At 52.2% G+C, this 57,518-nt stretch carries 51 protein-coding genes and 5 tRNA genes (2 of these 56 only partly in view); 26 read left to right on the top strand and 30 right to left on the bottom strand.

Features of this window, described 5'->3' with window-relative positions:
- Together J4377_RS05555 and J4377_RS05560 are read right to left on the bottom strand one after the other, a co-directional pair.
- Nucleotides 1-399 carry the 5' end (the start) of a Y-family DNA polymerase gene (locus J4377_RS05555; RefSeq protein ID WP_253487332.1) on the bottom strand. It extends 948 nt beyond the left edge of the window, so 399 of the gene's 1,347 nt are visible here — the first part of the coding sequence; the start codon lies at nt 397-399; its stop codon lies off the left edge, out of view.
- Nucleotides 396-821, bottom strand: a complete 426-nt coding sequence (locus tag J4377_RS05560; RefSeq protein ID WP_038482639.1) for a LexA family transcriptional regulator — start codon at nt 819-821, stop codon at nt 396-398. Before J4377_RS05560 ends, J4377_RS05555 begins: the two co-directional genes overlap by 4 nt.
- Nucleotides 822-1,285: 464 nt before the next feature.
- Between J4377_RS05560 and J4377_RS05565 the strand changes: the two genes are divergently transcribed.
- Nucleotides 1,286-2,164: an alpha/beta fold hydrolase gene (locus J4377_RS05565; RefSeq protein WP_253487342.1), complete on the top strand. Its 879-nt coding sequence runs from the start codon at nt 1,286-1,288 to the stop codon at nt 2,162-2,164.
- 34 nt (nt 2,165-2,198) lie between these two features.
- Complete coding sequence (locus J4377_RS05570) at nt 2,199-3,239, top strand: patatin-like phospholipase family protein (RefSeq protein WP_038482645.1); 1,041 nt, start codon at nt 2,199-2,201, stop codon at nt 3,237-3,239.
- 9 nt (nt 3,240-3,248) lie between these two features.
- Here the strand turns inward: J4377_RS05570 and J4377_RS05575 are convergent, their stop codons facing one another.
- A complete protein-coding gene (locus J4377_RS05575) occupies nt 3,249-3,815 on the bottom strand; it encodes a Smr/MutS family protein (protein ID WP_038482648.1) in 567 nt (188 codons plus the stop codon).
- Between the two features lie 170 nt (nt 3,816-3,985).
- Between J4377_RS05575 and prmB the strand changes: the two genes are divergently transcribed.
- From prmB to J4377_RS05605, 6 genes are all read left to right on the top strand, one after another.
- A complete protein-coding gene (gene prmB / locus J4377_RS05580; protein ID WP_038482651.1) occupies nt 3,986-4,945 on the top strand; it encodes a 50S ribosomal protein L3 N(5)-glutamine methyltransferase in 960 nt (319 codons plus the stop codon).
- A gap of 13 nt (nt 4,946-4,958) precedes the next feature.
- Nucleotides 4,959-6,050 (top strand): chorismate synthase, encoded by a 1,092-nt coding sequence (gene aroC, locus J4377_RS05585; protein WP_120385475.1) that lies wholly within the window; start codon nt 4,959-4,961, stop codon nt 6,048-6,050.
- Nucleotides 6,051-6,110: 60 nt separating this feature from the next.
- Nucleotides 6,111-6,521: a hypothetical protein gene (locus tag J4377_RS05590; RefSeq protein ID WP_038482657.1), complete on the top strand. Its 411-nt coding sequence runs from the start codon at nt 6,111-6,113 to the stop codon at nt 6,519-6,521.
- 155 nt (nt 6,522-6,676) lie between these two features.
- Nucleotides 6,677-7,087, top strand: coding sequence for a phasin family protein (locus J4377_RS05595; protein WP_038482660.1), 411 nt, complete (start codon nt 6,677-6,679; stop codon nt 7,085-7,087).
- Nucleotides 7,088-7,180: 93 nt separating this feature from the next.
- On the top strand, nt 7,181-9,031 hold the full coding sequence (gene phaC, locus J4377_RS05600; RefSeq protein WP_120385474.1) for a class I poly(R)-hydroxyalkanoic acid synthase: 1,851 nt from the start codon (nt 7,181-7,183) through the stop codon (nt 9,029-9,031).
- 255 nt (nt 9,032-9,286) lie between these two features.
- Nucleotides 9,287-10,651 (top strand): amidohydrolase family protein, encoded by a 1,365-nt coding sequence (locus J4377_RS05605; protein WP_038482674.1) that lies wholly within the window; start codon nt 9,287-9,289, stop codon nt 10,649-10,651.
- Between the two features lie 278 nt (nt 10,652-10,929).
- Here the strand turns inward: J4377_RS05605 and lnt are convergent, their stop codons facing one another.
- The 5 genes from lnt to miaB all read right to left on the bottom strand — a co-directional run bounded on the left by lnt (nt 10,930) and on the right by miaB (nt 16,639).
- Nucleotides 10,930-12,387, bottom strand: a complete 1,458-nt coding sequence (gene lnt / locus J4377_RS05610) for an apolipoprotein N-acyltransferase (RefSeq protein ID WP_253487344.1) — start codon at nt 12,385-12,387, stop codon at nt 10,930-10,932.
- A 37-nt stretch (nt 12,388-12,424) separates the two neighbouring features.
- Nucleotides 12,425-13,318, bottom strand: a complete 894-nt coding sequence (locus tag J4377_RS05615) for an HlyC/CorC family transporter (RefSeq protein ID WP_038482680.1) — start codon at nt 13,316-13,318, stop codon at nt 12,425-12,427.
- A gap of 353 nt (nt 13,319-13,671) precedes the next feature.
- A complete protein-coding gene (ybeY, locus tag J4377_RS05620) occupies nt 13,672-14,133 on the bottom strand; it encodes an rRNA maturation RNase YbeY (protein ID WP_038482683.1) in 462 nt (153 codons plus the stop codon).
- Complete coding sequence (locus J4377_RS05625) at nt 14,130-15,209, bottom strand: PhoH family protein (RefSeq protein ID WP_095602826.1); 1,080 nt, start codon at nt 15,207-15,209, stop codon at nt 14,130-14,132. The genes ybeY and J4377_RS05625 overlap by 4 nt, the downstream gene beginning before the upstream one ends.
- An 86-nt stretch (nt 15,210-15,295) precedes the next feature.
- On the bottom strand, nt 15,296-16,639 hold the full coding sequence (miaB, locus tag J4377_RS05630) for a tRNA (N6-isopentenyl adenosine(37)-C2)-methylthiotransferase MiaB (RefSeq protein WP_038482686.1): 1,344 nt from the start codon (nt 16,637-16,639) through the stop codon (nt 15,296-15,298).
- A gap of 198 nt (nt 16,640-16,837) precedes the next feature.
- Between miaB and J4377_RS05635 the strand changes: the two genes are divergently transcribed.
- The 4 genes from J4377_RS05635 to J4377_RS05650 all read left to right on the top strand — a co-directional run bounded on the left by J4377_RS05635 (nt 16,838) and on the right by J4377_RS05650 (nt 17,733).
- Nucleotides 16,838-16,913: transfer RNA gene (locus J4377_RS05635), tRNA-Asn, on the top strand.
- 69 nt (nt 16,914-16,982) lie between these two features.
- A tRNA-Asn gene (locus J4377_RS05640) sits at nt 16,983-17,058 on the top strand.
- A gap of 39 nt (nt 17,059-17,097) precedes the next feature.
- A tRNA-Asn gene (locus J4377_RS05645) sits at nt 17,098-17,173 on the top strand.
- A gap of 197 nt (nt 17,174-17,370) precedes the next feature.
- On the top strand, nt 17,371-17,733 hold the full coding sequence (locus tag J4377_RS05650; protein ID WP_038482690.1) for a metalloregulator ArsR/SmtB family transcription factor: 363 nt from the start codon (nt 17,371-17,373) through the stop codon (nt 17,731-17,733).
- Nucleotides 17,734-17,804: 71 nt separating this feature from the next.
- Here J4377_RS05650 and J4377_RS05655 read toward each other — a convergent pair whose 3' ends face one another.
- Nucleotides 17,805-19,904 (bottom strand): carboxy terminal-processing peptidase, encoded by a 2,100-nt coding sequence (locus J4377_RS05655; RefSeq protein WP_253487346.1) that lies wholly within the window; start codon nt 19,902-19,904, stop codon nt 17,805-17,807.
- Between the two features lie 138 nt (nt 19,905-20,042).
- Between J4377_RS05655 and J4377_RS05660 the strand changes: the two genes are divergently transcribed.
- Nucleotides 20,043-21,347 (top strand): M18 family aminopeptidase, encoded by a 1,305-nt coding sequence (locus tag J4377_RS05660; protein WP_038482696.1) that lies wholly within the window; start codon nt 20,043-20,045, stop codon nt 21,345-21,347.
- 64 nt (nt 21,348-21,411) lie between these two features.
- Here J4377_RS05660 and J4377_RS05665 read toward each other — a convergent pair.
- From J4377_RS05665 to J4377_RS05705, 9 genes are all read right to left on the bottom strand, one after another.
- A tRNA-Met gene (locus J4377_RS05665) sits at nt 21,412-21,488 on the bottom strand.
- Nucleotides 21,489-21,566: 78 nt separating this feature from the next.
- A complete protein-coding gene (gene ychF / locus J4377_RS05670) occupies nt 21,567-22,658 on the bottom strand; it encodes a redox-regulated ATPase YchF (RefSeq protein WP_038482699.1) in 1,092 nt (363 codons plus the stop codon).
- Nucleotides 22,659-22,766: 108 nt separating this feature from the next.
- Nucleotides 22,767-23,348 (bottom strand): aminoacyl-tRNA hydrolase, encoded by a 582-nt coding sequence (gene pth / locus J4377_RS05675; protein ID WP_038482702.1) that lies wholly within the window; start codon nt 23,346-23,348, stop codon nt 22,767-22,769.
- A 162-nt stretch (nt 23,349-23,510) separates the two neighbouring features.
- Nucleotides 23,511-24,152, bottom strand: coding sequence for a 50S ribosomal protein L25/general stress protein Ctc (locus J4377_RS05680; protein WP_095602305.1), 642 nt, complete (start codon nt 24,150-24,152; stop codon nt 23,511-23,513).
- A 96-nt stretch (nt 24,153-24,248) separates the two neighbouring features.
- Nucleotides 24,249-25,190 (bottom strand): ribose-phosphate pyrophosphokinase, encoded by a 942-nt coding sequence (locus tag J4377_RS05685; protein ID WP_009722639.1) that lies wholly within the window; start codon nt 25,188-25,190, stop codon nt 24,249-24,251.
- Between the two features lie 58 nt (nt 25,191-25,248).
- A tRNA-Gln gene (locus tag J4377_RS05690) sits at nt 25,249-25,323 on the bottom strand.
- 31 nt (nt 25,324-25,354) lie between these two features.
- On the bottom strand, nt 25,355-26,215 hold the full coding sequence (gene ispE / locus J4377_RS05695) for a 4-(cytidine 5'-diphospho)-2-C-methyl-D-erythritol kinase (protein ID WP_120385457.1): 861 nt from the start codon (nt 26,213-26,215) through the stop codon (nt 25,355-25,357).
- Between the two features lie 17 nt (nt 26,216-26,232).
- Nucleotides 26,233-26,886: a lipoprotein insertase outer membrane protein LolB gene (gene lolB, locus J4377_RS05700; RefSeq protein ID WP_253487348.1), complete on the bottom strand. Its 654-nt coding sequence runs from the start codon at nt 26,884-26,886 to the stop codon at nt 26,233-26,235.
- 150 nt (nt 26,887-27,036) lie between these two features.
- Nucleotides 27,037-28,830: a tetratricopeptide repeat protein gene (locus J4377_RS05705; RefSeq protein ID WP_253487350.1), complete on the bottom strand. Its 1,794-nt coding sequence runs from the start codon at nt 28,828-28,830 to the stop codon at nt 27,037-27,039.
- 283 nt (nt 28,831-29,113) lie between these two features.
- Between J4377_RS05705 and hemA the strand changes: the two genes are divergently transcribed.
- From hemA to J4377_RS05730, 5 genes are read left to right on the top strand one after another with little or no spacing between them, the layout of a single operon-like run.
- The gene (hemA, locus tag J4377_RS05710; protein WP_038482719.1) at nt 29,114-30,424 is read left to right on the top strand and encodes a glutamyl-tRNA reductase; all 1,311 of its coding nucleotides are present in this window, start codon (nt 29,114-29,116) and stop codon (nt 30,422-30,424) included.
- A complete protein-coding gene (prfA, locus tag J4377_RS05715; RefSeq protein ID WP_095602303.1) occupies nt 30,421-31,509 on the top strand; it encodes a peptide chain release factor 1 in 1,089 nt (362 codons plus the stop codon). Before hemA ends, prfA begins: the two co-directional genes overlap by 4 nt.
- A 14-nt stretch (nt 31,510-31,523) precedes the next feature.
- On the top strand, nt 31,524-32,369 hold the full coding sequence (gene prmC, locus J4377_RS05720; RefSeq protein ID WP_038486590.1) for a peptide chain release factor N(5)-glutamine methyltransferase: 846 nt from the start codon (nt 31,524-31,526) through the stop codon (nt 32,367-32,369).
- 33 nt (nt 32,370-32,402) lie between these two features.
- On the top strand, nt 32,403-32,903 hold the full coding sequence (locus J4377_RS05725) for an Lrp/AsnC ligand binding domain-containing protein (RefSeq protein ID WP_038482725.1): 501 nt from the start codon (nt 32,403-32,405) through the stop codon (nt 32,901-32,903).
- A 4-nt stretch (nt 32,904-32,907) separates the two neighbouring features.
- Nucleotides 32,908-33,663, top strand: coding sequence for a molybdopterin-synthase adenylyltransferase MoeB (locus J4377_RS05730; protein WP_038482728.1), 756 nt, complete (start codon nt 32,908-32,910; stop codon nt 33,661-33,663).
- Between the two features lie 120 nt (nt 33,664-33,783).
- Here J4377_RS05730 and ahpF read toward each other — a convergent pair whose 3' ends face one another.
- Nucleotides 33,784-35,340: an alkyl hydroperoxide reductase subunit F gene (gene ahpF / locus J4377_RS05735; protein ID WP_120385456.1), complete on the bottom strand. Its 1,557-nt coding sequence runs from the start codon at nt 35,338-35,340 to the stop codon at nt 33,784-33,786.
- Nucleotides 35,341-35,553: 213 nt separating this feature from the next.
- Nucleotides 35,554-36,117: an alkyl hydroperoxide reductase subunit C gene (gene ahpC, locus J4377_RS05740; protein WP_038482734.1), complete on the bottom strand. Its 564-nt coding sequence runs from the start codon at nt 36,115-36,117 to the stop codon at nt 35,554-35,556.
- A 342-nt stretch (nt 36,118-36,459) separates the two neighbouring features.
- Between ahpC and J4377_RS05745 the strand changes: the two genes are divergently transcribed.
- The 4 genes from J4377_RS05745 to J4377_RS05760 all read left to right on the top strand — a co-directional run bounded on the left by J4377_RS05745 (nt 36,460) and on the right by J4377_RS05760 (nt 40,623).
- Nucleotides 36,460-37,563 (top strand): polyamine ABC transporter substrate-binding protein, encoded by a 1,104-nt coding sequence (locus tag J4377_RS05745; protein ID WP_253487352.1) that lies wholly within the window; start codon nt 36,460-36,462, stop codon nt 37,561-37,563.
- Nucleotides 37,564-37,656: 93 nt separating this feature from the next.
- Entirely contained in the window at nt 37,657-38,841 is a 1,185-nt protein-coding gene (locus J4377_RS05750) for an ABC transporter ATP-binding protein (protein ID WP_038482739.1), read from the top strand.
- A gap of 34 nt (nt 38,842-38,875) precedes the next feature.
- The gene (locus J4377_RS05755; RefSeq protein WP_232482968.1) at nt 38,876-39,784 is read left to right on the top strand and encodes an ABC transporter permease subunit; all 909 of its coding nucleotides are present in this window, start codon (nt 38,876-38,878) and stop codon (nt 39,782-39,784) included.
- Complete coding sequence (locus J4377_RS05760) at nt 39,781-40,623, top strand: ABC transporter permease subunit (protein WP_095602300.1); 843 nt, start codon at nt 39,781-39,783, stop codon at nt 40,621-40,623. Before J4377_RS05755 ends, J4377_RS05760 begins: the two co-directional genes overlap by 4 nt.
- An 11-nt stretch (nt 40,624-40,634) precedes the next feature.
- On the opposite strand, the gene J4377_RS05765 is transcribed toward J4377_RS05760, so the two are convergent.
- Entirely contained in the window at nt 40,635-40,844 is a 210-nt protein-coding gene (locus J4377_RS05765; RefSeq protein ID WP_089038639.1) for a CPXCG motif-containing cysteine-rich protein, read from the bottom strand.
- Nucleotides 40,845-41,011: 167 nt separating this feature from the next.
- Here J4377_RS05765 and J4377_RS05770 point away from each other — a divergent pair, with 167 nt between their 5' ends.
- Entirely contained in the window at nt 41,012-41,440 is a 429-nt protein-coding gene (locus J4377_RS05770; protein ID WP_038486596.1) for a DUF3617 family protein, read from the top strand.
- 100 nt (nt 41,441-41,540) lie between these two features.
- Here J4377_RS05770 and J4377_RS05775 read toward each other — a convergent pair whose 3' ends face one another.
- A complete protein-coding gene (locus J4377_RS05775) occupies nt 41,541-44,681 on the bottom strand; it encodes an efflux RND transporter permease subunit (protein ID WP_253487354.1) in 3,141 nt (1,046 codons plus the stop codon).
- Nucleotides 44,681-45,748, bottom strand: a complete 1,068-nt coding sequence (locus J4377_RS05780; protein WP_038482751.1) for an efflux RND transporter periplasmic adaptor subunit — start codon at nt 45,746-45,748, stop codon at nt 44,681-44,683. Before J4377_RS05780 ends, J4377_RS05775 begins: the two co-directional genes overlap by 1 nt.
- 193 nt (nt 45,749-45,941) lie before the next feature.
- Here J4377_RS05780 and J4377_RS05785 point away from each other — a divergent pair, with 193 nt between their 5' ends.
- On the top strand, nt 45,942-47,126 hold the full coding sequence (locus tag J4377_RS05785; RefSeq protein WP_038482754.1) for an NAD(P)/FAD-dependent oxidoreductase: 1,185 nt from the start codon (nt 45,942-45,944) through the stop codon (nt 47,124-47,126).
- A 100-nt stretch (nt 47,127-47,226) separates the two neighbouring features.
- Here J4377_RS05785 and J4377_RS05790 read toward each other — a convergent pair whose 3' ends face one another.
- From J4377_RS05790 to J4377_RS05805, 4 genes are all read right to left on the bottom strand, one after another.
- Nucleotides 47,227-47,526 (bottom strand): YqjK family protein, encoded by a 300-nt coding sequence (locus J4377_RS05790; RefSeq protein WP_038482757.1) that lies wholly within the window; start codon nt 47,524-47,526, stop codon nt 47,227-47,229.
- Nucleotides 47,501-47,905 carry a phage holin family protein gene (locus tag J4377_RS05795; RefSeq protein WP_095602296.1) on the bottom strand — a complete coding sequence of 135 codons (405 nt, stop codon included), beginning with the start codon at nt 47,903-47,905 and terminating at the stop codon, nt 47,501-47,503. Before J4377_RS05795 ends, J4377_RS05790 begins: the two co-directional genes overlap by 26 nt.
- Entirely contained in the window at nt 47,905-48,237 is a 333-nt protein-coding gene (locus J4377_RS05800) for a YqjD family protein (protein ID WP_030070257.1), read from the bottom strand. Before J4377_RS05800 ends, J4377_RS05795 begins: the two co-directional genes overlap by 1 nt.
- Before the next feature lie 80 nt (nt 48,238-48,317).
- Nucleotides 48,318-49,337 (bottom strand): phospholipase A, encoded by a 1,020-nt coding sequence (locus tag J4377_RS05805; protein WP_038482765.1) that lies wholly within the window; start codon nt 49,335-49,337, stop codon nt 48,318-48,320.
- 177 nt (nt 49,338-49,514) lie between these two features.
- Here J4377_RS05805 and mscK point away from each other — a divergent pair, with 177 nt between their 5' ends.
- Nucleotides 49,515-52,856 carry a mechanosensitive channel MscK gene (gene mscK / locus J4377_RS05810; protein WP_253487361.1) on the top strand — a complete coding sequence of 1,114 codons (3,342 nt, stop codon included), beginning with the start codon at nt 49,515-49,517 and terminating at the stop codon, nt 52,854-52,856.
- A gap of 45 nt (nt 52,857-52,901) precedes the next feature.
- Here mscK and J4377_RS05815 read toward each other — a convergent pair whose 3' ends face one another.
- The 3 genes from J4377_RS05815 to J4377_RS05825 are packed head-to-tail and all read right to left on the bottom strand — an operon-like array spanning nt 52,902 to nt 57,006.
- The gene (locus tag J4377_RS05815; RefSeq protein ID WP_253487363.1) at nt 52,902-53,678 is read right to left on the bottom strand and encodes a TlyA family RNA methyltransferase; all 777 of its coding nucleotides are present in this window, start codon (nt 53,676-53,678) and stop codon (nt 52,902-52,904) included.
- Nucleotides 53,679-53,721: 43 nt separating this feature from the next.
- Complete coding sequence (locus J4377_RS05820) at nt 53,722-55,752, bottom strand: hypothetical protein (RefSeq protein WP_231658583.1); 2,031 nt, start codon at nt 55,750-55,752, stop codon at nt 53,722-53,724.
- A gap of 30 nt (nt 55,753-55,782) precedes the next feature.
- Nucleotides 55,783-57,006 carry an acetyl-CoA carboxylase biotin carboxylase subunit family protein gene (locus tag J4377_RS05825; protein WP_038482777.1) on the bottom strand — a complete coding sequence of 408 codons (1,224 nt, stop codon included), beginning with the start codon at nt 57,004-57,006 and terminating at the stop codon, nt 55,783-55,785.
- Between the two features lie 213 nt (nt 57,007-57,219).
- Between J4377_RS05825 and J4377_RS05830 the strand changes: the two genes are divergently transcribed.
- Nucleotides 57,220-57,518, top strand: partial view of a DUF1820 family protein gene (locus tag J4377_RS05830; RefSeq protein WP_009100748.1) — the 5' portion only. It continues 31 nt past the right edge of the window; 299 of the gene's 330 nt are visible here — the first part of the coding sequence; its start codon is at nt 57,220-57,222; its stop codon lies beyond the right edge, outside the window.

Raw genomic sequence — 57,518 nt, forward strand, 5'->3', positions numbered from 1 at the left:
AGGTAGCCCTAAATAGCGGCGAACACGGCGGCGCACAACTTCCCCGAGTGTTTGGCATTGAGTGTCGCTGAAGCCATCCAGGTAGATAAACATTTCATCAATAGAGTAAGGCGCGACGTCTGGACAGGCATCCCGCAGTAGCTGGGCGAGTCGTGCGGACATGTCACCATACAGCTCGTAGTTAGATGACAATAAGTGAATCTCTCCCCGTCGGCGCAAACCTTCCAGTTGGAAAGCGGGAGTGCCCATGGGGATTTCCAATGCTTTCATTTCGGCCGAACGGGCGATCACACAGCCATCGTTATTCGACATCACGCCCACGGGTTTGCCTTCAAGCGCAGGATTAAACACCCGCTCGCATGACACGTAGAAGTTGTTGGCATCAACAAGGCCAATCATGGCAAATACTCATGCACCACGGCGCGTACCACACCCCATAGCTGGCAGTTTGTCTCTTCTAACGGTAGCGGTGGATAGTGAGGATGAGCCGAGCAGAGGTGTGGCGTGCCTTGATAGAGTGCATAACGCTTTATCAGTACTTCCTCTTCAAACATGGCGACCAGGATATGCCCTAAACGGGGCGGTATGCTGCGATCTACCACCAGCAAATCACCTTCGAATATCCCCCAGCCTTCCATGCTGTCGCCTGCGGCGGTGAGGTAAAACGTGTGGTTGGGGTGTTTAATCAGTCGCTCATTGAGATCTAGCGTACGTGGTTCGTAATCTTGAGCAGGTGAAGGGAAGCCGCTAAACCCAGCGCGGCCGTATAACGTTGGAAATGGCAACGGCTGAGAGGTTAACGGCAGGGCTGTCGCAACCATCGTTGTCGGAAATGTACTCGTTGTAAACGTACTTGTTGCAAACGTGGCTGTTTTTAAAGCGGCGGGGTGGGACGGCATCGTCGGCATCCTCATGAATAAATAGTGTGTTTATATACAGTATTTGTAAGCAGTATTTATTCATGGGGAGAAAATTGCAAGCGACGCTCAACGCTGGGGGCCTGGGGGCTATTGGCTCAGCGAGCAAGCCACAGGCCAACCACCAACGCACTTATCACGGTAATCAAGAACACAAGGTTGCGAGCACGGGTGTCACGACGTGGTTTCATGGTCATTTTCCTGTTGGTCATCATCGTTAAGAGCATTTCGCAGTAGTCGCAGCACGCAAGCGTTATCCGCATAAAGCGGCAGATGCGCTGCGCTTAGCATGGTAACGTTTACGCCCTAGAGCGTCATCTGACGTATATGACATTGCTTGGTTATCCGGCTTTTAAGAGATCCTGCTTATGAATGAATCGACCCACGTCGGTACCGCTGCGCAGCCGCTTTCCCTGGCGAATGGTCGGCTGGCGGCGCTTAGCTGGGGGCGTAGCACTGCGCCTACTTGGGTGGCGCTGCATGGTTGGCTAGACAACGCGGCGAGCTTCAGTCGGCTGGCGCCGCTATTGGTGAAAGCACTGGATATTCGCATTGTGGCGATTGACTTCCGTGGTCACGGCCACTCAGCTCATGCGCCTGCAGGAAACGACTATGCACTATGGGACTATACCCACGACGTGCTGGATACCATGGAATCATTAAAGATCGAAAAGGCGACGCTACTTGCTCACTCGATGGGGGCAGCCGTAGCTTGTTTAGTATCGGCAGCGCTGCCTGAGCGGGTAGATAAGCTAATTCTGTTAGATGGCTTAGGAGCGCTAAACACACCTGCCGAAGAGACTGCCAGCCAACTACGCAAAGGGCTAGTGGCCTATAGGCGGCCGCTTTCCCGTCCTCCTCGTTATCCCGATGTTGAGAGTGCAGTTGCCGCGCGGGTAGCCGGAGGTGTCACGCCGCTGGACAGCATCACCGCCACGCCACTTGTCGAGCGCAACACCCAGGCCACTGCCGATGGGCATGTGCAAATGCGTACCGATAGCCGTTTGTTAAAGCCTTCTTTGGTGCGCTTTACGCCCCAGCAAGTGTTGTCACTACTGGCGGAGATTCAAGCCCCAGTGCTATTGATAGAAGGGGAGCGGGGTATTTTAGGCGAGCGGGACTGGGCAGAAAAAGCGCGCCAAGCAGTACCACAGTTAAAGCGCCATGTACTAGCGGGTGGCCATCATCTGCACCTTGAACCCCAGGCGGTTCATCACGTGGCCAGCACAATCAGTCAGCAAGCGTAGCGGGTACCTGATTGCTCACGTTAGGAAGATGACGATGAAAAAAGTAGCGCATGTTGTTAAAACACCTGTGGCAAGCAGCTGCTTGAATGGCGGTAATAAGGTTGCACTGGTATTGGGGAGTGGGGGAGCTAGGGGGTATGCCCATATCGGTGTTATTGAAGCATTGGAAGCACGCGGCTTCGAGATAATTTCGATTGCGGGTTGCTCTATGGGCGCGCTAATTGCTGGTATTTATGCCGCTGGAAAGCTGCCTGAATACCGGGAGTGGGTGTGTAACCTGGATTATTTAGACGTGCTCAAGCTGGTCGATGTGACCTGGAGTCCGATGGGCGCCATGCGAGCGAATAAAGTCATGAGCAAACTTGAAGAGCTGGTCGGCGATATGCTGATCGAAGACCTGCCTATTCCGGTGACGACCGTCGCGACGGATCTGATTCGCCAGCGTGAGGTATGGTTTCAAAATGGCCCTTTACTCCAGGCAATCCGTGCCTCTATTGCCGTGCCGGGTGTCATTACCCCAGTACATGTGGGTGGCCAGGTACTCGTTGATGGCGGCTTGCTGAATCCACTGCCGATGATGCCGATATTAGCCGCCCACGAAGCGGATTTTGTCGTGGCGGTTAACGTGACGGCGCACAGCCCACAACCGGTCACCTTAGAGGAGCTGTTACCCAGCGAAGATACAAGCGACAGCCGCACCGCGTTAGAGCGCGACCGCGATGCCAATATTGGCGGTTGGATGGATGATGTGCGTGCTACCACGCGCCGCTTGTGGGATGGGCTGGGGGGCAGCAATGGTGAAGAGAGCGATGTTGATGAAACCGTTGACCTGCGTGGTCGGCGTGAGTGGGGTAAGCTCGATATGATTCTAGAGTCGTTTGATATCACCCAGGCGGCGCTCGCGAAGTATAAAATCGCAGGCTATCCGCCGGATGTATTGATCGAAATTCCCAAAACTGTTTGCAGCACTTACGAGTTTCACCGGGCCAACGAATTAATTCGGCTGGGGCGGCATCTTGCTGATGAAGCGTTAGAGCGCCGCATGCCTAGCATTGCTTCGGATGCGACCGAGTGACATAGCCATCTACTGCCCGCGCTTGCGCAGCAGAATATACACCGCGCCTGTACCGCCATCGATATCGGTGGCGGAACAGAACGCCAAGACGCCGGGCCACTCTCTTAACCACGCATTGGTATGGCTTTTAAGCACCGGAAAGTCTGAGGTAGTGCCCCAGGCCTTACCATGCACGACTAGAACACAGCGCATGCCTTGTGCAGCGGCGTCGCGCAAAAAACTTTCAAGCTCAATCCTCGCTTCTTCTAGGGTATAGCCGTGTAAATCCAGCCCCGCTTGCCAAGCGGTTTGGCCACGTTTTAACTGACTTAAGGTGCGCCAGGGCAGGTCGGGCACGCTGAATTCCAGATACTCTGAGGGGCGTACCGCCTCTACTCGACCGTCGGACGTGCGACCGCTAGTTTGCAGCGTGTTGCTCTCTACCGCCGCTTGTCGACGTGCTTGCTGGGCAGCTTCGTCGTTGCGCTTAGGCTTGCCGGGATCAGCTTGATTACTGGCAATACGGCGCACGCCTGCTGCCTGCAGCGCTTGGCGAAAGGCACTGATATCGTCATCGTTGGGCAGGTGTCGCGTCATGGTCGGCTCAAATAGAGAAATGAAGTGTTAACAAATAAGCATAATTGAGAAGAGCACAGTATAGCGAGCTTGTCGTTGCTGTGAACCGTTCACTGTGAACCACGCGCTGTGAACCAGACGGCGTCAAAGGTACAATCCTTCCATGAACTTTTTACACGCCAGGAGTCGCTGTGACCACGCATCTCAATGATGAGACCTCCCACTCAATGCTTTCGTTGCCGGAATCGGCATTGGTGAGCGAGCTTTTTACACTGCGCGATTACTTACGCTGGGTGTCCAGCGAGTTTTATCTGGCGGGGCTGCACTATGGGCATGGCACGGAATCGCCCTGGGACGAAGCCGTTGCGCTTTGCTTAGGCGCACTGCACCTACCGTGGAATGTCGACCCAGCTGTGCTGGATGCCCGCTTGCTGCCAATAGAGCGCGAACGCATCATTCGCTTGGCGCGAGAGCGGGTGACAACTCGCCGCCCGCTGCCTTACTTACTGGGCGAAGCTTTTTTTGCAGGATTCCCGTTCAGCGTTGACGAACGCGTGTTAATTCCGCGCTCGCCCATTGCCGAGCTGATTGAAGACGGCTTTGCTGCATGGTTCCCGGAAGAGCCGCCTGCCCGAGTATTAGACTTATGTACCGGTTCTGGTTGCATCGGCATTGCCACTGCATTGGTGTTGCCTACCTGCGAGGTGGCGTTGGCGGATATTAGCCAGGATGCCTTGGCGGTTGCTCGTCAAAACATTACGCGTCACGACGTTGGTGATCGCGTGCGGGCTGTCGAATCCGATGTGTTTGATGGCCTGGAAGGGCAGCGTTTTGACCTGATCGTATCTAACCCACCTTATGTTGATGCGCGTGATCTGGCCACCATGCCTGCCGAGTTCCGCCATGAACCTGCCCTGGCGTTAGGCGCTGGTAACGACGGGTTGGATATCGTGCGACGCATTCTGCGAGAGGCACGCCAGCACTTAACCGACGGAGGCTGGCTGATTGTTGAAGTTGGTAATTCCGACCGCCATGTGGAGGCTGCTTTCCCTGAAGTACCCTTTATTTGGCTTGAATTCGAGCGTGGCGGCCAGGGTGTGTTTGCCTTGAGCGCCGCTGAACTCGACGCCCATGCGGCGTCTTTTGCGTGAGGAACTAACGCCCATGTCTGGCAATACCTTTGGCAAGCTATTTACCGTTACCACGTTTGGTGAGAGCCACGGCCCTGCTTTAGGCGCTATTGTTGACGGCTGTCCGCCGGGCATACCGATCAGTGAAGCAGACTTGCAGCTTGATCTAGATCGCCGCCGTCCAGGTAGCTCTCGACACACCACACAGCGCAAAGAGCCGGATCAGGTGCGGATTCTTTCAGGCGTGTTTGAAGGCAAAACCACGGGGACGTCGATTGGTTTATTGATCGAAAACACCGACCAGCGCTCCAAAGACTACTCTAAAATCAAAGATCAATTCCGTCCTGCCCACGCTGACTACACTTACCACCATAAGTATGGCCATCGCGATTACCGGGGCGGCGGTCGTTCTAGCGCGCGAGAAACAGCCATGCGTGTTGCTGCTGGCGCTATTGCCAAGCAGGTGCTGGCCGCGCAAGGAATTCAGATTCGCGGTTATATGAGCCAGTTGGGGCCCATTAAAATCGAATTCAAAACCTGGGACGCGGTAGGCGAAAATGCCTTTTTCTGCCCTGACTCGGACAAAGTGGCCGAACTTGAAGATTACATGGATCAGCTGCGTCGGGATCAGGATTCCGTAGGCGCTGAAATTACCGTGATTGCCGACGGTGTGCCGGTCGGGTTAGGCGAGCCAGTCTTCGACCGTTTAGATGCTGATCTGGCGCATGGTTTGATGAGCATCAATGCGGTAAAAGGGATAGAAATCGGCGCTGGATTTGGTTGCATTGCTCAGCGTGGTAGCGAGCACCGTGACGAGATGACGCCCGAAGGGTTTCTTTCTAATCACGCGGGTGGGGTGTTAGGCGGAATCTCCAGTGGCCAACCGATCGTCGCTCGATTAGCGTTGAAGCCAACGTCAAGTATTACCACGCCTGGGCGATCAATTGATATACATGGTCAGCCAGTTGAGGTAATAACGAAAGGCCGCCATGACCCTTGTGTCGGTATTCGCGCGACGCCTATCGCCGAGGCGATGATGGCAATAACGCTGCTAGACCATTGGCTACGTCATCGTGGACAAAATGGAGATGTTAGCGTTGACACGCCACGTTTAGAACAACAATAACAGCACGGTGCGCTTGGCGTAACGCTGCTACACTCTAGGAAGATGGTTAAGGAGTCGCCTATGAAGATCAACGTTGAATTTGACCTGACACCGGATGAGTTTCGCCAATCACTAGGGCTGCCGGATGTTGAGGCGTTTCAGCAAAGCCTGCTGGAAAATATTCAGCGGCAAATGGAGTCAGGGGTGGATGGCTATGACCCTATGAGTCTAATGCGTCCTTTCCTGCAGCAGCCGATGATGCAACAAGGTCTCTCCCAAGGGTTAGCTAACTTTGGCACATATCAACAGATGATGTTGGACATGTTGCGTAAAGCGGGCTCCTCCGGCAGCGGTGCCGAACAGGATGACGGCACAGATCAAGGCGAGTCTCAAGAGGCTGCTAAGTCAGCAGCGTCAGGTAAAAGCGCATCAAGTGCGAGAAGCTCTAAAGCGAAAGCGACGGCTTCTTCGCGTTCTCGCGCTAAAGGGTAGAACTGTCATGTGAAATGTGTAGCGTTGTTGAGCGTGCTGCTAGGAATGTTGCAAAGCAGCATTGCAGCGTTTACTCTTTTTGCAGTGCAGCAATTTTGCCATGTGATGAGCCACTCCAGGCTCATGCCAAGGAACGAGAGACAGGAGCAGACACTATGCAAGATAAAATGATGGACGCCTTTAGTACCCAAACCCGCCAAATGTTTGAGCCAATGCGTAAGATGAACTCGCTGATGCTCAACAACATGGAAAAAATGACCCAGTATCAGCTGGAAGCAATGAAACGCTACAGCCAAATGGGTACCGAGCGCATTCGTAGCGCGACGGAAATTGATGATGCAGAAAGCCTGCGTGATTTTGGCACCAAACAAGCCGAAATGATGAACGAGCTTTCTCAGCAAATGCAGGAAGATGCCCGTGTCATGGGTGAGATGAGCTTGCAGTTCAAATCCGAAATGGAAAAGCTGTTCAGTGAAGCTGGGCAGAAAATGAGCGAGCAAGCCACCTCTGCCACGAAAAGTGAACAGCCTGCGAAAGCGACTAGCCAGTCTTCACGTAAAAGCTAAACGCAACTATGTTCGCGGCGCCTTGAAGGCGCCGCGTTCTTTTGGATGATGTGCCTGGGCAGAGAGTGCCAAGCAGGTGAGGGGAGAGTGAGTATGCTGTCAGGGTGGAAAATGCCGTCTCAAGGTGTTTCTCAAGAAGAGCTTGAAGCATGGAAAGTGCAGCTAAGCGATGTTGGTGAACAGTACAAAGGACTGCTTGAGGATTTACTGTCACGGATAGCACCCAGCGAAGCTGCTGACTCCGTCTACAGTGATATGCGCGAAAGCTTTGAAGCCGCCGCGCAATCGCTCATGAGTAACCCTAACCTGTTATGGCAAACCCAATCGCGCCTTATGCAAGATCAGTGGCTGCTTTGGCAACAGGGTGTGCGCACTATGTCTGGTGAGCAGGTGACGCCATTGATAACGCCTGCTAAAGGCGATCGCCGCTTTAAAGACGAAGCCTGGACGCAAGAGCCTTACTACTTGGCGATTATGCAGCAGTATCTGCTGTTTTCGCAGATGGTAGAAGAACTCATAGAAGACCTGGATGGCCTAGACCCGACGCAAAAGCGCAATCTGGCGTTTTATGCTCGGCAGTTGGTAAACGCCATGTCGCCGACTAACTTCGTAGCGACTAACCCGGAAGTGATGCGCTGTACGTTGGAAACTCGCGGGCAGAACTTGGTGGATGGTTTGACGCGTCTGCGGGAAGACTTGGCGAACTCTGCCGAAGGTATCAATGTACGCATGACTGATCGAAGTGCCTTTGGTGTTGGCGATAACATTGCGGTTACCCCGGGTGCTGTGGTGTATGAAAATGAGCTAATTCAGCTGATCCAATACACCCCTACCACTGAAAAAACCTTTAAAACGCCACTGTTGATCGTGCCCCCATGGATCAATAAGTACTACATTCTCGACCTTCGGGAAGACAATTCGCTAGTCAAGTGGATGGTGGATCAAGGACATACCGTATTCTTAATCTCCTGGCGTAACCCTGGACCAGAGCAGCGTGACATCACGTGGGCTGATTACATGCAAATGGGCCCCATTAGTGCGATGGAGGCTATTGAGCAGGCGTGTGGCGAGAAGTCAGTCAACCTGTTGAGTTACTGTGTGGGTGGCACACTAACCGCCTCTACAGTCGCTTATCTAACAAGCACGCGGCGTGGTCGAAAAGTGAAGTCTGTTACCTATATGGCGACGCTGCAAGATTTCCGCGATCCTGGTGATATTGGCGTATTCCTTAACGAACGGGTGGTTGAGGGAATTGAAAACACGCTAGAAATGAAAGGCTATTTAGATGGCCGCTCAATGGCCTACACCTTTAATTTATTGCGTGAGAATGATCTCTTCTGGTCGTTCTACATCAATAATTACCTGAAGGGCGAAGTTCCCGCAGCGTTTGACCTACTGTATTGGAATACCGATGGTACAAACCTGCCAGCAGGTACGCATGCTTGGTATCTGCGCCATATGTACTTGGAAAATCGCTTGGTCGAGCCGGGTGGCATTGAGTTAGACGAGGTGAAGATTGACCTTCGTAAAATATCGGCCCCCTGCTATTTCGTATCGACGAAAGAAGATCACATCGCTAAGTGGAACAGTACGTATTATGGCGCGCTGTTGCCCAAAGGGCCGGTGACGTTTGTGTTGGGTGGTTCTGGCCATATCGCTGGTATTGTGAACCCTCCTCATAAGAATAAATACGGCTATTGGACCAACGATGCGCTGCCCGAAACCCATGATGCGTGGCAAGAAGGCTCGACCTTTAATGAAGGCTCCTGGTGGCCGCATTGGCAGGCCTGGGTAACAGAGAATGGCTATGCAGATCCTGATCCGGAAAAAATGGTGCCCGCGCGTCAGCCTGGAGAAGGTGAGCTAAACGTCATTGAAAGCGCTCCTGGGCGCTATGTAAAAATGACGATACCTGAAGTGTTAGGTGAGCTTCCCGCATCGTAATAACCATCTAATGATCAGCGAGTCATGCTGGGATGGTTAAACAGGCTGTTAATTAGTCTATTTCTCCAATAGTGGCGCGGCTAAACTTGGACTAAGCCGCGCAGTTTGACGCTAAAATTACTAACCGAGACGCTACTCATGCAGCCAACTGCACGCTTTTCATTGTCGCCGGCTTTTCCTGAGACCCACACTCAACACAGCCATGGAGCTTGCTGTTGTGGTTCACCATTGCTGCAGCGTTTCCATGAACGTGTGATGGCAGAAATAACCCGGCGCCAAATGATTGGGGGAACGGCTGCGGTGATGGCGCTTTTCGCAGGATTGCATGTACCTTTTGCTGTTGGGCAGCAGCCAAAATCCCACGATGGGCCGCTACTATTAACCAATTTAAAGCTGTTTGATGGAAGCGGTGGCCCGCTGCGTGATGGCGTATCAATCAGGGTGGTGGACGGCCGTATTGATGCGATTCTAGACGGCAGTGGTGAAGTGGAAGGTATTGATGTCATTGATTGTGGCGGTCGTGTATTGATGCCAGGCTTGATTGATGCCCATTGGCACACCACTTTAGCGGCCATCTCCCAAATGGAAGCCATGACCGCTGATATTGGCTATGTGCACTTGGTGGCAGCAAGAGAGGCAGAGCGAACCCTGATGCGCGGCGTTACTTCGGTGAGGGATGTTGGGGGACCGGCGTTTGCGCTAAAGCGTGCTATTGATGAAGGTATTGTGAATGGCCCTAGGGTATTTCCTGCAGGGGCGATGATCTCCCAGACGTCGGGACATGGTGATTTTAGAATGCGCCATGATATACCTCGTGGAAGCACAACACCGCTAAGTGAAGCAGAACGTCAGGGAGTTGCAGTAATTGCGGATGGTGAGGCTGAGGTGCTCAGGCGCACGCGTGAGCAGCTGATGCTAGGGGCGTCTCAGATCAAGTTGATGGCTGGCGGTGGAGTAGCGTCACTCTATGACCCTTTAGACAGTACTCAATTTACGGAACGAGAGCTACGCGCAGCGGTTGAGGCTGCCGATGATTGGGGCACCTATGTGATGGTGCATGTGTATACATCACGTGGTATCCAGCGCGCTCTGCGGGCTGGTGTTAAGTCGATCGAGCATGGCCAATTAGCAGATGAAGAATCGGTAAGAATGATGGCTGGAGAGGGGGCGTGGTGGAGCCTTCAGCCTTTCCTGCAAGATGAAGATGCCAACGTGTATCCTGATGCCGCGCGCCGAGAGTCTCAGCGCCAAGTGGCTGAAGGTACCGTTCGCGCTTATGAAATGGCGCAGCGGTTTAATGTGAAAACTGCCTGGGGTACAGACATTCTCTTTAGCCCTAAAAACACCCCGAATCAACTTCGGCATTTGGCAAAGTTAACGCGCTTTTATGATCCGCTAACAGTGTTGGCAATGGCAACAGGGCATAACGGTGATTTGTTGTCACTTTCAGGTCCTCGTAATCCTTATCCTGGTGTACTTGGACGCATTGAACCAGGTGCACTAGCTGATCTCCTAGTCGTAGATGGCGATCCAAGTCGCGATCTAGATTTTCTAAACGATCCAGAGAGCAATCTTCGAATGATTATGAAAGGTGGGCGAATTTATAAAGAGCAGCTATAAAAACGCTGAATATAATTTTTAAAAATTTTCTTTCAAAGCGATATTTTATTACTTAGTGATAAGTGCCTGAATAAAATTAAGCGGGCACTTATCATCGGTAACCACTGGTTCGATAGTATCTACATTCTTGCAACGTATGCATAAGCACTTGGCTGCTCGGATGTTGTCGGAGGGAGCTTTAGCTTTGGTTAGACACTTCGACGATGATTCAACTGATTTGCATGGCTTCGCAAGGGCGGCTACGCCGCCCCTGCCCGCTGGAAACGGCCTTCTTGGTTTTAACGCTTGCGTATCAAGCCCGGTAACAGTAGCAGGCCAGCGAATAGCCATGCAGGCCAACTACCCGTGCGGGTAAACGGTGTTGCCCCTTCCATGGCGTAAAATTCGCCAATAAGGTAGGTGGTTTCAAATTGCGCTGCGCTATCTACCAGCTCGCCACGAGGATTAATAATCGCGGTAATGCCGTTGCTGGTAGCGCGCACGACATAACGACCATTCTCTAGCGCGCGCAGGCGGGCCATTTGCAAGTGTTGGTGGGGGCCAATGGAAGCGCCAAACCAAGTGTCATTAGATACCGTCACAATCACGTCGCTGTCTGCTGCACGGCGTGCCACCAGCTGTGGGTAGATAATCTCATAACAAATAGCGTTGCCAATCGTCACGCCGGCGGCCTGCATGGGCGTTTGTTCGGAGGCGCCTTTAGAAAAACTCGACATCGGTAGGTCAAAGAAGTCGATAGCACCCCGTAACACGCTTTCAAGCGGCAGGTATTCGCCAAACGGCACGAGATGCTCTTTTTGGTAGCTGCCCTCTACGTTGCCAACGCCAATCACACTATTGAAATAACGGTTGTCCTCGTCGAGTTGGACAATGCCGGTTAATAGCGCGGTGCTTGGCGGTAAGTTGGCTTGTACGCGCTCTAACACCGGGCGAGCTTGGTTATCGATCATTGGCAGGGCGGTTTCTGGCCACAGAATGAGATCGGCATCATCCGCGACACGGCGGGTTAAATCGCTATAGGTATTTGCTGCTACGCGCTGTCCTTCGGGGGTCCACTTTAATAGCTGGGGCAGATTGCCCTGAAGTAGCGCAACGCGCGTGGGCTCGCTTGCTGGTGTCGTCCAGAGTGAGGGGAGTGCCACCGGAACGAGCCAAATAGCGGCTAATGGCAGTGTTGCCCACCATTGGCGTCGCAGCAGTTCAGCGCCTAAGGTGCCTGTGAGCACTACCAGTAAGGAAAGCAAGTAAACGCCGCCTACTGGTGCCCAGTTGGCCAGCGGTGAATCCACATAGCTAGAGCCAACCAGTAGCCACGGAAAGCCGGTAAACAGATAAGTGCGTAATACTTCCCCCAGTACCCATGCCCCTGCAAAGCTAGCCAGTGCCCAGCGCGGGCTGCAAAAACGTCGATAAAGCCAAAACGTGCCTGCAAAAAAGAGTGCTAATACAGACACAAACAGAGCGGTCAGAAATACTGCCAGGGGAACGCCGGTATAGCCGTAATCGTGAATGGATACATACACCCAAGAAGTGCCGCTGGCAAAGAGCGCTACGCCGTATAGCCAGCCTTTTAGTGCTGCCTGAGCGGGACTTAAGGTATGCAGGCCAACATAAAGCAGGCCGATGGCGATGGGTCCTAGCCACCATAATTCAAACGGTGAAGCGGTAAGCGTCGTGAAACCACCGGCCACGAGGGCAGCCAGCAGCTGAAGTGCAAAGGTGGGCGTCAACCCCATGGTGATATCCTATCGGCAGGTTGAAGTGGTCGGTTGACTAGCCGTCGCTGTCGTCGCCATCGGTAGTATTTTCACTGGCGTCATCGCGATAAGCTTCCAGCAACCGAATGCGCCGATTATCGGCATTAAGAATGACGAACCGCCAGCCGCCCAGGCTAGTATGTTCGCCACGGCCTGGTAAGTGGCCAAATTGTTGCATCACAAGGCCGCCCACGGTATCGAATTCGTCATCAGAAAATTCGCTGCCAAAGCGTTCGTTGAAGTCTTCAATCGGTGTGAGAGCACGAATGGCGAAGTGGCCATTGTCCAGCGTGCGGATATCGTCCTCTTCATCGGTATCATGCTCATCTTCGATATCCCCGACGATCTGCTCCAGAATATCTTCGATAGTAATAATACCAGCCGTGCCGCCGTACTCATCTACCACGATTGCCATGTGATTGTGGGTATCACGGAATTCTTTCAGCAAGCTGTTTAGGCGTTTGGACTCGGGAATAAACATTGCCGGGCGCAGCACGTCTTCCAGCTTAAAGGCATCACGGCTTTCTTGCGTTTGAGAGAGCAGGGGGAGCAAATCTTTAACCAGTAAAATGCCTTTTACATCGTCAAGATTCTCGCCAATGACCGGATAGCGGGAGTGCCCTGTTTCTTGAATCAATGGCAAGTAGCCATCGCTGGTTTGATCAAGGGTAATTGCCGACACTTGAGAACGTGGAATCAATATTTCACGCACTTGCTGATCGCTGATCTCAAGAGCGCCTTCAATAATCATAATAGCGTCTTGATCTAGCTTCAGTTTCCCTGCGGTGTGGCGTAAAAACGTCATTAACTCATCGCGCGAGCTAGGTTCGTCATTGTCTCCGGAAAGGGCGCCAAAGAGTTTCTCGAGCCAGGATTTTTGATTTGAGTTGCTCGATCGGTCTTCGCTCATTGCGTCTAATCTCTCTATTACGTGCAAATAGTGACTTGCAAATAGTTGTGTGCAAACAGTACGTCAAAGCACTACTAAAAAAACAGCTATGAAACCTCTGATTAACTACGCTTGGCCATACTGCGTTAAAAATCGCCTCGTGCGCGAGCCCGGTCAAAATGCTCATTTACAGCCCGTAAACTCGAACGCGAGTCCGATCCTTTTTTCGTTAATTTTTGCCTTGTCTGGCCTGCGCTCATCACATTAATCAGAGGCTCCCTATGTGAAGATGGCTACGGGTAAACTGTCTGTCGTTTTATCACTGAGTCGGGGGATACACCACCCTAAAAGTAATTATCGGCCAGGGTAACAGCTTACTCGTGATATGGATCAGGAATATCGAGAGTGGCAAGAAGCTCGCGCTCTAACTGCTCCATCTCTTCCGCTTCCTGCTCTTCAATGTGGTCATAGCCCATTAAGTGCAGCGTGCCATGCACCACCATGTGCGCGTAATGATGCTCAAGAGGCTTCTGCTGTTCACGGGCCTCATGGGCAACGACGGCATGGCAAATAATCAGGTCGCCAAGTAACGGTAAACAAACGCCGGGAGGGTTCTCAAAAGGAAATGAGAGCACGTTGGTTGATTTATCGTTACCCCGATAATCTCGATTGAGTGCTTGGCTTTCTGCTTCATCCACAAAGCGAATCGTCAGCTCTAAGCGCTCATCATCGGGGTGGCGTGAGAAGACACAGCCCACCCAGTGGGTGAGCTGCTCAAGGGTGGGAAGCAACGGCTCATTGATGGCCGCCTGGCGGTCAATCACGATGTTACTCATCGAGGTGCCTCTCCTGCGCGTTCAAGTGCTTGCATGCGGGCTTCGCGCTCCTGTTGGCGAGCTTCACGGCGAGCGCGCTCTTGCACTTCCTGCTGCGACTCAAACTCGTCATAGGCTTCGATGATCCGCTGAACCAACGGGTGACGCACAACGTCTTTCGCAGCAAAGTGGGTCACGCCGATGCCAGGGGTTTCCTTCAGAACATCCAGCACCTGTGAAAGACCAGAACGCTGTCCGCGAGGAAGGTCTACCTGGGTAATATCGCCGGTAATCACCGCCGTTGAGCCAAAACCAATCCGTGTCAGGAACATCTTCATCTGTTCCGGCGTGGTGTTTTGGCTTTCGTCCAGAATGATGTAGGAGTTATTCAGCGTACGCCCACGCATATAGGCCAGCGGGGCAATCTCGATCACTTGACGCTCAATGAGCTTAGCGACCTGTTCGAAGCCGATCATCTCGTACAGTGCATCGTAGAGCGGGCGGAGGTAAGGGTCGATTTTCTGGGCAAGGTCGCCAGGTAGAAAGCCAAGCTTTTCGCCTGCTTCTACCGCTGGGCGAACTAACAGAATGCGCCGCACTTCCTGCTGATTTAGTGCTTCTACCGCCGCGGCAACCGCCAAGTACGTTTTTCCCGTACCGGCAGGCCCAATACCGAAATTGATATCGTGCTCGCGAATGCTTTGTACGTAGCGCTGCTGATTAAGGCCGCGAGGCTTAATCATGGTGCGCGGCGTACGCATAATCACGTCATCGCTGTTGATGTCGCTATCATCCTCTTCTTCTAGCGCTTCTAAGCCAGATTCCTGAAGGAAGAGGTGAACTGTGTCTGCTTCTAGTTCTTCTGCCGCAGTTTCACGGTAAAGGTGCTCAAGCACGTTAGCAGCGGCTTTGATCCGGTTAGCGGCGCCGGCCAGCTGAAACACGTTGCCACGGTTGCGCAACGTCACGTCCAGGCGGCTCTCAATCAGCTTTAGATGCTCGTCCTGTTGGCCGCAGAGGCTAGCAAGGCGCTGCGGATCATTGGGTTCAAGGCTTAGGGTGATAATGCGATTGGCCTGAGGTGATGGCTGGCTCAAGAGTAAGAAACCCATTAGTTGATGTATGTGAGACTCAACTTACTGCCCCGGCGATGCCGGGGCAATTACCTAGGATAAGTGAGCAGTTAATAACGCTCTGGAGAGGCGAGATCGCCGCGCAACGAGTTGGGCAGCGCTTCGGTAATCTCCACGTCTACAAAGTAGCCGATCAGTTCTGTTGGGTTGGCTGCCCGGAAGTTAACCACGCGGTTATTTTCGGTGCGCCCAGAGAGCTGGCCCGGGTCTCGCGGTGAGAAACCGGATACCAGAACTCGCTGGGTCGTGCCCACCATGCGTCGGCTGATCTGCGCTGCCTGCTGTAGAATTCGCTCCTGCAAAATGGCGAGACGCTGTTTTTTGACACTTTCCGGCGTTTCGTCCGGCAGGCCGGAGGCTGGTGTGCCCGGGCGTGCCGAGTAAACAAAGCTAAATGAGTGATCAAAGCCGATGCGATGAATCAGGTCCATCGTTGCTTCGAAATCCTCTTCGGTTTCGCCAGGGAAGCCGATGATAAAGTCAGAAGAGAAGCTAATATCCGGGCGGTTGGCGCGAATACGCTCCATCTTCTCGATGTACTCTTCTGCGGTATGGCCGCGCTTCATCGCACTTAAGATACGGTCAGAACCTGACTGTACCGGTAAATGTAGGTGACTCACCAGTTCCGGGATGTCGGCAAACGCATCTACCAGGCTATCCGTAAATTCCACCGGGTGAGAGGTCGTAAAGCGCACGCGATCAATGCCATCTACTGCAGCGACGCAGGCGATTAGCTCGGCAAGGTCGATCTCGTCGCCCTCGTCATTTTCACCGCGATAAGCGTTCACGTTCTGGCCAAGCAGGTTAATTTCTCGCACCCCTTGATCGGCTAAGTGAATGACTTCATCAATAACCGATTCAAAGGGGCGAGAGACTTCCTCACCGCGGGTATAAGGCACGACACAGAATGTGCAGTATTTCGAGCAGCCTTCCATGACAGAAACAAAAGCGGTTGCGCCATCAGATTTTGGCTGCGGCAGGTGATCAAACTTTTCAATTTCTGGAAAAGTGACATCGACCGCAGCAATCTGATTGTTATTGCGCGCGTCCAGCATTTTTGGCACGCGGTGAAGCGTTTGTGGGCCAAAAATCATATCGACAAAAGGCGCGCGCTTACGCAGCGCTTCACCTTCTTGGCTTGCCACACAGCCGCCGACACCAATCACGAGGTCTGGATTGGCGTCTTTTAGCTTTTTCCAGCGACCCAATTGATGAAACACCTTGTCCTGCGCTTTTTCGCGAATAGAGCAGGTGTTCAACAAGATAACGTCAGCTTCTTTTTCGTTATCGGTCAATTCCAGCTGGTGAGATTCGCCGAGCAGATCTGCCATCCGCGAGGAGTCGTACTCGTTCATTTGGCAGCCGTGCGTTTTGATAAAGAGCTTCTTCGCCATCGGTACCTGTCATCTATGAGTCGTCGGGGGACGAGGGATGAATGAAAACATGAATGCAATCGTAATGGGCAGTGTAACGTACAGCCATTGAATGGCGTCATTATACGGACACAAGAAACCCGGGGCTAGCCGTTCACCTATAATCGATACTTGACCCGAGCGTTTCTATCAGTATACTACGCACCGTGTTTGAGCAGTTCCTCGATAGCTCAGTTGGTAGAGCAAATGACTGTTAATCATTGGGTCGCAGGTTCGAGTCCTGCTCGAGGAGCCAACATACTGAAGTAAGTTATATGAATGCTTTCAGTGGCTTCGCTCAAAACACAGCAGCAAAATGTAATGTTCCTCGATAGCTCAGTTGGTAGAGCAAATGACTGTTAATCATTGGGTCGCAGGTTCGAGTCCTGCTCGAGGAGCCAAATTGCTGTTCTGCTTTAATTACCGCCTACGGTAAATGTTCCCCGATAGCTCAGTTGGTAGAGCAAATGACTGTTAATCATTGGGTCGCAGGTTCGAGTCCTGCTCGGGGAGCCACTCTGTTTTTTATCTTCCAGCTTTGCTTTTCTCGTAAGCATTACCTGCGTTGCCGCCAGCTTATATCGAGCGATTGACATCTCAATGCTTTATTTATGATAACACTCAGTGCCCTCTGGCATTTGGGTGATTTTTTGTGCCTCTCGGTTGGCGGACGTATAGACTGTTTTGGATACTCATTATTTGGGAAGGTGCTCGTGGGAAAAGCTGCCGGTTTGCATGCGCTACAGGTATTTAAGTGTCTAAGTGACGAAACGCGGTTAATGCTGGTGCTCTTGATCGCCAAAGAGCAATCGTTGTGTGTGTGCGAAATGACCTATGCGCTAGAGGAGTCGCAGCCTAAAGTGTCGCGTCATTTAGCCCAGTTGCGTCAGTGTGGATTGCTAATCGATCAGAGGGAGGGGCAGTGGGTATACTATCGCTTGTCGCCTGATCTGCCAGACTGGGTGCGGGCTACTATTGACGCTGGCGCCGAAGGTAGCGCAGTACGTCTCCAGGCGCTAGTCCTGCGGCTAGCGAAAATGGGCGACCGACCGGCACGGCGGGCAGCACTATGCTAATAACTAGCCAATAAAAAAACGCCGACCTTTGCTTTAGGTCGGCGTTCGTTAGTTAGCGCTTAGTAATTCGTTTAACGCTTAGCCATGCGTTGTGCGCCCTGAAGATGGGCGTAGTCGAGTAAGATTTCGGCGGCTTCTAGTACATGGGCGCGATCAACCGGCATGTCTTTATCCTTATCCTCCTCGTTAGCAGCGTCTGCTTCACTACCTTCGGACTGCGAATTATCGCTGCGCGCATCCATCCATTCATCCAGCTCTGGCAGGTTCAAAGCGCGACGGCGTTGGTTTTCAAGTGAAAGCTGTTCAGCTTCTTGCGCTTCTAGCTCTCGTTGGCGCTGTTCGCGGTTCAGGCTGACGCTGGTGTGCTGTTCGCGTAGCTGGCGAGCCAAGGTGGACTGGCGCTCTAGATAGCGGAAGTTAGGATTCTCGTTGGCACGTTCTTGGTGTTGAGAAGTCAGTGCGGCGAGGGTGTTTTCCGGGGCGCCATAGCGGCGGTATTGAACGTTCTGCACGGTGTCCCAAGCAAGAGCATTATCTAGACTGCTTTCACCAATGCGTTCTGGGTCAATCAGGCTGGGGAATATAATGTCGGGTTCAACACCGCGGTTTTGGGTGCTATCACCTGAAATACGGTAAAACTTGGCACGGGTAAGCTTGATTTGACCATGGCTAAGATCATTGAGCGTTTGTACGGTGCCTTTGCCAAAGGTGGGGGCGCCTACCACAATGCCGCGGCCATAATCTTGAATAGCGCCAGCAAAAATCTCTGATGCTGAAGCGGAAAGACGGTTAACCAGTACGGTTAGTGGCCCGTCGTAAGTCGTGCCTGCGTCGGTGTCGCCGTAGAGCTGAATGCGACCTTGGGCATCACGAACCTGTACGGTTGGGCCTCGGTCAATAAACAGGCCTATCAAGGAGTTGGCTTCTTGAAGTGCGCCACCGCCATTATTGCGAAGATCTAGGACAATACCTTCAATGCCTTCTTTCTTGAGGCTTTCAATTTCTCGAGCGACGTCACGGGTGGTGCTGCGATACTCATCCTCACCGGCTTGCCAGGCATCGAAGTCGACGTAGAACGTCGGAATGTTAATCACGCCAATGCGATGAGGTTTGCCGTCTCGCTCAATGTTTATCACTTCGCTATGCGCTGCCTGATCTTCCAGGCTGACTGTGTCGCGAGTAATTTCAACAATTTGTGAACGGGTCATGTCCACTGCTTGGGCAGGCACCACGTCCAGACGTACAACGGAGCCTTTAGGACCGCGAATCAGGTCGACGACGTTGTCCAGGCGCATGCCTACCACATTGACCATGTCGCCTTCTTCTTGGCCCACGGCAATAATTCGGTCGGCGGGCTCAAGCACGCCCGCTCGATCGGCAGGGCCACCGGGAACCAGGCTGGAGACCTTAACGTATTCGCCATCAGCTTGAAGTAGTGCGCCGATACCCTCAAGTGAAAGGCTCATTTGAATATCAAACGACTCGCTTTGACGAGGGGAGAGGTAACTGGTGTGAGGGTCGATAGTGCTGGAGGCTGCCGCCATGATTAACCCAAAGACGTCTTCAGACTCTGACTGACGCAAGCGGGATAGTTGCCCTTCATAGCGCTGGCGCAGATTGTTTTCTATCTGCTCGTCATCTTGGTCGGTTAGAGCAAGCGTCAGTGCATCGTTTTTGAGCCGTTTGCGCCATAGTTCGTCTAATTCACTTTCGCGGGTTGCCCATGGGGTATCTTTGCGATCAACCTCTAAGCGCTCGTCGCTATCGAATTCGAATGAAAGCCCTTCATCAAGACGTTCTAGCAACCACTCTAGGCGGGCGGTGTGGCGTTCGCTGAGGCGATTATAAAGTGCAAATGCATCGTCAAGGTCACCATCGAAAAGTGTTTCTGCCATGTCGCGCTCTAAGTGGCGATAAGGCTCTATATCGCGGCTCAATAGGTAGGAGCGCTGGCCGTCCAGAATGTCTAGATAGCGTTGGAAAGCTTCCGCTGACCACTGCTCGTCGAAGTTAATATCGGCATAGTGCCCATAGCGAAGTGAATCCGCTATTTCCTCTGCCGCTTGGCGTTGTTCGTCGGTCGGCTCAAGTTGCGCCAGCGCTGCTGGGCTGGCAATGACCAGCATCACAGCAAGGGCGACCGAGCGCGAAAACGTTGCAAACAAGCTCATCAGTCAAGCTCTCCCGGATTTGTGTACACTTATTCTTCCCTAGACCCGCAGATAGCCTATGAGTTGCGTAGGCCGAGGGAGCATTGTAGCAGGTCATTTAGCCTGTGATACTCAATCATTACTGTTATGAGGATTTCTATGTCCGAAGCTTTCAACGCGGACCGTGTAACGCGGCTATGTGATTTTCTGCATCAATCGCCTACGCCCTGGCATGCGACTCGCTGTATGGCGGAGCGTTTGGAGCAGGCGGGCTTTGTGCGTCTTGAGGAGACGGCTAACTGGCAGCTTGAGCCGGGCAAGCGCTATTACGTGACGCGCAATGATTCGTCAGTGATTGCATTTCAACTGCCTGCTGAGAAGTTAACCAGCCTACGCATGTTGGGTGCGCACACGGACAGCCCGGGGCTGCGTTTAAAGCCCAATGCCACCCAGTATGCCGCGGGATGGATGCAGTTGGGGGTGCAAGTATATGGTGGTGTGTTGTTAGCCCCGTGGTTTGATCGCGACTTGGGGTTGGCAGGGCGTGTGCATGTACGTCACGCCGATGGTCATTTAGAAAGTGTGCTGCTAAATGTGGACCGGCCGATTGCCATGGTGCCTAGTTTGGCGATTCATTTAGACCGCGATGTAAACGCTGGGCGTGTTATTAACCCACAAACGCAAATGTCGCCTGTTGTGATGCAGAGTGATAGCGCGCAGCTTAGCGACTTATTGGCTGATTGGTTGGAAGAGCAGCATGGCCTGCGCGCTGTGGAAGTCGTTGACTTTGAGTTAGGGTTTTATGACGTACAACCGCCATCGTTGGTAGGGTTGCGTCAGGAGTTGGTCGCCAGTGCGCGGCTAGATAACTTACTGTCGTGTTTTGTGGGGCTCGAGGCGATGCTGGCGTGTGATGCTAGCCAGGGGGCCTTATTGGTTGCTAATGACCATGAAGAGGTGGGTAGTGCCAGTGCATGCGGTGCTCAGGGGCCTTTCTTAGGTGATGTGCTGAAGCGTTTAAATGCCCAGGTAGGTGGTGCGACTGAAGAGTCGCTGATTCAGCTGATTCAGTCATCGCTTATGATTTCATGCGATAACGCTCATGCTTTACACCCGAATTTCCAAGACAAGCACGATGAACGTCATGGCCCTGCAATTAATGGTGGCCCAGTTATTAAGGTAAATGCTAATCAGCGTTATGCCACTAACAGTGTAACGGGGGCGCTGTTTCGGGATGTGTGTCGTGAGGCAGATGTGCCCGTACAGTCGTTTGTTACTCGTTCAGATATGGGTTGTGGTAGCACTATCGGGCCGATTACGGCTACTGAGGTGGGCGTGCCGACGATTGATGTAGGGCTTCCTCAGTGGGCAATGCATTCAGTTCGCGAAACAGCAGGTACCCGAGATGTTGATTATTTGACCCAGGCGTTGACGGTGTTTTTGAATCGTTCTGATTTGTGCTGAGTACATTGCTGATCAATAACGAAAAAAGCCCGCTGACTGAGTCAGCGGGCTTTCAATATTCGTGTGGTGGCTACGCCCTGATTTGAACAGGGGACCCCATCATTATGAGTGATGTGCTCTAACCAGCTGAGCTACGTAGCCATTCAACGGGGGCGAATATTACTCAGTAGCCCGTCGTTCGTCAAGTGTTTCTTTTTTTGTTTATCAAGCGGCAGCTGATCAGACGTTAAAACGGAAATGAATAACATCGCCATCTTTAACGATGTAATCCTTACCTTCTAAGCGCCATTTGCCAGCATCTTTAGCCCCTTGCTCGCCATTGAGAGCGACAAAGTCTTCGTAAGCAACCACTTCCGCGCGGATAAAACCTTTCTGGAAATCGGTGTGAATCACGCCAGCGGCTTCTGGGGCGCTAGCGCCTTCTTTCACTGTCCAGGCGCGGACTTCTTTAACGCCAGCGGTGAAATATGTTTGTAGGCCAAGCAGGGCATAGCCTGCGCGAATGACGCGATCAAGCCCTGGCTCTTCCATGCCCATTTCTGATAGGAACATACTGCGCTCTTCGTCATCCAGCTCGGCAATCTCAGCTTCTAACTGGTTACATACCGGCACCACTGCAGCGCCTTCTTCTGCCGCAATCTCATTAACGATATCCAGGTAGGGATTGTTCTCGAAGCCATCCTCGTTAACGTTGGCAATGTACATGGTGGGCTTGAGCGTTAAGAAACCGAAGCTCTTAATCTGGCGCTTCTCATCTTCATCAAGACCAAAGCTACGCAGCGGCATACCTTCAGCGAGATGTGGCTGAATGCGGTCAAGAATGGCCTTGGTGGCAGTGGCATCTTTGTCGCCGCCTTTCACTGCACGAACGAGGCGTTGGCTGGCTTTTTCGACGGTATCCAGGTCGGCAAGTGCCAGTTCCAAGTTGATGGTTTCAATATCTGCCCGTGGGTCCACTTGGTTGGCAACGTGGATTACGTTGTCATTATCAAAGCAGCGTACGACATGGGCGATCGCCTGGGTTTCGCGAATATTGGCCAAGAACTTGTTGCCCAAGCCTTCGCCTTTGGATGCCCCGGCGACTAAGCCTGCGATATCGACAAATTCCATTGTTGTCGGCAGCACTTTTTGTGGCTTGACGATCTCCGCAAGCTTATCAAGTCGCGGGTCAGGCATTGGTACGATGCCTACGTTCGGCTCAATGGTGCAGAATGGGAAGTTTTCTGCATCAATACCTGATTTGGTCAGCGCATTAAAAAGCGTGGATTTGCCTACATTAGGTAGGCCGACGATACCGCAGTTAAAGCCCATAAATTACTTCCTGGCCGCTAGGGCAGCGCAACAAGGGAAGCGTCTGCCAATATTGAAAAAAGGGCGTGCTAGAACGCCTGATTATAAAGGTGCTTATTAAGTGTGCTGCTATTTTACGCTATGAAGGCGGTTCATGGCTTTAGCCCAGTCGCCAGAGAGTGCAAGTGGTAGCGTAGCTAGGCACTCATCCAAAGCGCTTTCAATGGCTTCCCGTTCGGCTTTGCCGGGTCGGCCTAGCACATAGTTAACGACCTGACGTGCTTCTCCTGGGTGGCCAATGCCAATTCTTACCCGATGAAACTGCTTCTGGTTGCCTAAGGCGCTAATAATGTCTCGCAAGCCGTTATGACCGCCATGGCCACCGCCGGTCTTATAGCGTGCCTGTCCTGGCGGAAGGTCTAGCTCATCATGAGCAACCAGTAAATTGTCAGGCGTTAGTTTGAAAAACTGTGCAAGCGCTGCGACGGCAGCACCGCTACGATTCATAAAAGTAGTGGGGTTGAGAAGGTGCAGTTCATGGTCGCCAACACGTGCTTTGGCGTACAGGCCCAAAAATTTCTTTTCCGGGCGAAGCTCTGTGTGCGCACTGCGTGCAATGGCGTCTACCAGCCAAAAGCCCGCATTATGGCGAGTTGCATCGTAATCTGCACCGGGGTTTCCCAGGCCAATAATGGCCGTTACCTGGCTCATTGTCCCACCTCATAAAAATTTCTAGACGAAATTTTCGACGTCATGTCAGGCCGCAAAAAAAAATCAAGCGCCGAAGCGCTTGATTTTATCATTCCTGAGCCATGCAGGCATGACCCAGGTGGCACTGAAAAGCATCAGTTGGCAGCGCCGAGAGCTAGCGCTTTACTCAGCGCTGGACTCTTCTTCGCCTTCACCTTCGCTCTCTTCATCATCACCGCCACGTACTTTTACTTTGGTGATGCTTAGAACGGCGTTGTCATGCTCTTCACCGTGAGACAGGTCAACAGACGTAACGCCTGCAGGCAAGGTCAGGTCAGACAGGTGAAGGGTGGTGCCCAGCTCGACGTTGCTGATATCAACTTCCAGGAAGTCCGGAAGATCTTTCGGCAAGCAGCTAATGGCTACTTCATTGGCCAGGACGTGCAGTTCGCCGCCTTGATCTTTGATGCCGACACACTTCTCTTCGCCAACGACGTGCAGCGGCACGTTCATGGTGATTTCGTGAGTAGCGTCAACACGCAGGAAGTCAGCGTGGGTTAACAGCGGCTTGAACGGGTGACGCTGTAGGTCACGAACAACCACTTGCTCTTCAGTACCGTCGATGACCAGTTTGATCACCGAAGAGAAGAAGGACTCGTCTTCAATCGCTTTGTAGAAAGCAGTTTTTTCTACAGAGATAGACTGAGCGCCTTTTTCACCGCCATAAACAACGGCCGGTACTTGTTGGTTCGCACGACGCAGGCGGCGGCTCGCACCTTTCCCCAGGTCGTTACGAACGCTGGCTTTCAGGATAAAATCAGACATTTAATTTGCCTCTTGGTTTAAGTAAGGAAACGCCGCCGACCGCGACCAGACGACGACGCTTCCAGGGCCCCAATAGGGGGCTACTGCGTCAGGCGATTAGTGGAACATCGCGCTAACGGATTCTTCGTTGCTGACTCGACGGATGGCTTCCGCAATGAGTCCGGCAACGCTCAGCTGGCGAATTTTTCCGCTGCGACGGGCAGTGTCGGAAAGCGGAATGGTGTCGGTCACGACAACCTCGTCCAGCACCGAGTTGGTAATATTGTCGACGGCAGGGCCAGACAATATCGGGTGTGTTGCATAAGCGACAACGCGTGCTGCGCCGTGATCTTTTAGCGCTTCGCCAGCTTTGCAGAGCGTGCCAGCGGTATCAATCATGTCATCGACAACCACACAGGTGCGGCCTTCGATTTCACCGATGATGTGCATTACCTGGGCCTGATTGGCCTGGGGGCGACGCTTATCAATAATGGCAAGATCCGCGTTCAGCTGTTTGGCGATAGCGCGAGCGCGCACAACGCCACCGACATCGGGAGAAACCACAACGAGATCGTCGTAGTTCTGGCGCTCGATGTCGTCCAGCAAAATGGGCGAGCCGTAAACGTTGTCAACCGGTACGTCGAAGAAACCTTGAATTTGGTCAGCGTGCAGATCCATCGTCATAACGCGATCAACGCCAGCTTTTACCATCATATCAGCAACAACTTTTGCTGAGATGGGAACGCGAGCTGAACGGACGCGACGATCCTGGCGTGCATAGCCAAAATAGGGAACGACTGCCGTAATACGGGCAGCTGAGGCGCGACGCAGGGCGTCCACCATCAGAATCAGTTCCATCAGGTTATCGTTCGTGGGGGCACAGGTGGATTGCAGGATGAACACATCCTTACCACGCACGTTCTCATTGATCTCGACCGCGATTTCGCCGTCGCTAAATTGACCGACCGTAGCATTACCCATACGGCTGTCTAAGCTCTCGGCAATCTTTTGAGCGAGTTCGGGATTGGCATTCCCGGTGAAAACCATCAATTTTGACACGCGCAGCCACCTTTGCAGTGTTGGGGATCAGGGGAGAAAACGCAGATCATAATTAGGTTGGCTGGGGTACCAGGATTCGAACCTGGGAATGCCGATACCAAAAACCGGTGCCTTACCACTTGGCGATACCCCAGCAATAAACCTAATGCGATGACCGGGCGCTTTCAGCGGCCCAGAGCATCTTGTAGGGGAGAGGTGTTGAGTCCGCGCGCTACCCATGAATGCCAATGTTGACCTGCCATATGTGCGACGGCTTGCGCGGCTTGCTGTGAATCGAAAGCCGCAAACAAGCAGGCGCCGGTACCGGTCAACCGACTAGGTGCATGCTGCGTGAGCCAGTCTAATGCTTCCGCAATTGGCGGATAGCGTTTTTTGACGATAGCTTCGCAGTCGTTACGCCACTCCGGCGCTCCCCCCTGCAGTGCGCGCGCCATAGTAATGGGGAGGCTGTCGCGTGTCAATTCCGGGTCTTGGAAGATTGCTGGTGTTGAGACGCTAACGCCTGGATGGATGACCACGAACCAGGGCGTATCTAACGTGACAGACGTAAGCTTTTCGCCAACGCCTTCCGCCCAAGCGCTGTGACCGTGAACGAATACCGGGACATCGGCACCTAGTGTCAACCCTAGTTTTGCAAGCGCTTCTCTACTTAGTCCTAGTTGCCATAGGTGATTCAACCCGACCAGGGTGGTTGCTGCATTAGAGCTTCCACCGCCAAGACCGCCTCCCATCGGCAGATTTTTTTCGATGGCGACTGAGGCGCCTTGCTGAATGCCGCTTGCCTGTTGCAACAATTGTGCTGCACGTACAATTAAATTGTCGTTATGGGCAACGCCACTAAGCGTGTTGGAAAGCGTAATGGCGCTGTCAGTGCGTGGCGTGAAGGTAAGGTAATCACACAAGTCGATAAACTGAAAAAGCGTTTGCAGCTCGTGATAGCCGTCTTGACGACGGCCTACGATATGCAACATGCGGTTTAGCTTAGCGGGAGCAGGCAGTGTCAACGCCGAGGATGTTGCAGGCATGTGATCTCTCTACTGATCTAGGAGTCCGGGTTAGTGGATTGCCACTGATTGACGACCAGGGTAATGCGCAGGTCGCCGTAGTTCATCACTAGTCGGCGAGGCAGCCACATGCCCTCTACTTGCTCCCAATCGCGGTAGTCGATCTCCCAACCATCTTGCTGTAAGTGGTTAGGGAAGCCGAGTTCGTCTGATTCCAACTGGTAGCTGGCGTGCTCGCCCGGTAGGCCTCGTACCCAGTTAGGCATGGCGCGAACCGGCAATGACCAGCCAAGTTGCTCTTCCATTAATGCTTCCGGTGTTTCGGCTTCAAAGCGACCATCGCTAGTGGTTAGCGAAAAGCGCCCTTCGCGACCTTCTAGCACACTGCGTCCGCCGCCAAAGGGGCCACTGATTAGCATGCGGAAGTAGTGGGGGTGTTGATTCCAGTCTAGGTTGGCGCTGGTATTTTCCTGGGGGGTGCGCAGCCCTGCTTTGCCCACGAGTGTCCAGGTATCGAAGGCTTCAACGTCGGCTTGCTGGCGCTCCCATTGTCCAGCCTGACGTCCGCCATCGTCTACAGGCGCTTGGGTGGCGCATCCGGCCAGCGTTAACAGGACAATACCGGCCAGTAACAAGCGAGTTGAGCGCCTGCAGATTGATAAACGGCTCGCGGGCAGGGAATTGGTCAACATAAACTGGCTCCATGTCAGTACTGCGTAAACTATCTTTCATAAGGGCATGCTTTCATAAGGGCATGCTTTCATAAGGGCATGCTTTCATAAGGGCATGCTTTCATAAGGGCATGCTTTCATAAGGGCATGCTTTTATAAGGGCATGCCGTATTAGGGCGTGCTTAACGGTGTTAGTTCAGGATGGCGCTCAAGTAAGTCATCAATTTGCGGGTGATAGCTTGCCCGTTGAAGAATGCGCTCAATAAGCTGGCGTGCTTCTTCACTGCGCCCTAGGGCATGAAGAACTTCGGCTAAATGAGCGGCAATTTCTTGATCAGGCACTTGTGCGTAGGCGCTCTCTAACCACGCAAGTGCATTGTCAGGCTGGCCGAGCCGGAAATAGACCCAGCCCATGCTGTCGAGTATTGCAGGGTTGTTGGGATCTGCTTCATAGGCACGCTCAATCAAATCACGTGCTTCTTCAAGACGACCCTGGAGGTTCAGGTCGGCAAGCGTGTAGCCTAATGCGTTTAATGCATCTGCATTATCAGGTTCGGTATGCAGTATTTGGCGCAGATCGCGCTCCATCGCTTCAATATCGCCCGTTTCCCACGCGCGCATTGCCCTTAAATAAAGCAGGCTGGTGTCATCTGGCGTACGAGCCAGCTCTCTATCAAGTAGTGCCATGGCATCTTCTTGCAGATTAAATTCATCCAGTAGCTGTATTTCTAGCATTACCAGCTCGCCGAAGTAGTCGTCATGGCGCATTCGCTCAACACGCAGCATAGCGCGAGCATCTAGCAGGCGATCATTTTCAATCAGCATACGTGCAGCGGCGGCTCGGGCCGGAAGAAACTCGTTGCCGTCTTGTACTTGCCGATAATAAAGCAGCGCGTTATCGACTTCTCCTTGGGATTGGGCAATGGCTCCCAATAAGAAGTAGGCAGTGTTAGGTACGCGTTCATGACCAATCAGAGGTTGCAGTAATCGATACGCTGGCTCGCTATGGCCTTCTTCCAAATAGAGTTGGGCGAGAGCAATACGTAATTCTTCGTTACCACCATGCGTTTCTAACAACGTAGTGGTGTGTGCTTCCGCAGCGGTAATGTTGTTCAGGCGAATTTCAGCTTGGGCTAACATTAATATAAAACGGACATCATCGGGCGCTAAATCTAGCCCCCTTTGAGCGGCGTTCTGAGCACCACGATGATCTCCAGTCTCTATTGCTAGGCGCGCCTTAGCAAGCCACAAAGCGGCAGATTCAGGTGACAGCTGCGTTACTTGATCCAGATGCTGTTGCGCTTGACGTGTTTGCCCTAGTGCTGACTCGATCAGTGCGGCGCCAAGTAAAACATCGCTGTGGAATTCATTTTGCTGAGCGCCAGGCTGGGCAAGATAATCGCGCAATGGCTGGATTAATAGGTTCAGTGGCGCCTCTTCGGCCACAGCTGCCTCAGAAAAAGCGGCTATTTCGCCATTGCCCCCTGCTTCAGTGATCGCCAGACGCTGCTCTAAGCTGTCCAGCCAGTCTCCGCGTTGCAATGAGAGGGTTGCCAGCAATCTGTTCGGCAGCTCTGCTTGAGGGGCTAATTCACGCCAACGTATCGCGGAGGCTTCCATTAATGCGACATCATTGCCAAAGCGCGCTGCAAAGGTGGCGCGCTCGGCTAACGCAGGGTTGCGATAGCGCCGGGACGCTTCCAGATAGCCTTGGCTGGCGTAGCGATAATCGCCCCGTTGGCCAGCAAGTTCTGCTGTCAGCAGCGAGCGAAGACCCTCAGCATCCAGCCCGCGAGTAATCGGCGGTGCTGATTGCATGGGATCGTAAGCATCATTTTGAACCCCGTTATCAAAGGAAGACGGGGAAAGCTGGCAGCCGCCCAGTAGTAGCGTTGCGGCCAAGGGCAGTAAGGGTAAACCCAGTAACGATAGGGGGTGACCCAGTAGTGTCGCGCGAAGGGGCATGCGTCTCTCGATCAGGTGGCCGAGTGCTCAGCATAGCGGCTTGGTTGCCTGCGGCAAAGTGGTGTGCGCCAGAACATGCTGTGCTGTGATAGAATATTACACCTTGAAAACGGGGTGAGGTGGTGCAATCCATGGTGTCTACTCATAGTATCTACTTATAGTTCATAGTATCTACTCATAGTTCATCGTATCTACCCACTCTTTAGACTTGCTATAGCAAGCTCCAGACATTCAGATCGACAAGTGACGTGACGACCGATCCACTAGCGAAGACGCATAACGCATGACGCTTCTTGCCCTGGGAATAAATCATCGTACCGCCAGCGTGGCCGTACGTGAGCAGGTTGCATTTACGCCAACGCAGCTGGAAAGCGCGTTGACGGAACTGCGTAACCTGCCACAAATCAGCGAAGCGGCTGTGCTTTCGACGTGTAACCGTACCGAGCTTTATTGCGTGACGGATGCCGCCGGTGAGCATGCCGTGCTGGATTGGCTTGGGCGCTTTCATAATTTGCGCGTCGAAGAGCTTTCCCGCTGTGCTTATCATTATCTTGACAACGATGCTGCGCGTCATCTGATGCGTGTCGCCGTTGGCCTGGACTCTATGGTGCTGGGCGAACCACAAATACTCGGTCAGTTAAAAGATGCTTATCAGCAGGCCCGCCAAGCCAATGGGTTGGGGGGTGAATTGGAGCGGTTATTCCAACACACCTTCGCGGTAGCCAAACAAGTGCGCACGGAAACGGGCATTGGCAAAAATCCAGTGTCGGTCGCGTATGCTGCTGTCAGTATGGCTAGCCGTATTTTTGATGATTTTAGCCGTGCCAGAGCGCTTTTGATCGGGGCGGGAGAAACCATTGAACTGGTAGCGCGTCATCTTCATGAAGCCGGTGTGCGGCATCTCACGGTAGCCAATCGTACCCGGGAACGCGCTGAGCAAGTGTCTGCTCCTCTGGGTGGTTCTGCTATTACACTGCCAGAAATACCGGAGGCGTTAGAGCAGGCTGATATCGTCATATCCTCCACGGCTTCTCCGCTGCCGATCCTAGGGAAGGGAATGGTAGAGCGTGCGCTGAAAAAGCGCCGCCATCGACCGGTGTTTATGGTGGATATCGCGGTGCCCCGTGATATCGAGCCAGAAGTGGGTGAGCTTGCAGATGTCTTCCTTTATACCGTTGATGATTTGCAAGAGGTCATTGAAGAGAATCGCCGTCACCGTCAAGTTGCCGCTGATCAGGCTGAATCACTCATCGAGCACGGGGTGGGTAGTTGGCAGCATGAGCGTCGAATCCGCAATGGCGGCGAAATTATTCGCGACTATCGACGTCACGGAGAGGCCATTCGAGATCATTCCCGTGAGCAAGCTCTTGAGCGATTAGCCAAGGGTGAAGATCCTGCCAAGGTGATTGAACGTCTAGCTCACCAATTGGCGAATCGGTTAATGCACCAGCCCACGCTTGCCTTGCGCAACGCTGCATCCCAAGAAAATAACGAGTTGCTGAATGCCGCGCCCAATATACTACTGCCTGCTAAGCCTGCCTTTGAGCAACCAGTGGCCGCGGTAAAATGCCAGAAGGATGATACACCCGCATGAAAGAGACTTTGCGCCAACGTCTAGATAGCTTTTCCGACCGTTTTGAAGAGCTGGCAATGCTGCTGTCTGACCCTGAAGTGATTAATAATCAGCAGCGTTTTCGCGACTACTCCCGTGAGTACGCGGAATTAGAAGAGCTGGTCGCCGCCTGGCAGCGCTACGGCGAGGTAGAAGAAAGCATCGAAGAAGCCGTGCAGTTAAGTCGCGACAGCGACCCCGATATGCGCGAGCTGGCGGAAATGGAAATCAGTGAGGGGCGTGAGAAACTTGAAGCCCTGGATAGTGAGCTGAAACGCCTGCTGGTGCCTAAAGATCCCGATGATGGTCGCGGTGTTTTCTTGGAAGTGCGTGCTGGTACGGGCGGCGATGAAGCCGCTATTTTTGCGGGTGATCTGTTTCGCATGTACTCACGTTATGCGGAAAAGCGTGGCTGGCGCGTTGAAGTTGTCAGTGCAAGTCACGGCGAGCAGGGCGGTTACAAAGAAGTTATTTCTCGTGTGAAAGGCGATGGTGTCTATGCGCGCTTGAAATTTGAATCTGGCGCGCACCGCGTACAGCGCGTGCCCGCGACGGAATCGCAAGGCCGGATACATACGTCCGCCTGCACGGTGGCGGTCATGCCTGAAGTGGACGACGTGGGCGATATCGATATTAATCCCTCTGATTTACGCGTTGATACCTATCGCTCCAGTGGCGCGGGCGGTCAGCACGTCAACACCACAGATTCCGCTATTCGTATTACTCACTTGCCTACAGGCGTCGTGGTGGAGTGCCAGGAAGAGCGCAGTCAGCATAAAAACCGTGCAAAGGCGATGTCGTTGCTGGCAGCCAAGCTCAAACGCAATGCGGTTGACTCGCAGCGCCAAGAGCAAGCAGACGCTCGCCGCTCATTGGTCGGTTCAGGGGATCGTAGTGAACGAATCCGGACTTACAATTTTCCCCAGGGTCGGATTACCGACCACCGTATTAACCTGACACTCTATAAACTAACGGAAGTCATTACGGGTGAGCAGCTTGATGATGTCATTGAACCGCTCATTCACGAATATCAAGCAGAGCAGCTTTCGGCCCTTCAGGACGCCTAATGAGCTTTGATGTTGTGACTTTCGATGCTCTTTTACGACGAGCGGCGACTCGGCTGCAAACGGTAGGTTCGCCTTCCCCTAGAATTGATGCCGAGGTACTGCTCAGCCACGCAACAGGGCATGACCGTACTTGGCTGTATACCTGGGGAGATTGTGAGTGCCCCCTTTGGGAGCAAGCACGATTTGATGCGTTGGTGGCGGCACGTGCCCAGGGAATGCCAATTGCCTATCTGACCGGTGAACGAGAATTTTGGGGGCTGCGGCTGGCAACATCGCCAGAAACGCTGATTCCACGCCCTGATACCGAAACCCTGGTTGAGGCTGTCCTAATGCGTGCCAAGGCGAGGGCGGGGAGGTTGCTGGATCTTGGCTCTGGCACTGGCGCTATTGCACTTGCGTTTGCCAGCGAGAAACCTAACTGGCAAGTAATAGGGGCGGATATTCGCCCAGAAGCAGTGGCGCTCGCAACGCGAAATGCACAAGCGCTGAAGATCGATAATGCTCGGTTCGTAATTAGCGATTGGTTTAGCGCGTTCGCTCAGCCCCCTCAAGCGGTTGCATTCGATATTATTGTTAGTAACCCGCCCTATATAGCTGCCGACGACCCACATTTGCGGCTGGGTGATGTGCGTTTTGAGCCATTATCGGCACTAGTGGCCGATGCTGACGGGATGGCGGATTTGCTGCATTTGATTAGCACTGCTTGTGGCTACCTTTCCGATGGCGGCTGGCTTGCCCTAGAGCATGGTTATACGCAAGCGACCAACGTACGCACTGCGTTAGTGCGTGCTGGCTTCCAAAACGTTGAAAGTGTGCAAGACGTTGGAGGTCATGAACGGGTTACCCTGGGGCACCTTTAATAACTGCCTGATTCATCAGTATTGGATCCTGCCATGAAACCAAAAAATAGAACGCTGGACCGGATCGATCTTAAAATTCTGCGCTGTCTGCAGGAAAATGCGCGAATTTCCTATGTCGACCTTGCCGCTGAAGTCGGCTTATCCACAACTCCTTGTTTAGAGCGTGTTAAGCGCCTTGAGCGTGCGGGTATCATTCGCGGCTATCAAGCTATTCTTGATCCGCAGGCACTGAAAGCGAATTTGTTGGTCTTTGTGGAGATTAGCCTGGAAACTCAATCCCCTGCTGTGTTTGATGAGTTTCGTCGGGCGGTCGAGAAACTACCGCAAATCCAGGAGTGTCACTTGGTGTCTGGCCAGTTTGATTATATTTTAAAATGCCGAATTCCTGAGATGTCCGCTTACCGGCAACTGCTAGGCGATGTCGTACTGACACTGCCTGGGGTAAAAGAGTCCAAAAGCTATGTGGTAATGGAAGAAGTGAAAGAGAGCTTCAACTTACACATACCCGATTTCGAGGAATTTGAGGATAAGTAATCCCATGATGGATGATCAGGCGCTGCTGCGCTATAGCCGCCAAATTATGCTACCCGAGGTTGATATTGAGGGGCAGGAGCGCTTGAGAAATGCTCATGCTCTGATTGTCGGTGCAGGTGGGCTTGGGTCTCCCGTGGCGCTTTACTTAGCGGCCGCTGGCGTGGGCAAAATCACTATTGCCGACGCTGACACGGTAGAGTTGTCAAACCTGCAGCGCCAGATTGCTCACCAGCAGGCGAATATCGGCACCAACAAGGCACGTTCAGCAAAAGCGAGCATGCAGGCACTTAACCCTGAGTGCCATGTAATCGCCTTGGAGCAACATGCAGATGGCAAGGCGCTTGAGGCACTGGTAGCGTCGGCAGATGTGGTGCTAGATTGCACCGATCGTTTTTCAAGCCGTTATGCGATTAACGCTGCTGCTCAGCAGGCAGGTGTGCCACTTGTCTCAGGAGCGGCAATTCGTTTTTCTGGGCAGTTAGCCGTCTTTGATCCTCGCAACCCGGCATGCCCCTGTTATGCGTGCCTGTATCCTCCTGGCGATAGTGAAGATGAAGCCTTGAGTTGTGCAGAAAGCGGTGTCATGGCGCCACTGGTTGGGTTGATTGGCTGTTTTCAAGCGATAGAAGCTTTTAAGCTGTTGAGCGGTGCAGGAAAGCCGCATCAAGGACTCGCCACTTTTGAGGGTTTGAGCGGGCAGTGGCGTCATTTTCAGGTGCCGCGTGATCCTGCTTGCTCAGTGTGTGGGCACACTGATTAACCCTACGAGCAAAAAAACGCCCGCAGGGCAGCGGGCGTGACGTCACGGTCTTTACGTCAAAGGAAACAGCCTAATGGGCGGCAGGGGGTCCACCCCTCAGGCTAGCTAATGTCGATCAGATTAGTGGCGAATCAAATAGTCAAACGCACCCAGTGATGCTTTTGCACCCTCGCCCATGGCGATAATAATTTGCTTGTATGGCACGGTAGTCACGTCGCCTGCAGCAAATACGCCTGGAACTGACGTCATGCCATGGGCATCGACAATGATTTCACCGCGTGGCGTCATTTCAATCGGTGAGCCTTTCAGCCATTCGGTATTAGGCACTAAGCCAATTTGCACAAAGATGCCTTCTAGTGCGATGGTTTTCAGCTCATCGGTATTGCGATCTTTATAGGCTAAGCCGTTAACCCGGCTTCCGTCGCCTGTCACTTCCGTGGTTTCAGCGTTTAAAATAATGTCGACGTTAGGCAGGCTCTTAAGCTTTTTCTGTAGCACGGCGTCTGCACGCATCTCACCCATAAACTCGACTAGGGTGACGTGGCCTACAATACCGGCCAGGTCGATAGCGGCCTCAACGCCAGAGTTGCCGCCGCCAATCACTGCTACGCGCTTGCCTTTAAATAGCGGGCCATCGCAGTGGGGGCAGTAAGCAACGCCTTTGTTGCGATACTGTTGTTCGCCAGGCACATTCATCTCGCGCCAACGCGCACCGGTTGCCAGGACGAGGGTTTTACTCTTCAGCTTAGCGCCCGACTCGAAGGTTATTTCGTGCAAATCACCTTCGTTTTCAGCTGCTTTAAACGATGTGGCGCGCTGAAGGTTCATAACGTCAACGTCATACTCTTTAACATGCTCTTCCAGAGCGCTAACCAGTTTAGGGCCTTCGGTATGGCTGACGGAGATGAAGTTTTCAATGCCCATGGTGTCTGCCACCTGTCCACCGAAACGCTCAGCAGCAACGCCTGTGTTGATCCCTTTACGGGCAGAGTAGATTGCTGCTGAGGCACCTGCAGGGCCACCACCAATTACCAGCGTATCAAAGGCGGCTTTTTCGCTAAGTTTTTTCGCTTCTCGTTCGGCAGCACCTGTATCAACCTTGGCTAGAATCTGCTCTAAGGTCATACGTCCCTGGTCAAACGGTTTACCGTTTAAATAGATGCTGGGAACCGACATGATTTCCCGAGCTTCGACTTCATCTTGGAACAGTGCGCCATCAATGGCCACGTGGCGAACATTTGGGTTGAAAATCGCCATCAAGTTGAGCGCTTGAACAACGTCTGGGCAGTTTTGGCAGGAGAGCGAGTAATACGTCTCGAACAGCATTTCGCCGTCAAGCGCCTTGATTTGATTTAGCAGTTCTTCGGACGTTTTTGGAGGGTGTCCACCCACTTGTAGCAGTGCCAGCACCAGCGAGGTGAACTCGTGCCCCATCGGGATGCCAGCAAATACCACGCCGGTTTCTTCGCCGGGGCGGTTAATGGCAAATGACGGCGTGCGATTATCTTGACCGTCAGTTTGTAGTGTAATCTTGTCGCATAGGCCGCTGATGTCTTCGAGCAAACCTAGCAATTCACGTGACTTGGCACCGTCATCGAGGGACGCAACGATCTCGAACGGTTGAGTCACTTTTTCTAAATAAGCTTTCAACTGATTTTTTAAATTGGCGTCCAGCATGACAGTGGCTTCCTCGCAGTCAGCAGTAATGAGTTCTCAACCTAAAACGCTCGCTGCTGTTGAAAGACCGCAGCATGAGTAAGAGCGATAGGGAAAACGATGGTTGCGTTAACACGGGTACTCAAAAACGGGTACTTAAAAACAGGACACCCGGGGTATGCCCGGGTGTCGTGCTGCCTTAAGGGGCAACCCTGAACGGCAGCGGTAGGCCGTTTAGATTTTGCCTACGAGGTCCAGAGACGGGGCAAGTGTCTCTTCGCCTTCTTTCCATTTAGCCGGGCATACTTCATTTGGGTTCTCGCGAACGTACTGGGCAGCCTTCACTTTGCGCAGTAGCTCTTCAGCGTTACGGCCGATGTTGCCAGCGTTGATTTCGACGATCTGAATTTTGCCGTCGGGGTCAACAACGAAGGTGCCACGCTCTGCAAGACCTGCTTCTTCAATCAATACCTCGAAGTTGCGAGAGATCTGTAGGGTCGGATCAGCAATCATCGGGTACTGCAGCTTGCCGATGGTTTCAGAGCTGTCGTGCCAAGCTTTGTGAGTAAAGTGGGTGTCAGTAGACACGCTGTAGATTTCAACACCTAGCTTTTTAAATTCGGCGTAGTTGTCGGCCAAGTCGCCCAGCTCAGTCGGGCAGACAAAGGTGAAATCAGCAGGGTAAAAGAAGAAAATAGACCACTTACCTTGCAAGTCTGCTTCAGTGACGTCGATAAATTCGCCGTTCAGGTAGGCAGTCGCTTTAAACGGTTTTACTTCAGTGTTGATCAGGGACATTCAGAACGTCTCCAAAATAAGTGAGTGGCAGTGGAAAAAGTTATTACTCATGGTAACCAACTACGACCAATAGCTAAAATTGTAAAAATGCATCTAAGCAATAGTATTAGGCTATCAATGTGTGTTTTTCTGAGTTGGCTACCCTACAAGTGGGGTCGCATGAAGCAGAATACAAGAATTTTCCCCATGGGCTTGCGATAGATGTCGCTGCACCGCAAAATTCGCTTATCTGGCACAGTAGCCACAGCTGTTTTTAATGTTTTAGCGTAAGCTTGACGTTTGAATGACTCGGCACTTAACGAAATATTCTTAGCGATATTGGTTTTAATAAGGAGTAGTGAGATGGGCAATATTCACAAACTTTCAGTGGCCGTTACGGCCCTATCTTTTGCCGTAGCGGCTGCTAATGCCCAAGCGAATGAAGTGCGAGTTTACAACTGGTCCGACTATATCGCCCCTGAAACGCTAGAAAAGTTTACCGAGCGCACCGGTATTGAAGTGACCTATGATGTTTATGACAGCAATGAAATATTAGACGCTGCGCTTTTGTCTGGCCGTTCTGGCTACGATGTCGTGGTTCCTTCTACTTATTATTTTACCCGCCAGGTAAAGGCCGGTGTTTTCCAGCCCCTCAATCACGAGCTATTGCCTAATTTAGATAACCTCAATCCTGAATTGATGGCCAGCCTGGAAGAGATCGATTCGGGTAGCGAATACTCGGTGCCCTATATGTGGGGTACCAACGGCATTGGTTATAATGTTGATCGTGTGACAGACATTTTAGGCGATGACGCGCCAATGAATAGCTGGGCGCTGCTCTTTGATCCTGAAATGACCGCCGCGTTGAGCGAGGCCGGTTGTGGGCTGTCGATGCTGGATTCTGCTGATGAAATGCTGTCTCCCGCCATGGCATATCTAGGGTTTGATCCGCGTAGCGAAAATATCGAAGACCTGGAAGCTGCTGGTGAACTCATTGCCAGTGTTCGCGATGACATGACTTATTTCCACTCTTCTCGTTATGTTTCCGACTTGGCGAATGGTGATGTTTGTGTGGCCGCAGGCTATTCCGGTGATGTTTTCCAGGCGGCTGATCGTGCCGAAGAAGCCGGTCGTGACTTCACTATTGGCTACAGCATTCCTAAAGAGGGGGCCGCGCTGTGGTTTGATATGATGGCAGTGCCTGCTGATGCGCCGAATTCTGAAAATGCCCACGCCTTCATTAACTTTATTCTTGATCCGGAAATCGCCGCTGAAATTACCGAGTACGTGCGTTATGCCAACCCTAATGCGGCGGCTAATGAATATCTCTCTGATGAAATTATCAATGACCCGGCTATTTACCCTGAAGCCGAAGTGATGGAAAACCTCTATTTGCAGGCTGAAAAACCTCAAGACGTTCTGCGCGCACGTACGCGTATCTGGAATCGCGTCAAATCAGGTCGTTAATTTAGTCATCGCCTAACAGCGAGCCAAGCGAATGCTGGGCTCGCTGTTACTTTTTTAACGCCCGGTTTCCGGGCCTTTTGATGGGAGTGGCGAATGGTCACTACGCCCCTGTCGAACGAGCCGTCATCCTCTCCTGCGGTAACCCCTCCCGCCGCTCAGCGCGCTCAGGGAAAAACGCCAAGGTTTGCAGAAGATATTGTGCTTGAGGTAAAGCGCTTAAGTAAGCGCTTCGACGATGCGCTTGCGGTCGATGATGTTAATTTACAGGTAAAGCGCGGCGAAATTTTCGCCTTGCTAGGTGGGTCAGGATCAGGCAAGTCGACGTTGTTGCGTATGTTGGCAGGGTTTGAGACGCCCAGCGAAGGGCGGATTCTGCTTGGCGGCGAAGATATCACCTCTATGCCGCCACATAAGCGTCAAATCAATATGATGTTTCAATCCTACGCGTTATTTCCCCACATGACGGTAGCGCAAAACATCGCTTTTGGGCTCAAGCAGGACAAGCTAGCTAAGGCAGATGTCGATGCGCGTGTCGCACAAATGCTCAAACTAGTGCATATGGAACGTTTTGCTAAGCGTAAACCGCATCAGCTTTCCGGCGGACAGCGCCAGAGGGTAGCGCTTGCCCGTTCACTGGCCAAGCGTCCCAAGCTGCTGTTGCTGGATGAGCCGATGGGGGCGTTGGATAAAAAACTGCGCACTGAAATGCAGCTTGAGGTTGTCGAGATCATTGAGCAGGTAGGAGTGACCTGCATTATGGTGACTCATGATCAAGAAGAAGCCATGACCATGGCCGACCGCGTTGCGATTATGGCCGACGGCTGGATAGAGCAGGTGGGTTCACCGGTCGATATTTATGAAAGCCCGGCCAGCCGAATGGTGGCGGAATTTGTCGGTACGGTGAATCTGTTCGAAGGTGAAATCGTCGAAGACGCTGCGGACCACTGTCGCATTGCATCACCCGCATTATCTCGACCGATTTATATTGATCATGGCATCACGACCCAGGCGGTAGATCGCCGCGTGTGGGCTGCGCTGCGCCCTGAAAAAATCTGGCTAACCCGTGAGCAGCCATCCGCAGAGTACAACTGGGAAGCAGGTAAGGTTGATGATATCGCTTACTTGGGGGGCTACTCGCTTTACTACGTGCGTACTGCCTCTGGGCAAATGATCAAAGTGAGTATGGCCAATACTGAGCGGCGTGGTGATCGCCCAACCTGGGAGGATAGTGTTTATGTCTATTGGGAAGACCATAGCGCTATCGTGCTGAACCGCTAATGCCTCAGTGGCTGACAGGAGATCGTCTATCGTGATGCCATCTCGCATTGCAGGCTTCGTAAAGCGGTTGCAGTTAGGTCGTCGCGCAGTTATTGCGCTTCCGCTTTTGTGGCTTACGCTATTCTTTTTGTTGCCGTTCGCGCTGGTCCTAAAGATTAGCCTTTCGGAAGCAGCAATTGCTATTCCCCCCTATGGGCCGCTGGTTGAGTATGCTGATCAAACGCTCAATATCTTTTTGAATCTGGGCAACTATTTGTTTTTGTTGTCAGATTCTCTCTATGTGGCGGCCTACTGGGGCTCGATAAAAACCGCGTTTGTAGCGACAGCAGTATGTCTGTTGATTGGCTATCCGATGGCGTATGCGATGGCCCGTGCTCCGGGGCGCTGGCAACTTATTTTGCTGCTGTTGGTAATGCTGCCGTCGTGGACGTCGTTTTTGATTCGCGTCTATGCATGGATGGGTATTTTAAGTAATAGCGGGTTAATCAATAACGTATTGTTGGGAATGGGGCTGATCGACTCACCGCTACGCATGATGAACACCCAGTTTGCTGTCATTATCGGCATTGTTTATGCCTATCTGCCGTTTATGGTACTACCACTTTATGCCCATCTAACGCGGTTGGATAACTCGCTGCTAGAAGCGGCGTCTGATTTGGGTTCGCGCAAGCTTAATACCTTTATCAAAGTCACGCTGCCGCTCTCTATGGGCGGAATCATCGCGGGCTCTATGCTGGTATTTATTCCCGCCGTGGGTGAGTTTGTGATCCCTGAGCTGCTCGGGGGCCCGGATACGCTGATGATTGGTAAAGTGCTATGGGAAGAGTTCTTCTTAAACCGCGACTGGCCTGTGGCCTCGGCGTTAGCCATGGTAATGCTATTGCTGCTGTTAATTCCCATTGTGTGGTTCCATCGCTACCAGTCACGGGAGCTTGAATCATGATGAGACTGCGTAGACGCCCACGCTTTACCACAGTGATGTTAGTGTTGGGTCTGTTGTTTCTTTATTTGCCCATGGTGGTGTTGGTGGTCTACTCCTTCAATGCCTCACGGCTGGTGACAGTGTGGGCAGGGTTCTCCACACAATGGTATGGCGAACTATTTCGTGATCAACAGATCCTGTCTGCGGTTTGGACTAGTCTGAAAATTGCCTTTTTTGCCGCCAGCATGGCGGTATGCTTGGGTACAGTGGCCGCTTTCGTTATGACGCGCTATGGCCATTTTCGCGGCAAGACGGCACTGTCGAGTATGGTTACCGCGCCGCTGGTAATGCCGGAAGTTATTACGGGGCTGTCGCTATTACTGCTATTCGTGCAGATGGCTCAACTGATTGGCTGGCCGGCTGATCGTGGCATGGCGACTATCTGGATTGCTCACACAACGTTTTGCAGTGCGTATGTTGCGGTGGTTGTGGCAGCCCGCCTACGCGAAATTGATCGCTCTATTGAAGAAGCTGCCATGGATTTAGGCTCGCCACCGGTGAAGACCTTTTTCTTTATCACGCTGCCTGTTATTTCGCCTGCATTAGCAGCGGGGTGGTTGCTGGCATTCACGCTTTCACTAGATGACTTGGTTATTGCCAGCTTTGTCTCTGGCCCTGGTGCCAACACGCTGCCAATGGTGGTGTTTTCGTCGGTGCGGATGGGGGTGTCGCCTAAGATCAATGCGCTGGCTACGCTGATTATTCTGGCCGTATCGCTCACGACGCTATTGGCGTGGTTCTTCATGCGTCGGGGTGAAGCAAAACGAAAAGCACTACTGCGACAAGCCGAGAGTGCTTAGCGACTAGGGTGTTAAAGCACATCGTCGTCTCGCCCGGTGAGCACTGCTTCTAGCTCACCGGTTATTAGAGAGACAATGATGTGTAATTGAATCGGTGCGCAGCACTGGTGGCAATCCTCCCAGGTATCGTGGCTACCTTGAGAGGTGTCGATAAGAAATGTGAGTGGTGTATCGCAGTAGGGGCAGTAAAAATCATAATTTACTAGCGCGTCATCCTGCATGGCTATTTCCCCTTAATGTAATCGCTAGCGCCCTTTTATCGAAAAGCCCTGAAAATGAGTAAGTCTGAAGATAATAGTGTAGCAGTGACCTTGTCCGGTAGGACATGTAAGTAATGAATCAGGTAGGATAATGACGTATTCCTTAAAGCCACCTAGAGATGAGTGCGATGATGATACGACACATGGCAGTAGCGGCCTTTTTGGCCTTCCCGATGGTCGCCCAGGCAGAAACCCCTAACGTCACGCCTGGCGAGTGGGAGTTTGTCAGCGTGACTAGCATGAGTGGTGACATGCAAATTCCGGATCAAACGGAAACCGAACGTCAGTGCATCACTCAAGAAGAGCTGGATAGCGCTGAGTTTGGCTTCATTGAAGAGGAAGAGGGTTGCGAGCTGCTCAGCCAGGATATGAATGCCGATGGCCTTTCCTACAGCATGGTTTGCCGTGCCGATGGCGGTGAAGCGACTATCGATGGCGAAATGCGTTTTATGGGTGAGCAGATCGAAGGTAACGTGGATATATTCACCCAATCGCCGATGGGTGAGCTGACCATGAATACAGTGATTGAAGGCGAGCGTATTGGTAACTGCGAATAACACGGCAGTTAGCATCTTCATGACCTAAAACAAAAGGCGCCTGTGTGGCGCCTTTTGCTTAGTGCGAAGGCCGCTATATGACCTTTCGCAATGGCCTATGTTAGCGCTCGGGGGTATTAAGCGGCGTATGATGAGCGATAGGAGCGCTGGCTATCTCTTCTTCTAATTGGCGTTTAACTGCCCCAGGCGAGCCTGAGTAACGCGCAAGCAGGTCGTAGGCTACCGGGACGACAAACAGCGTAAATATGGTCGCAGAGCCAACCCCCGCCATAATGACAGTGCCAATAACCAGCCGTGATTCCGCACCCGGGCCGCTTGATAGTATCAGCGGTATCGCACCTGCCATCGTAGTGACTGCTGTCATTAGAATTGGCCGTAAGCGTGTTACCGATGCTTCAATTAAGGCAGAGCGAAACGCCTGGCCCTCATCGCGTAGCTGGTTGGCAAACTCAACAATCAGAATGCCGTTTTTAGCGGCAAGGCCAATAAGTAGTACTAAGCCTACTTGGCTATAGATATTGAGTGACTGCCCGCTAAGCAGCAAGGCAAGCAGGGCGCCGATCATGGCTAGCGGGACGGTCAGCATGATAACAAATGGGTGAATTAAGCTTTCAAACTGGGCCGCAAGTACTAAGTAAACCACCACGGCACCGAGCACTAATAAGAACATGGTAGCGCCACTGGCCTGTTGAAAATCGCGAGAAGGCCCAGCAAGGTTCGTTTGTACCTCTTCCGGCAATATATTGTCAGAGGCTTGTTGCAAATATTCCAATGCTTCACCAAGGGAATAACCATCGGCTAGATTGGCTTCAATCGTAATGGCGCGAACGCGATCAAAGCGGTTCAACGTGCTAGCACCCGCGAAGTCAGAGAGCGTTACCAGGCTGGCTAGAGGAATCAGCTCTCCTGAGCGTACTGAGCGCACTTGAATATTGTTTAGCGCAGCAGGGCTGTTTTGACCGCTGCGGTCACCTTCAAGGATGACATCGTACTCTTCCCCATCATCCACATAACGAGTGACGTTGCGCCCACCGAGTAGCACTTCCAGCGTCCGGCCTATCTCTGAAACCGTGACGCCCAACGCTGCAGCGCGTTCATAATTGATATCCACGCGTAACTGGGGCTGTGTCTCATCATAATTACTTTCAATAGCGGTAATACGTGGGTTGTTTTCACGAACATGAGTAATCAACCTATCCCGCCAACGCGCTAAATCCTCGTAAGTGCCGCCCCCAAGTACGAACTGCACAGGCTTTTGAGTGCGCTGTCCAAAACCTTGTCTCATCACTGGAAAGGCCTGAACACCTGGAAGTGTTCGTAGCTGCTGACGAATCTCGGCCATGATTTCCCAAACGCTACGACGGCTTCCCCAGTCAGCCATGTTGACGATAATAAAACCGCTGTTGAAATTTTCGATATTACCAAAGCCGCGTGGTGCGCGAACCACAATTCGTTCAAGCTCACCATTTTCTACAAAAGGCGTTAATCTGGCCTCTATCTCATCCATATAGTCCATCATATAGTCAAACGTTGCGCCTTCAGGGCCGTTGACAAGGATAATGAAATTGCCACGATCTTCTTGCGGAGTGTATTCATTGGGCAGCTCGGTTGCCAGCCAAGCGGTAGCGGCTATCAACAAGAAAAACAGGGCAACGACCAGCCACTTTAATGTGAGTACGATTTCTAATGCACGCTGGTAACGACGTTGGGTGCCCGTTAGCAGCCACTGAACGGCTTGGCTAAGTCGGCTATCATGCATACCTGGCTTGAGGATCTTAGAAGCCATCATCGGGGTGAGGGTAAGGGCTAGTAGAGTTGAGACAACAACCGCCGCCGCCATGGTAAGTGCGAACTCTGAAAATAGCCGACCAATATCCCCCTGCAGCATGCTGAGGGGAACGAAGACTGCCACTAGCACCAGCGTGGTAGCAATCACCGCAAAAGCGATTTGCCGTGTGCCTCGAAATGCTGCGACCAGTGGTGTTTCTCCGTAGTCGTGCATACGTCGATTGATATTTTCAAGCACTACAATCGCGTCATCAACAATCAGCCCAATCGCCAGCACCAGCGCCAATAGCGTGAGTAGATTAATCGAAAAGTTCATGGCGGCTAGGGCGGTAAATGCCCCAATGACAGCAATCGGCACCGTCACTGCAGGCACTAGTGTAGTGCGCAGATTACCTAAGAACATAAACATCACCACGACGACTAGCCCCATGGCGATAAACAGCGTCATCACTACTTGTTCGATAGCGCCTGAAACAAATACTGATGCATCATAGTTAAGGCTGAGTGACATCCCCTCCGGCAAGGTGCCTTGAAGCCGGTCAAGTTCTTGTCGAACGGCTTCCGATAGCTCCACTACGTTGGCCGTTGATTGCATGATCATGCCTAGTCCCACCATCGGGACGCCATTGGCACGAAACACAGATCGGTCCTCTACCGAGCCTATCTCGACACGCGCTACATCGGCCAGGCGTACTAGATAACCGTTACTGCCTTCGATTAAAGCAATCTGTTTAAAATCATCAGCGGTCGCGAAACTGCGCGGCAAACGAACAATAAATTGGCGATCTTCGGATTCAATTGAGCCCGCTGGCAACTCAACATTTTCAGCACGCAAAGCATCCTCAACATCGCCGACAGTGAGCCCCCGTGCTGCGAGTGCATTGCGGTCCAGCCAAACTCGCATCGCGTAATCACGTCCACCACCCACGCGCACCCTTGCCACGCCGGGTTGTACCGAAAGGCTGTCCACCAGAAAGCGATTGGCATAATCGGTCAGTTCGGTAATGGAGTAATCCGCACCAGAGAGACTGAGCCACACGACAATAGTCTCACTACTGTCGGCTTTAGTGACCTCAGGATTATCTGCATCATCTGGAAGGTTGCGCAGTGCTCCTGAAATACGATCGCGGATATCGTTGGCGGCAGCATTGATATCCATGCTGATGGCGAACTCGATTTCAATTCGTGAACGACCATCCTCGCTTTGCGAGGTAATTAACTCAATGCCTTCCACGCCGGCGATACGGTCTTCGAGCACTTGGGTAATGCGTGTCTCTACAACGCTTGCAGATGCGCCAGGGTAGCGGGTATCAATACTAACGATAGGTGGATCAACCGTTGGGTATTCTTGCAGGGGCAGCCGGTTGAGTGCCAGTAAACCAAACGCGATAATCAGTGTGGCAATCACCATCGCCAGCACTGGCCGCTGAACTGAAATGTCGGATAAGCGCATTAGCGATCAGCCTCCAGTAGCGTGCGAATATCCGTCTCTTCATCAGCGATACCTAGCAACCTGACTTGCTGGCCATCTCGAGCGAGCTGTAATCCGTGAATCACGATTAGGTCACCTGCACTGATACCCTCCAGCACCTCTACTTCACCGCTTCGTCGTTCGCCAATAATGACTTCTCGCCGTTCTAATCGAGAGGTGTCGTCCTGCTGGTTGATCAGCATCACAAAGTGGCGGTTGCCACTGGGTTCGATCGCTGCTTCAGGAAGCACAAGCGTATCGCGGACTCGTTGCTGAACTACGACCTCCATTAACATCCCAGGCCGCAGACGCAGCCCAGGGTTTACCATGGCAGCGCGAACGTTAACACTGCGGGTGATAGGGTCTATGCGGGTGCCAATGCTAGAGATCTCACCGCTGAAGAGCTCGTCTGGGAATGCCGCTGTAGTAGCACTCAGCTTTAGACCGTTGGACAAACGCCCTAAAAATACTTCAGGTACGGTAAAGTCGAGCTTCATGACATCTAGCTTATCAAGTGTGACAAGCTCCATGCCGGGCGTTACTAATGCACCGATACTGACGTTACGAAAGCCAACTCGCCCGCTAAAAGGGGCATGTAAGCGATAATTTGACAGCCTGGCCTCTAACGCTTGTGCGTCAGCTTGTGATTGGCGTAAACGCGCCTGGGTATCTTCTACATCAGCCCGCGGAGCGAGGTTGCGTTGTTGCAACTGGGTGGCTCGACCTAGCGCATTGCGACGTTCATCATTGAGGGCTTGCGCAGCCCTTAGCTGAGCCTGTTCTTCAGCATCTTCTAAACGAATTAATAGCCTTCCGCGCTCTACCTGTTCGCCATCTTCAAAGTTAATCTCGGCAATCGTATCGGTCACCGTGGCGGAAAGTGTCACGCTTTCATCTGCACTCAGTGTCCCTAGCGCTTCAAGCGGATCAGACCAAGTTGTTATAGCGGCGTAGTGCCCAATAACCGGAGGGGGAGACTGTGCCAACGACGGACTAGCCCATATCAGGGTAAACAACCAGAAGAGCAAAATACGTTTACAAACAAGCATGAGCGTCTCAGTGTTATCAAAATGCTTAGTAATACCACTTAGGGGATCACCGTGTTAGAGGGCGAAGTGTATACAGTGATATTCTGTTAAAAAGATATACGTTATTTGTACGGTATATTTTTAATGTACAGTAATTTTGAGCTATTTACCTGTTAAAATGCCTCTCATTTTTTCATCCTGGGAGCCTAATTTTATGGTCTACGACGTCGTCGTCATTGGTGCAGGAGCCGCTGGTTTAATGTGTGCGGCTCAAGCGGGTTACGCGGGGCGTCGTGTACTGTTGGTGGACCATGCCAACAAAGCGGGCAAGAAAATATTGATGTCTGGAGGAGGGCGCTGCAATTTTACCAATCTTGCGACTACGCCTCAGAATTTTTACTCGGAAAATCCGTATTTTTGCATTTCTGCGCTAAAGCGTTACCGTCCTGAGCATTTTGTGTCGTTGATAGAGCGGCATGGCGTTGAGTATGTGGAGAAAGCCCCAGGCCAGCTCTTTTGTGCGAGCTCCGCTAAAGACATTGTTAGCGTCTTACTCACCGAGTGTGAATGGGCCGGCGTCGAGGTGTCGCTCAGCACGTCAATTTCTAGGCTGGAGCGAATGGGGGATAGCATGCGCTTAGCCACGTCGTTGGGAAGCATCGACGCGGGTACGGTAGTGATTGCTACGGGGGGGCTTTCGATACCCACGATGGGGGCGACAGGATTTGGTTATGATATTGCCCGTCAGTTTGGCTTAGATGTTCTGCCTACCCGTCCAGGTTTGGTGCCGTTTACCTTGAGCGATAGTTGGAAAGAGCGCGCAGCAGCACTTTCTGGGGTCAGTGTGCCATGCGAGGTTAGCTGCAATGGGAGGCGCTTTAAAGAGCCAATGCTATTTACTCATCGTGGCCTGTCAGGCCCATCGATGCTGCAAATTTCCAGCGTTTGGCAACCTGGTGACACTATCACTATTAATTTACTACCCAGTGAACATGCTGCTGACGTTTTACGTCATGCACGTCATGCGACCCCTAAGCGTCAGCTGTCCACTTGGCTGGGAGAGCGTTTTCCAAAGCGCTTTGCCCAAGCATTGCTAGAGTGGTACCCAGACGCCAATCTTACCAGCCCTCTGGCAGAGTACAGTAATGATGCGCTTGATCATTGGGCTCAGCGGCTAAACCAGTGGCAGTTAAAACCGTCAGGTACAGAAGGGTGGCGAACAGCGGAGGTAACAATGGGCGGGGTAAGTACGGAAGCGATTTCATCAAAAACATTTGCAGTGAAAGACCTACCGCAGCTTAGGCTTATCGGTGAAGTGCTAGATGTGACGGGGGAGTTGGGGGGGTACAACTTTCAGTGGGCTTGGGCAAGTGGTGTCGCTTGCGGGCAGGCGTGCTGATGAGTGTAAAGAGCTGGGCCGTAAACACGTAGAGCATTCAAGATTAGCGTTTATAAAAACGGCCCAGCGACGTTCTCAAAAAAATATCATTTGTAGCTTGTTAACTAGCCACTTTCGCTAGCAACTTCAGTTTTCGTATCAACATGTAGCTAGCCAATGCTTTTCTGCCAACCGCCATTGCGCCACCTGGATGGCGTAAAATACGCAAAGCAGCGACGCCACCAATCACATACAAAGGTATTTTAAGGCTGCGCCAGTTCTTGTCTAGCGGTGAGGCTGCCTTTGTCAGTGTATCGCTATCAATCAATATATCGATACGCTGTTGCTCTAGCTCCGCTAACAAGGCGGCTTTGCGTTCTGCTCGGCTGGGAGGCTTATTGACGGTGTTGGGTTGAGTCATCCTCATTTACCTCCAACAAGGCTCGGTCAGCGGAGAGTTGCTTAAGTGTTTCTTTTAACAGCGTATGTTGCTTGGCTTGACGAATAGCAATAACCGCTAGTAAAAAACTTAAGGCAATAAGAACGCCTGCACTCACGCCAATCGCAGTAAGCCGATAAGTGTCCCAAAACAGTACGACTACCAGCGCGGTAAGTGTCGCGACGCCTAACAACAGCAACAAAAGGCTAGCCCCTGCTAACAAAAGCAGGGTCAATAAACGAGCGCGCTCCTCTTCTAGTTCTAAAACCGCCAAACGAAGCCGAGTTTCACCATTAGCAATTAATGATTTCAGCAGACGTTTGGCGGCAGAGAAGACGCGTTGTGTTGGCCCTAAAGCCATTAGCGACGACCGAGAAGCATACCCACCACTAGGCCAGCTGCGGCACCAATACCAATACTAGCCCAGGGGTTTTCGTGCACGTAACGATCACAGCAATCAACTTGCTGAGACAGCGTTTCACGAGTGTCTTCGTAAAGTCGCTCGCCGCGAGCTTCTAAGCGCGCTCGGGTGTCTTTCAGTCGTTTTTCTGCGCGCTCACGAAGGTCACGCATCTCGCCACTTGCATCTTTTGACGTGGCATTCATTAACTCTTCTACGGTTTCACTCAGGTGGCGGAGATCTTCCTTCAACTGGTCAGCACGAGCAGAGGTATCAGTATTACGTTTAGCCATGATGTCATCCTTTGACGAGTGAATATGAATAAGTGACAACTCCAGCATAGCAGCCGTCAACTATAAGACAACCTCGAGCGCTAACGGTTCAGCCCAGTAGCACTGAACAGGGGATTTAAGCTAAAGCCTATGCTGAGACGATGCACACGATTATTGTAGTCAATCATGCTCTCTCCGTAGCCGTAGTAGTACTGTAGATGGGCACGCACATTGTTAAAAGCAGGCCAGCTGTAGTCTATTTGAGTGCCATAGTTACCCGCACTTGGGTTGCCGCGCAGTTGCCCCGCGACCTCGTGGTTACCATTGAGTCGTTTTGCCAGGCGGATATCGCCATACCCGACAAAGCGTTCAATGTCTGGGTTGTCATCGTCGCCTTTGGACTCAGGTACGCGCCAGTGAGGAGCGAGTGAAAGTGCCCAGTCACCGCGTTGGAACGTGCTTTCTAAATAAACTCTGTTCCAACTGCGTGAGAGTGGATCCGAGCGGCCGTTAGACTGATGAATGAAGGAGAGACGATTGCGCGTATTTACCCAGCCTAATGCGCTCCAGGCGTTATCAAAATCAATAAAAATTTCAGGCTCGTAGTTAGTTTCCCGGAAGGGGGAAGAAGCATCGGTATTATAGGCTTGCCACCAGCTTCGCTGTGTGTAGGCGAAATAGACATCGCCAATGTCGCCAAACACATCCTCTGCAAGGTTGAATTTGGCGCTAAACTGAAATTTCACTTCGACGTCGTTAGGTGAAGAGTCTTCAGAAATGCTACTAAAGTTTTCAGCGTTCTGGTTGGTGCTATAACTAATCGGGAAAAGATAATTAGTTCGGTGAGTCGTAATGGCGAACGGATTACGAGTTGACTCATGCTCAAATTGGCGTCGCTCACTGAGATCCTCAAGCGCCATTTCTTCTGGAAGCAGCTGCGAACGGACTGTGGGCTCGTTTCCTGCCGGATCTTCAACATGTTGCAGCTGTTGGCGCAACTGATAAAGTTCGGTGTTGAGCGCGCGGATACGAGCTTCAATTTCCTCGCGTGTCTCTGCAACGGCGCTTTCAGTGCCTAGCAAAACAATTAAACTTGTTAACAGCAGTTTTCGAATGACCATCAAAATGGCTCGCAAATAAATAAAAGGCAGTTATCAGAGTCTCTTCTATACACGCCACTCGCGTAAGTCAACTCCCCCTGTGCGTCAAACGCGTTAGATTGCGTAAGAAGCCAGAACGCCTGACAATGGCAATCTTCCTGATTGGAGTAGTATACATGTCGATGAGGCATATCTAACGTGGTCAAAAATGCACTGAAAGCACTTCCATGGCTCTTCCTTATTTATCTATTGTTAACCATTCCTGGTGCCGTATACGCTCAGGCTGCGTTGCTTGATCAAGTCCCTTCTGAGGAGCAGCTATCTGAGCGATTAGCGGAACTTGAGTCTCAGGAAAGCGAGCTAACCACCGAGCAAAGTCAGGTGAAGGAAGCTTTATCGGCTGCGTTGCAAAGCTATGAACGCCTTCGCGCGGTTGAAGAGCGCATTGAGGCGTTAGAGCAACGGGTTGTCCAAGCGCCCGACATATTGCTTCGCCTAGAGCGTGAGCTAAACGAGGCGGAAGAACAAAGCCGACAGTTATCAGTGGATAATCTTAGTGATATGCCGCTGAATGAGCTGGAAATGCAGCAGGCAGAAGCGGTGGTAGAGCTCCAGCAGCTTCAAAGCCAATTAGCCGAAGCTAACTCTCAGCTATTGGCCGCGCAAACACTGCCTGAGCGTGCTCAGCAAGCAATTTCAGATGCTTTGCAGCGAGCTGAAAATTTACGACGCCAGTCTGATGAGCGAGAAGCCTTGCTGGGTGATCGTCAGCTATCGGCACGCCACGATGCGCAATTAATTCAGTGGCGCATTGAGCGAGCCCTTGCAGAACAGGAAGTAAACCTGAATCAGCGTGAACTAAGCGCCAACAGTCGGCTGCGAGAGTTGGCTCAGGAGCGCCGGGAACTCATTGAGCTTCAAATAGACCAGCAGGAGCAGCAGCTTAATTTATTGCAAGGCGTCATTGATCGCCAGCGGCGGCTTCAATCCGAACAGGCTATTGCCGACGCAGCAAAGAATGATCCACTGATCGCTGAAGGACACCCTGTGGTGCTCAATGCTCAGCAAACGAACCAAGCGCTGAGCCTTGAACTGTTGCGAACGACGGATAGAGCGAATGGCATTATACGTGAAAATATTGAGGCCCAGCGCCAGTTGGATCATGTGCGGCAACTTCAGCGAAGCCTGAACGAACAAATTGATGCTATTCGTGGTAGCCAATTGTTGTCGCGTATTCTTAGAGAACAGCGCCAGTCGTTACCTTTAGTCGCGCCAAGGCGTGATTTGCAAGATGAAATTGCCGATTTGCGTCTCAAGCAGTTTGATTTGATTCGGCAGCGTGATCAATTGCGTCAAAGTGATCGCTTGGCAGCCCAGCGTTTGCAGGAAGCTGGGGTTGATGTCACGCCTGGGTTGGTGGACTCACTGACGCGACTTTACCAGTCACGCCGTGAATTGGTAGAGCAGCTTGAACAGTCTTACAGCAGTCTGCTGAGTGCCGCTATTGAGCTTAAACTTAATCAACAGCAGCTATTAGAGACGACGCGAGATTTACGGGCGACCATTGATGAACAGCTATTCTGGGTAGCTAATAGTCGTCCTCTAGATTTCAATTGGTTACGACAAATTCCCCACAGCCTTCAACTGGAGTGGCGAGAAGGCGAGTGGCGGGCGGTTTTGCCCTCTCAGTGGAAAGGTTTTTCTTGGAGAATGCTGATTGGCACGCCGCTTATTTTGCTTGGCGTGGTTCTGGTTGGGCTGCGCCGGCGAATTAAAGCACAGCTTGCGCTCATTCACTCACAAATTGGTCGACTGAAAAGTGATACTCAGTTGCATACCACCAAGGCGGTGCTGCTAAATGCTCTTCTTGCGTTGCCTGGGCCGTTGGGATTGGCAGGTATTGGCATAGGCCTAAGTGAGGCTGAAGGTGCACTGGCAAGCAGTGTTTCGCCAGCGCTTCTGCAACTGGCGCTTAGTTGGGTTGTCGTGGCCTGGGGCCGTCGGCTCCTCGTTCATGATGGGGTTGCTGAGCGCCATTTCACCTGGGCTCCTGCTTATACAGCGCGGTTGCGTAAGCTGCTGGGTGGTTTCGGACTAGCGTTAGCGCCAGTGGTCGTTATTGCCGCGCTCTCTGGACAAATGGAAACACCGCTGGCGTTGCGCCCAGTAGCGATAGGGATTTTTGCCGCGGGCTTGGTGGCAATGAGCTGGTGGTTGGCACTATTAATCCTGGCCCATGTGCCATTTTTCGGTGTACGACTCTTTCGGTTGGTGTTAGGTCTAGCGATGGCTTCAGTGCCGCTAGTACTCCTTGGGCTTGTGGTGTGGGGATATGAGTATACGGCGTTGCGGCTGGTTGCTCGCTTTGCAATCACCCTTTACCTGTTGGGCTTGTGGGTCGTCGTTGAGGCCACTGTCGTGCGTAGTTTAGCCGTTGCAGCACGGCGGCTAGCTTACCGACGAGCGCTCGCTAGACGTCGTGCTCAAGTACAAGAGGGCGCAGAAGGTGGGGCGGAGGTCGTTGAAGAGCCACCTTTGGATATGGAGAAAATTAACTCTCAGTCGCTACGCTTATCAAAGTTGATTTTGTTGATTGGCTTCAGCGCCCTGCTGTATCTGGTGTGGGCAGACCTGCTGGCGGTACTGAGTTATTTAGACCAAGTTTCAATATGGGATGCACAAGAGGGTAACTTGGTTGGAGACGCACTATCGATTTCCGATGTGTTTACCTCGCTACTTGTGATTGCCATCACGTTTATTATGGCGCGTAACTTGCCTGGCTTGTTGGAAGTAATGGTGCTTTCACGCTTGTCATTAAAACAGGGTAGTGCTTATGCCATTAGTTCTCTGCTTTCTTATACCATTGTTGGTACTGGCGTAGTGATGGCGTTGGCCACTCTGGGTGTTTCCTGGAATAAATTGCAGTGGTTGGTGGCGGCGCTGAGTGTGGGGTTAGGTTTTGGTCTTCAGGAAATATTCGCCAACTTTATTTCTGGCTTGATCATTCTGTTTGAGCGACCAATTCGGATTGGTGACACTATCACGCTGGGTAATCTTCATGGCACGGTAAGCAGGATTCGCATCCGAGCGACTACCGTGACCGACTTTGACCGAAAAGAAATTATCATACCGAATAAAACGTTTGTGACGGACCAGCTCATTAACTGGTCACTTTCGGATAACGTGACCCGCGTGGTGCTGACCTATGGTGTTGCTCATGGGTCTGATCTGCCTTTAGTGCATAAATTGCTGCGCCAGGCTGCCGACGAAAATGAACGAGTGTTAGAAGACCCAGAACCTCAGGTTTTCTGCCTTAACTACGGGCCGCACAGCCTGAATTTTGAGCTGCGCATTTTCGTTAACGATTTGCTTGACCGCCTGTTTGCGGCTGACGAAGTTAACTGCCGGGTCGACGAGCTGTTCCGTGAAGCGGGCGTTAAGGTGGCCTTCGAGCAGATGGACGTGTGGCTGCACCGCGACCGAGGCGAGTCAGTTAAAGTGCAGTCAGCTAACCGACTGCCTCCTGCTAACCTAAGCTAATAACTAGGTTAGCATCGGGGGGGGCTTGTGTTTAAGTACTGGTTTTTAAACGCTTGGTTCTCCATGTTTGGTGGCGAACAGTAAAAACTCCCGATTACCGTCACCACCGGTAATCGGGCTTTCCTGCCAGTGACTAATGACTAAGCCGCACTCTGTACAAGCATCACTTATCTTTTGTTCTACGTCTGCATAGTGGCTAGCGTTACGCACGATGCCACGCTTATCCAGTGAGCCTGGTGCTAACTCAAACTGTGGCTTTACCAATGAGAGTAGTTGCCCTCCAGAGGAGAGAAGGGAGGCGATCTCAGGCAAAATCAGGGTTTGCGAGATGAACGAAACGTCCATCACGGCTATATCGATAGGGTGTTTAGCCACGGCGTGTTGAAGGACTGTCGATGATGCCATGTGACGAGCATTTAAGCCTTCAAGACACGTGACTCTCGGGTCATCACGTAAGCACTCGGCTAGCTGGGTATGCCCGACTTCAACACCGATAACATGTCGGGCGCCAAATTGAAGTGAGCAATCGGTAAAGCCTCCCGTTGATTGGCCAACGTCTAACACGTTGCACCCTTCCAGGCGCATGTTTAGAGCGTTAAGAACGCCCTCTAATTTTAATCCTGCCCGGGAAACGTAACGCTCCTCCGGGTCTTCATCAATAAGAAGCGGAGTATCCAGCGGCCATTTTTCAGATGGTTTTACGAGTGGCGTGCCATCTTGAAGAAACACGCGACCGTTGCGAATTAATCGCTGCGAGCGTGTACGTGAACTGGCCAGCCCTTGGCTGACCAATAATTGGTCTAATCGTGTTAGTTGAGTCATCGTCGTCAATATGGCGGTTATTAAACGCTGCTAGCGAGTCTCGCTACGGAGTATGTGGCCCTTTGTCTGCCTGCAGTTCGGTAGGGGGTAAGCGGCTAGCTCCCCAGCTGCGATGCAGATAGCCTTTTACAGATTCAAGTTCTTCTTCCGTTACTGTGGCCAGCTCGCCACGCTCCAACGGATCAAAGTGGTAAATATATAATCGAGACGTGAACTGTGCGAAGGGGAGCGAGGCTTCGCCAAAGCGTTCTCCGTTACCGGAGGTGCTAACTTTAACGCCGTCTCCCCAATCTTGGCCGCTGTCGTTATTGGGGTTGTAAAAATAGATCCTCATCACATCGTTGGGATCTAACGAGGCGCGCAAAATGGTAATTGCATGCCAACCAATAAACCGGGCAGCACTGTCAGTGACGGCAATACCGGCAGGCTGAGGATGAATTAGCGGTTGGTTGCCATTGTAGTAAGGATGATAGCTGGCGTAGAAGTGACGAATAAAGCTATCCACACCGCTAAGTTGGCCGGTGGCGACATCAACGTTGATGCTAAAGCCCCGACCTGACCACCACCCGTGAAATTCTGGGTTAACCCAGCGGTGGGGATCGCCTTCGCGGCCAATGCAGCGCCTGCCCATCTCCGCGTAAATACGGTCAAGATGGGGGACAACGATCAGCGAGGCTGGGTCAAGGTCCATCGGAAGCTCGGAGGCAACGCCTGAGGCGCTCTCCATTGAAGAGATTGGCTGACCCTCGAAATGCATAATGATTTCATCATCACGCGCAGCCCAAGCCACCATTTGCAGTAGATAGTCAGGGTCGTTATAAGCCCACATAGAAAGCGCTCTCGCTGACTGGCAGGTAGGGTTGTTGCCCTGTCCTACACCCAGCGGCAGTCCTAACATGCAAAGCACACCTTCAATTAAACGTGCGCGGGGTGATGCATCTTCACCATAGGCAAGATTCAAGCGTGCTTCTGACCACTCTGAAAGCTTTAGATTTAGCTGCCGCCACATCGCTGGAGCAACCGGGGGCTGATAGAGAATGCCCCGTTCAAGTAGCAGTGCCAAGCCATACACTGCTTGGGCGGTGGCGGGATAAACACCACCGCGAATTAGTGCATGCACCAGCTCGCGATAGCAGAGTAGACAGTCGCGCCCCGTCGAAGAGAGACCTAATGCCTCTGATAGAAGGTGGTCGCCCTCTTCGAGTAGATAGCGCATCAGTATCGTGTGATAGGGCGATACCAGCCCTGTGTCATGCATCGCACGAGCGAAGCCAGTGGATTCCGCTTGCAAAGCCGCGTTATCCATACGTTCCAGTCGTTCACGGTACAGCTCAACGCCGGGGTCTTCACGACAAGCTTGGGTTGGTCCGAAAAGCGAGCTAACCAGCCTGTCAGCCCCTTGACCACTTGCCCCCAAATCAATTGCTGGATTAACTTGGCACAGCGCAATTTGGGTGATCATCTGTTTTATGGCGTCAACCTGAATAGGGCGCTGTTTTAAAATGCGCCATATTTCATCAATTAGCTGATCAATAACGTGTTCGTAGCCAATTCGGTCGGCTAGGTGTTGAAACAGTTGCCGGGGAATAGTCGCTAATCGACCCTGGGTTTCCCGTTCGGCTTCGCTAGGTGCGTTAAATAACAGCCACAGATTGATGGCCATTACTTGGGTTAAATAGTGGTGTGCATGCTCTTGGGATACCAGAGCATGTAAGTAATCACCTTTGGCGACTGCTAAAAGTCGCAGCTCACTCAGCGCCTCAATAACGACCACATTGGCGTCAGGGCTTTTCAGAGAGAACGTTGTGAGGGTAGGTACTAGGAACTGTGGGGTTTCCCAGTCTGAGCCTGCAAACACACCGGCGGATTCAAAATCCGCCGCGCGTGCTTCGAGGGCAGCGCAGCCGCCCTCCTGCATCAAGATTCGGCGCGCAGTATCCATTACGCGGGGCAGTTTCGCCGGTTTAGAAAAAGCAGGCGCCTGCGAAAGCAGGCGCACCGCATCATCAAATTTGCTCAGCAATCCATTGAGCTTGCCATCTTCAGTTGAAGATGCCTCTTGATTGATCGTCACATTGACTCCTTATCCCAGCCGAGGCAGGGATTATACATAGAAGTCGAGGTCTTCTTGGCGTTTAAGCAGATCACGCAGTGTGTGTGCGTCTTCGCCTTTAAAGTAGACCAAGCCCCAGTGGGTACCAAACGCCGTACGTTTAGTGACGGTTTCTTCAACCGGTGATGTCAGCTCGTGGGATTCAAAATAGGGGTGATCCTCTGTTTCTTCAGGAATCTCCAGGCGGCTAACAACCCGGCGGCGGGGATAAACGCCAAAGCAGCCCGCGAACCCATCTGCGTCCACCACTTCTTTGGGAAAGAAGGCAGCGACTTCTTCTTTTGTACTTTTAGGATCGAATACCAGCATAGACGCCTGATAGGCGTTAAATCCGTAAACCCGCTCGAGAAGTTCGAAGACTTTAAAGCCGGGTGGGCGGTAAGCGACTTCGCCAAAGTACATTTCACCGTCGCTGGTGACAAAGTACTCGGGATGAATGAGACCGAATTCAATATCAAACGCTTTGATCAGCTTTTCGATTTGTGCCGTAATCTGTTCGCGGTATTTTTCAAGCTCTGGAGACGCGGGCACAAATACTGAGTAGCCAAGTGTGACGTACTCTGAAATATTCAGGAAAGCGATTTTTCCATCGTGAATCCACGCTTCTACGGCGAATTCCCAGCCGTCTAAGTGAGACTCCATCAGCACAGGGAATTCTTCGTCTGGGATAGTATCGACTTCATCCGGTGTGCGAATAACGCGGTGGCCAAGACAGCCAGCCTTATCGAACGCCTTCAGGTGGATAGGGTCGTTGGGGTCGCCATCCAACTTGAGTAGCGTCTGATTAACGCGTTTAAGAAAGCGCACTACGTCATCTTTATCGTGGGCTTCTTCGAAAATACCCACGCGAATGCCACCAAGCTGGGCGCGGCGCTTCATCAATGCTTTGTCGCGAAGCAACAGCGATTGCCCGTAAATACGTGGATTGTCGAGTAGTACTGAATTAATAGCGCCTGCCCACTCAACGGTTTCCTCATAGAGCGGGATAGCGACGTCGACGCCTTTTTCTTTCAGCGTTTCAGCAATTTCGATGGAGCGATCATTGAGACGCTCAAAATTCCAGGGAACGTAGGGGATGTCATGTTTCTGGCAGTACTCCTCGGCCCAATCGGGTGCAACCACGATGTAGCGGCGGTCAAAATTCTCAGCCGCTTCGATCGCATTGAGGCTCCAACCTAGTAGGGCGATATAGCCCTTATTGGGATCCTTTTGCATGACGGTGACTCCTGTGGGTGAGTGAATAAAGTTGCCATACCACTTACTTCACCATACACGATAGGGCCTTCCGTCGGCTAATTAGCAGCCTCTGAAGGTGAAAGTAGCCAAAAATAAGCGCTTTTGAGGGTGGCATACTAAAGAGCAAACCCCTGAGTATGTTAGGCTAGGCTCCTTAACATTATGTTCAAGTGGCAAGAGGAATAGGCCAAGATGGCGGCCAAGCCGATCTACCGTGTGGTGGTTCACCAGCAGGGTGAAATATGGGATTTATACGTCAGAGAAATCTTTCAAAGCGAACTCTGGGGCTTTATTGAAGTCGAGGAGTTTGTCTTTGACGATGCGTCGCGGGTTGTTGTTGATCCAGGGGCGGAAAAGCTACAGCGTACCTTTGAAGGTGTTAAGCGCAGCTATCTGCCGCTTAACGCCATTGTGCGTATTGATGAAGTAGAACGTGAAGGCCCTTTGAAAGCAGTTAAAAGCGATGCTCGCGTCGCAGAGTTTCCTCGTCC

The organism is Halomonas sp. XH26 (assembly GCF_024138895.1).
GTDB classification, from domain to species: Bacteria; Pseudomonadota; Gammaproteobacteria; order Pseudomonadales; family Halomonadaceae; genus Vreelandella; species Vreelandella alkaliphila.

Excerpts from the sequence above, each read along its gene's own strand:
- J4377_RS05560 (WP_038482639.1), bottom strand. The coding sequence starts at position 821 with ATGGTTGCGACAGCCCTGCCGTTAACCTCTCAGCCGTTGCCATTTCCA.
- J4377_RS05565 (WP_253487342.1), top strand. The coding sequence starts at position 1,286 with ATGAATGAATCGACCCACGTCGGTACCGCTGCGCAGCCGCTTTCCCTG.
- J4377_RS05570 (WP_038482645.1), top strand. The coding sequence starts at position 2,199 with ATGAAAAAAGTAGCGCATGTTGTTAAAACACCTGTGGCAAGCAGCTGC.
- J4377_RS05575 (WP_038482648.1), bottom strand. The coding sequence starts at position 3,815 with ATGACGCGACACCTGCCCAACGATGACGATATCAGTGCCTTTCGCCAA.
- aroC (WP_120385475.1), top strand. The coding sequence starts at position 4,959 with ATGTCTGGCAATACCTTTGGCAAGCTATTTACCGTTACCACGTTTGGT.
- J4377_RS05590 (WP_038482657.1), top strand. The coding sequence starts at position 6,111 with ATGAAGATCAACGTTGAATTTGACCTGACACCGGATGAGTTTCGCCAA.
- J4377_RS05595 (WP_038482660.1), top strand. The coding sequence starts at position 6,677 with ATGCAAGATAAAATGATGGACGCCTTTAGTACCCAAACCCGCCAAATG.
- phaC (WP_120385474.1), top strand. The coding sequence starts at position 7,181 with ATGCTGTCAGGGTGGAAAATGCCGTCTCAAGGTGTTTCTCAAGAAGAG.
- J4377_RS05605 (WP_038482674.1), top strand. The coding sequence starts at position 9,287 with ATGGCAGAAATAACCCGGCGCCAAATGATTGGGGGAACGGCTGCGGTG.
- lnt (WP_253487344.1), bottom strand. The coding sequence starts at position 12,387 with ATGGGGTTGACGCCCACCTTTGCACTTCAGCTGCTGGCTGCCCTCGTG.
- J4377_RS05615 (WP_038482680.1), bottom strand. The coding sequence starts at position 13,318 with ATGAGCGAAGACCGATCGAGCAACTCAAATCAAAAATCCTGGCTCGAG.
- ybeY (WP_038482683.1), bottom strand. The coding sequence starts at position 14,133 with ATGAGTAACATCGTGATTGACCGCCAGGCGGCCATCAATGAGCCGTTG.
- miaB (WP_038482686.1), bottom strand. The coding sequence starts at position 16,639 with ATGGCGAAGAAGCTCTTTATCAAAACGCACGGCTGCCAAATGAACGAG.
- J4377_RS05655 (WP_253487346.1), bottom strand. The coding sequence starts at position 19,904 with ATGAGCTTGTTTGCAACGTTTTCGCGCTCGGTCGCCCTTGCTGTGATG.
- J4377_RS05660 (WP_038482696.1), top strand. The coding sequence starts at position 20,043 with ATGTCCGAAGCTTTCAACGCGGACCGTGTAACGCGGCTATGTGATTTT.
- ychF (WP_038482699.1), bottom strand. The coding sequence starts at position 22,658 with ATGGGCTTTAACTGCGGTATCGTCGGCCTACCTAATGTAGGCAAATCC.
- pth (WP_038482702.1), bottom strand. The coding sequence starts at position 23,348 with ATGAGCCAGGTAACGGCCATTATTGGCCTGGGAAACCCCGGTGCAGAT.
- J4377_RS05680 (WP_095602305.1), bottom strand. The coding sequence starts at position 24,152 with ATGTCTGATTTTATCCTGAAAGCCAGCGTTCGTAACGACCTGGGGAAA.
- ispE (WP_120385457.1), bottom strand. The coding sequence starts at position 26,215 with ATGCCTGCAACATCCTCGGCGTTGACACTGCCTGCTCCCGCTAAGCTA.
- lolB (WP_253487348.1), bottom strand. The coding sequence starts at position 26,886 with ATGTTGACCAATTCCCTGCCCGCGAGCCGTTTATCAATCTGCAGGCGC.
- J4377_RS05705 (WP_253487350.1), bottom strand. The coding sequence starts at position 28,830 with ATGCCCCTTCGCGCGACACTACTGGGTCACCCCCTATCGTTACTGGGT.
- hemA (WP_038482719.1), top strand. The coding sequence starts at position 29,114 with ATGACGCTTCTTGCCCTGGGAATAAATCATCGTACCGCCAGCGTGGCC.
- prfA (WP_095602303.1), top strand. The coding sequence starts at position 30,421 with ATGAAAGAGACTTTGCGCCAACGTCTAGATAGCTTTTCCGACCGTTTT.
- J4377_RS05725 (WP_038482725.1), top strand. The coding sequence starts at position 32,403 with ATGAAACCAAAAAATAGAACGCTGGACCGGATCGATCTTAAAATTCTG.
- J4377_RS05730 (WP_038482728.1), top strand. The coding sequence starts at position 32,908 with ATGATGGATGATCAGGCGCTGCTGCGCTATAGCCGCCAAATTATGCTA.
- ahpF (WP_120385456.1), bottom strand. The coding sequence starts at position 35,340 with ATGCTGGACGCCAATTTAAAAAATCAGTTGAAAGCTTATTTAGAAAAA.
- ahpC (WP_038482734.1), bottom strand. The coding sequence starts at position 36,117 with ATGTCCCTGATCAACACTGAAGTAAAACCGTTTAAAGCGACTGCCTAC.
- J4377_RS05745 (WP_253487352.1), top strand. The coding sequence starts at position 36,460 with ATGGGCAATATTCACAAACTTTCAGTGGCCGTTACGGCCCTATCTTTT.
- J4377_RS05750 (WP_038482739.1), top strand. The coding sequence starts at position 37,657 with ATGGTCACTACGCCCCTGTCGAACGAGCCGTCATCCTCTCCTGCGGTA.
- J4377_RS05755 (WP_232482968.1), top strand. The coding sequence starts at position 38,876 with ATGCCATCTCGCATTGCAGGCTTCGTAAAGCGGTTGCAGTTAGGTCGT.
- J4377_RS05760 (WP_095602300.1), top strand. The coding sequence starts at position 39,781 with ATGATGAGACTGCGTAGACGCCCACGCTTTACCACAGTGATGTTAGTG.
- J4377_RS05765 (WP_089038639.1), bottom strand. The coding sequence starts at position 40,844 with ATGCAGGATGACGCGCTAGTAAATTATGATTTTTACTGCCCCTACTGC.
- J4377_RS05770 (WP_038486596.1), top strand. The coding sequence starts at position 41,012 with ATGATGATACGACACATGGCAGTAGCGGCCTTTTTGGCCTTCCCGATG.
- J4377_RS05775 (WP_253487354.1), bottom strand. The coding sequence starts at position 44,681 with ATGCGCTTATCCGACATTTCAGTTCAGCGGCCAGTGCTGGCGATGGTG.
- J4377_RS05780 (WP_038482751.1), bottom strand. The coding sequence starts at position 45,748 with ATGCTTGTTTGTAAACGTATTTTGCTCTTCTGGTTGTTTACCCTGATA.
- J4377_RS05785 (WP_038482754.1), top strand. The coding sequence starts at position 45,942 with ATGGTCTACGACGTCGTCGTCATTGGTGCAGGAGCCGCTGGTTTAATG.
- J4377_RS05790 (WP_038482757.1), bottom strand. The coding sequence starts at position 47,526 with ATGACTCAACCCAACACCGTCAATAAGCCTCCCAGCCGAGCAGAACGC.
- J4377_RS05795 (WP_095602296.1), bottom strand. The coding sequence starts at position 47,905 with ATGGCTTTAGGGCCAACACAACGCGTCTTCTCTGCCGCCAAACGTCTG.
- J4377_RS05800 (WP_030070257.1), bottom strand. The coding sequence starts at position 48,237 with ATGGCTAAACGTAATACTGATACCTCTGCTCGTGCTGACCAGTTGAAG.
- J4377_RS05805 (WP_038482765.1), bottom strand. The coding sequence starts at position 49,337 with ATGGTCATTCGAAAACTGCTGTTAACAAGTTTAATTGTTTTGCTAGGC.
- J4377_RS05815 (WP_253487363.1), bottom strand. The coding sequence starts at position 53,678 with ATGACTCAACTAACACGATTAGACCAATTATTGGTCAGCCAAGGGCTG.
- J4377_RS05825 (WP_038482777.1), bottom strand. The coding sequence starts at position 57,006 with ATGCAAAAGGATCCCAATAAGGGCTATATCGCCCTACTAGGTTGGAGC.